At 63.9% G+C, this 55397-nt stretch carries 57 protein-coding genes (2 of these 57 cut by a window edge); 39 read left to right on the top strand and 18 right to left on the bottom strand.

All coding sequences use genetic code 11. The features are described from left to right. Both BM374_RS01590 and BM374_RS01585 read right to left on the bottom strand, forming a co-directional pair. A protein-coding gene (locus tag BM374_RS01590) for an acyl-CoA synthetase (RefSeq protein WP_092288841.1) crosses the window boundary here: on the bottom strand, positions 1–21 show its start. Its footprint begins 1524 nt before the window's first position; 21 of the gene's 1545 nt are visible here — the first part of the coding sequence; the start codon lies at positions 19–21; the stop codon falls past the left edge of the window. Positions 22–136: 115 nt separating this feature from the next. Then, positions 137–1309 (bottom strand): acetyl-CoA C-acetyltransferase, encoded by a 1173-nt coding sequence (locus BM374_RS01585; RefSeq protein WP_092288840.1) that lies wholly within the window; start codon positions 1307–1309, stop codon positions 137–139. Between the two features lie 154 nt (positions 1310–1463). Here BM374_RS01585 and BM374_RS01580 point away from each other — a divergent pair, with 154 nt between their 5' ends. The 8 genes from BM374_RS01580 to BM374_RS01545 all read left to right on the top strand — a co-directional run bounded on the left by BM374_RS01580 (position 1464) and on the right by BM374_RS01545 (position 10698). After that, positions 1464–2120, top strand: coding sequence for a TetR family transcriptional regulator (locus BM374_RS01580; protein WP_177248041.1), 657 nt, complete (start codon positions 1464–1466; stop codon positions 2118–2120). A 50-nt stretch (positions 2121–2170) separates the two neighbouring features. Then, entirely contained in the window at positions 2171–2929 is a 759-nt protein-coding gene (locus BM374_RS01575; protein ID WP_092288838.1) for an SDR family NAD(P)-dependent oxidoreductase, read from the top strand. Between the two features lie 184 nt (positions 2930–3113). Then, positions 3114–3920 carry an enoyl-CoA hydratase/isomerase family protein gene (locus BM374_RS01570; protein WP_092288837.1) on the top strand — a complete coding sequence of 269 codons (807 nt, stop codon included), beginning with the start codon at positions 3114–3116 and terminating at the stop codon, positions 3918–3920. A gap of 44 nt (positions 3921–3964) precedes the next feature. Next, positions 3965–5836: an AMP-binding protein gene (locus BM374_RS01565; RefSeq protein WP_092288836.1), complete on the top strand. Its 1872-nt coding sequence runs from the start codon at positions 3965–3967 to the stop codon at positions 5834–5836. A gap of 153 nt (positions 5837–5989) precedes the next feature. Further along, entirely contained in the window at positions 5990–7117 is a 1128-nt protein-coding gene (locus BM374_RS01560) for an acyl-CoA dehydrogenase family protein (RefSeq protein WP_092288835.1), read from the top strand. A gap of 118 nt (positions 7118–7235) precedes the next feature. Then, positions 7236–8480 (top strand): acyl-CoA dehydrogenase, encoded by a 1245-nt coding sequence (locus BM374_RS01555; protein ID WP_092288834.1) that lies wholly within the window; start codon positions 7236–7238, stop codon positions 8478–8480. A 127-nt stretch (positions 8481–8607) separates the two neighbouring features. Then, on the top strand, positions 8608–9852 hold the full coding sequence (locus BM374_RS01550; protein ID WP_092288833.1) for an acyl-CoA dehydrogenase: 1245 nt from the start codon (positions 8608–8610) through the stop codon (positions 9850–9852). Positions 9853–9999: 147 nt separating this feature from the next. Next, positions 10000–10698: a nitroreductase gene (locus tag BM374_RS01545; protein WP_092288832.1), complete on the top strand. Its 699-nt coding sequence runs from the start codon at positions 10000–10002 to the stop codon at positions 10696–10698. Between the two features lie 88 nt (positions 10699–10786). Here BM374_RS01545 and BM374_RS01540 read toward each other — a convergent pair whose 3' ends face one another. Then, on the bottom strand, positions 10787–11335 hold the full coding sequence (locus tag BM374_RS01540) for a sigma-70 family RNA polymerase sigma factor (protein ID WP_092288831.1): 549 nt from the start codon (positions 11333–11335) through the stop codon (positions 10787–10789). Beyond that, positions 11335–11568 (bottom strand): NepR family anti-sigma factor, encoded by a 234-nt coding sequence (locus BM374_RS01535; RefSeq protein WP_164938910.1) that lies wholly within the window; start codon positions 11566–11568, stop codon positions 11335–11337. Before BM374_RS01535 ends, BM374_RS01540 begins: the two co-directional genes overlap by 1 nt. Before the next feature lie 221 nt (positions 11569–11789). On the opposite strand from BM374_RS01535, the gene BM374_RS01530 reads away from it, so the two are divergent. The 4 genes from BM374_RS01530 to htpG all read left to right on the top strand — a co-directional run bounded on the left by BM374_RS01530 (position 11790) and on the right by htpG (position 16056). Next, complete coding sequence (locus BM374_RS01530) at positions 11790–12596, top strand: response regulator (protein WP_092288829.1); 807 nt, start codon at positions 11790–11792, stop codon at positions 12594–12596. A 150-nt stretch (positions 12597–12746) separates the two neighbouring features. Continuing rightward, positions 12747–13361 (top strand): nuclear transport factor 2 family protein, encoded by a 615-nt coding sequence (locus BM374_RS01525; protein ID WP_092288828.1) that lies wholly within the window; start codon positions 12747–12749, stop codon positions 13359–13361. 265 nt (positions 13362–13626) lie between these two features. Continuing rightward, a complete protein-coding gene (locus BM374_RS01520; protein ID WP_092288827.1) occupies positions 13627–14058 on the top strand; it encodes a hypothetical protein in 432 nt (143 codons plus the stop codon). A 123-nt stretch (positions 14059–14181) separates the two neighbouring features. Then, positions 14182–16056: a molecular chaperone HtpG gene (gene htpG / locus BM374_RS01515; protein ID WP_092288826.1), complete on the top strand. Its 1875-nt coding sequence runs from the start codon at positions 14182–14184 to the stop codon at positions 16054–16056. A 12-nt stretch (positions 16057–16068) separates the two neighbouring features. On the opposite strand, the gene BM374_RS01510 is transcribed toward htpG, so the two are convergent. After that, on the bottom strand, positions 16069–19203 hold the full coding sequence (locus BM374_RS01510) for an efflux RND transporter permease subunit (protein ID WP_092288825.1): 3135 nt from the start codon (positions 19201–19203) through the stop codon (positions 16069–16071). A gap of 423 nt (positions 19204–19626) precedes the next feature. On the opposite strand from BM374_RS01510, the gene BM374_RS01505 reads away from it, so the two are divergent. Next, the gene (locus BM374_RS01505) at positions 19627–19914 is read left to right on the top strand and encodes a DUF3551 domain-containing protein (protein ID WP_092288824.1); all 288 of its coding nucleotides are present in this window, start codon (positions 19627–19629) and stop codon (positions 19912–19914) included. A 106-nt stretch (positions 19915–20020) separates the two neighbouring features. Here the strand turns inward: BM374_RS01505 and BM374_RS01500 are convergent, their stop codons facing one another. After that, the gene (locus BM374_RS01500) at positions 20021–21001 is read right to left on the bottom strand and encodes a Bug family tripartite tricarboxylate transporter substrate binding protein (protein ID WP_092290116.1); all 981 of its coding nucleotides are present in this window, start codon (positions 20999–21001) and stop codon (positions 20021–20023) included. A 224-nt stretch (positions 21002–21225) separates the two neighbouring features. Here BM374_RS01500 and BM374_RS01495 point away from each other — a divergent pair, with 224 nt between their 5' ends. From BM374_RS01495 to BM374_RS01475, 5 genes are all read left to right on the top strand, one after another. After that, positions 21226–23040, top strand: coding sequence for a long-chain-acyl-CoA synthetase (locus BM374_RS01495; RefSeq protein WP_092288823.1), 1815 nt, complete (start codon positions 21226–21228; stop codon positions 23038–23040). Positions 23041–23191: 151 nt separating this feature from the next. Further along, on the top strand, positions 23192–23437 hold the full coding sequence (locus BM374_RS01490) for an acyl carrier protein (RefSeq protein ID WP_007597226.1): 246 nt from the start codon (positions 23192–23194) through the stop codon (positions 23435–23437). Next, on the top strand, positions 23424–24806 hold the full coding sequence (locus tag BM374_RS01485) for a class I adenylate-forming enzyme family protein (RefSeq protein ID WP_177248040.1): 1383 nt from the start codon (positions 23424–23426) through the stop codon (positions 24804–24806). Before BM374_RS01490 ends, BM374_RS01485 begins: the two co-directional genes overlap by 14 nt. Then, positions 24799–25521, top strand: coding sequence for an SDR family NAD(P)-dependent oxidoreductase (locus BM374_RS01480; protein ID WP_092288821.1), 723 nt, complete (start codon positions 24799–24801; stop codon positions 25519–25521). The genes BM374_RS01485 and BM374_RS01480 overlap by 8 nt, the downstream gene beginning before the upstream one ends. A gap of 127 nt (positions 25522–25648) precedes the next feature. Next, a complete protein-coding gene (locus BM374_RS01475; RefSeq protein ID WP_092288820.1) occupies positions 25649–25858 on the top strand; it encodes a hypothetical protein in 210 nt (69 codons plus the stop codon). Between the two features lie 11 nt (positions 25859–25869). On the opposite strand, the gene BM374_RS01470 is transcribed toward BM374_RS01475, so the two are convergent. Next, positions 25870–26241 (bottom strand): hypothetical protein, encoded by a 372-nt coding sequence (locus BM374_RS01470; protein ID WP_244552509.1) that lies wholly within the window; start codon positions 26239–26241, stop codon positions 25870–25872. 236 nt (positions 26242–26477) lie between these two features. Between BM374_RS01470 and BM374_RS01465 the strand changes: the two genes are divergently transcribed. Continuing rightward, on the top strand, positions 26478–27623 hold the full coding sequence (locus tag BM374_RS01465; RefSeq protein WP_092288819.1) for a DUF3095 domain-containing protein: 1146 nt from the start codon (positions 26478–26480) through the stop codon (positions 27621–27623). Between the two features lie 149 nt (positions 27624–27772). Here the strand turns inward: BM374_RS01465 and BM374_RS01460 are convergent, their stop codons facing one another. Together BM374_RS01460 and BM374_RS01455 are read right to left on the bottom strand one after the other, a co-directional pair. Further along, positions 27773–28231: a DUF2147 domain-containing protein gene (locus tag BM374_RS01460; protein ID WP_092288818.1), complete on the bottom strand. Its 459-nt coding sequence runs from the start codon at positions 28229–28231 to the stop codon at positions 27773–27775. A gap of 135 nt (positions 28232–28366) precedes the next feature. Next, positions 28367–28894 (bottom strand): GNAT family N-acetyltransferase, encoded by a 528-nt coding sequence (locus tag BM374_RS01455; protein ID WP_092288817.1) that lies wholly within the window; start codon positions 28892–28894, stop codon positions 28367–28369. 237 nt (positions 28895–29131) lie between these two features. On the opposite strand from BM374_RS01455, the gene BM374_RS01450 reads away from it, so the two are divergent. From BM374_RS01450 to BM374_RS38390, 8 genes are all read left to right on the top strand, one after another. Beyond that, the gene (locus BM374_RS01450; RefSeq protein WP_092288816.1) at positions 29132–29728 is read left to right on the top strand and encodes a superoxide dismutase; all 597 of its coding nucleotides are present in this window, start codon (positions 29132–29134) and stop codon (positions 29726–29728) included. Between the two features lie 548 nt (positions 29729–30276). Then, positions 30277–31032, top strand: coding sequence for a metal ABC transporter ATP-binding protein (locus BM374_RS01440; protein ID WP_092288814.1), 756 nt, complete (start codon positions 30277–30279; stop codon positions 31030–31032). Positions 31033–31038: 6 nt separating this feature from the next. Beyond that, on the top strand, positions 31039–31908 hold the full coding sequence (locus tag BM374_RS01435; protein WP_092288813.1) for a metal ABC transporter permease: 870 nt from the start codon (positions 31039–31041) through the stop codon (positions 31906–31908). Positions 31909–31914: 6 nt separating this feature from the next. Beyond that, the gene (locus tag BM374_RS01430; RefSeq protein ID WP_092288812.1) at positions 31915–32778 is read left to right on the top strand and encodes a metal ABC transporter solute-binding protein, Zn/Mn family; all 864 of its coding nucleotides are present in this window, start codon (positions 31915–31917) and stop codon (positions 32776–32778) included. Between the two features lie 84 nt (positions 32779–32862). Beyond that, on the top strand, positions 32863–33909 hold the full coding sequence (locus BM374_RS01425) for a CobW family GTP-binding protein (protein ID WP_092288811.1): 1047 nt from the start codon (positions 32863–32865) through the stop codon (positions 33907–33909). Then, positions 33909–34928 carry a WD40 repeat domain-containing protein gene (locus BM374_RS01420; RefSeq protein ID WP_177248038.1) on the top strand — a complete coding sequence of 340 codons (1020 nt, stop codon included), beginning with the start codon at positions 33909–33911 and terminating at the stop codon, positions 34926–34928. The genes BM374_RS01425 and BM374_RS01420 overlap by 1 nt, the downstream gene beginning before the upstream one ends. 30 nt (positions 34929–34958) lie before the next feature. Then, complete coding sequence (locus BM374_RS01415) at positions 34959–35675, top strand: MgtC/SapB family protein (RefSeq protein ID WP_092288809.1); 717 nt, start codon at positions 34959–34961, stop codon at positions 35673–35675. A 98-nt stretch (positions 35676–35773) separates the two neighbouring features. Next, positions 35774–36112 carry a hypothetical protein gene (locus tag BM374_RS38390; protein WP_177248135.1) on the top strand — a complete coding sequence of 113 codons (339 nt, stop codon included), beginning with the start codon at positions 35774–35776 and terminating at the stop codon, positions 36110–36112. Positions 36113–36196: 84 nt separating this feature from the next. Here BM374_RS38390 and BM374_RS01405 read toward each other — a convergent pair whose 3' ends face one another. From BM374_RS01405 to BM374_RS01385, 5 genes are all read right to left on the bottom strand, one after another. Then, on the bottom strand, positions 36197–37804 hold the full coding sequence (locus BM374_RS01405; RefSeq protein WP_092288808.1) for a lyase family protein: 1608 nt from the start codon (positions 37802–37804) through the stop codon (positions 36197–36199). A 101-nt stretch (positions 37805–37905) separates the two neighbouring features. Next, a complete protein-coding gene (locus tag BM374_RS01400) occupies positions 37906–39348 on the bottom strand; it encodes a homospermidine synthase (RefSeq protein ID WP_092288807.1) in 1443 nt (480 codons plus the stop codon). Positions 39349–39415: 67 nt separating this feature from the next. Next, positions 39416–39805 (bottom strand): RidA family protein, encoded by a 390-nt coding sequence (locus BM374_RS01395; protein WP_092290112.1) that lies wholly within the window; start codon positions 39803–39805, stop codon positions 39416–39418. A gap of 145 nt (positions 39806–39950) precedes the next feature. Beyond that, positions 39951–40538 carry a GNAT family N-acetyltransferase gene (locus BM374_RS01390; RefSeq protein WP_092288806.1) on the bottom strand — a complete coding sequence of 196 codons (588 nt, stop codon included), beginning with the start codon at positions 40536–40538 and terminating at the stop codon, positions 39951–39953. A 132-nt stretch (positions 40539–40670) separates the two neighbouring features. Continuing rightward, positions 40671–41813 (bottom strand): type III PLP-dependent enzyme, encoded by a 1143-nt coding sequence (locus tag BM374_RS01385; RefSeq protein ID WP_092288805.1) that lies wholly within the window; start codon positions 41811–41813, stop codon positions 40671–40673. Here BM374_RS01385 and BM374_RS01380 point away from each other — a divergent pair. After that, positions 41812–42000 (top strand): hypothetical protein, encoded by a 189-nt coding sequence (locus BM374_RS01380; protein ID WP_177248037.1) that lies wholly within the window; start codon positions 41812–41814, stop codon positions 41998–42000. The genes BM374_RS01385 and BM374_RS01380 overlap by 2 nt on opposite strands. 502 nt (positions 42001–42502) lie before the next feature. On the opposite strand, the gene BM374_RS01375 is transcribed toward BM374_RS01380, so the two are convergent. Further along, on the bottom strand, positions 42503–42757 hold the full coding sequence (locus BM374_RS01375; RefSeq protein WP_092288804.1) for a hypothetical protein: 255 nt from the start codon (positions 42755–42757) through the stop codon (positions 42503–42505). Positions 42758–42892: 135 nt separating this feature from the next. Here BM374_RS01375 and BM374_RS01370 point away from each other — a divergent pair, with 135 nt between their 5' ends. The 4 genes from BM374_RS01370 to BM374_RS01355 are packed head-to-tail and all read left to right on the top strand — an operon-like array spanning position 42893 to position 47365. Next, positions 42893–44971 (top strand): M3 family metallopeptidase, encoded by a 2079-nt coding sequence (locus BM374_RS01370; protein ID WP_092288803.1) that lies wholly within the window; start codon positions 42893–42895, stop codon positions 44969–44971. A 5-nt stretch (positions 44972–44976) separates the two neighbouring features. Then, entirely contained in the window at positions 44977–45630 is a 654-nt protein-coding gene (locus BM374_RS01365) for a DUF1007 family protein (protein WP_092288802.1), read from the top strand. A 23-nt stretch (positions 45631–45653) separates the two neighbouring features. Next, positions 45654–46286, top strand: coding sequence for a DUF1007 family protein (locus tag BM374_RS01360; protein ID WP_092288801.1), 633 nt, complete (start codon positions 45654–45656; stop codon positions 46284–46286). Continuing rightward, on the top strand, positions 46283–47365 hold the full coding sequence (locus BM374_RS01355; protein WP_177248036.1) for a nickel/cobalt transporter: 1083 nt from the start codon (positions 46283–46285) through the stop codon (positions 47363–47365). The genes BM374_RS01360 and BM374_RS01355 overlap by 4 nt, the downstream gene beginning before the upstream one ends. A 173-nt stretch (positions 47366–47538) precedes the next feature. Here the strand turns inward: BM374_RS01355 and BM374_RS01350 are convergent, their stop codons facing one another. After that, entirely contained in the window at positions 47539–47937 is a 399-nt protein-coding gene (locus BM374_RS01350) for an MAPEG family protein (protein WP_092288799.1), read from the bottom strand. A gap of 82 nt (positions 47938–48019) precedes the next feature. Between BM374_RS01350 and hemH the strand changes: the two genes are divergently transcribed. The 5 genes from hemH to BM374_RS01325 all read left to right on the top strand — a co-directional run bounded on the left by hemH (position 48020) and on the right by BM374_RS01325 (position 52373). Then, positions 48020–49057, top strand: a complete 1038-nt coding sequence (hemH, locus tag BM374_RS01345; RefSeq protein ID WP_092288798.1) for a ferrochelatase — start codon at positions 48020–48022, stop codon at positions 49055–49057. Between the two features lie 10 nt (positions 49058–49067). Further along, entirely contained in the window at positions 49068–50036 is a 969-nt protein-coding gene (locus BM374_RS01340; RefSeq protein ID WP_092288797.1) for an ABC transporter substrate-binding protein, read from the top strand. A gap of 116 nt (positions 50037–50152) precedes the next feature. Next, positions 50153–50680, top strand: coding sequence for a hypothetical protein (locus BM374_RS01335; protein WP_244552508.1), 528 nt, complete (start codon positions 50153–50155; stop codon positions 50678–50680). Positions 50681–50869: 189 nt separating this feature from the next. Next, on the top strand, positions 50870–51874 hold the full coding sequence (locus BM374_RS01330; RefSeq protein WP_092288796.1) for an SPFH domain-containing protein: 1005 nt from the start codon (positions 50870–50872) through the stop codon (positions 51872–51874). A 55-nt stretch (positions 51875–51929) separates the two neighbouring features. Continuing rightward, entirely contained in the window at positions 51930–52373 is a 444-nt protein-coding gene (locus tag BM374_RS01325; protein WP_092288795.1) for an NfeD family protein, read from the top strand. A 161-nt stretch (positions 52374–52534) separates the two neighbouring features. Here the strand turns inward: BM374_RS01325 and BM374_RS01320 are convergent, their stop codons facing one another. Next, the gene (locus tag BM374_RS01320) at positions 52535–52861 is read right to left on the bottom strand and encodes a winged helix-turn-helix transcriptional regulator (RefSeq protein ID WP_092288794.1); all 327 of its coding nucleotides are present in this window, start codon (positions 52859–52861) and stop codon (positions 52535–52537) included. A 71-nt stretch (positions 52862–52932) separates the two neighbouring features. Between BM374_RS01320 and BM374_RS01315 the strand changes: the two genes are divergently transcribed. After that, entirely contained in the window at positions 52933–53484 is a 552-nt protein-coding gene (locus tag BM374_RS01315; protein WP_092288793.1) for a carboxymuconolactone decarboxylase family protein, read from the top strand. Between the two features lie 146 nt (positions 53485–53630). Here the strand turns inward: BM374_RS01315 and BM374_RS01310 are convergent, their stop codons facing one another. Then, complete coding sequence (locus BM374_RS01310; RefSeq protein ID WP_177248035.1) at positions 53631–54638, bottom strand: KpsF/GutQ family sugar-phosphate isomerase; 1008 nt, start codon at positions 54636–54638, stop codon at positions 53631–53633. Between the two features lie 193 nt (positions 54639–54831). On the opposite strand from BM374_RS01310, the gene BM374_RS01305 reads away from it, so the two are divergent. Further along, positions 54832–55397, top strand: the beginning of a protein-coding gene (locus tag BM374_RS01305; protein WP_092288792.1) for an outer membrane beta-barrel protein. Its footprint extends 1177 nt past the window's final position; only the first 566 of its 1743 coding nucleotides appear in the window; its start codon is at positions 54832–54834; its stop codon lies off the right edge, out of view.

The following is a 55397-nucleotide window of genomic DNA, read 5'->3' as shown; positions in this document are numbered from 1 at the left end:
GTAGACGGAGGGGTGAGTCATGGCGTTTCCTCAAAACGCGAATGGCGAGTAGCGAGTGGCGAATAGGAAGAAGACAGATCGCTCTTCGCCTACGCACCATTCGCTATTCGCCACTCACTACTCGCTTTTGTTCTTCCTACAACCGCTCCACGATCGTCACGTTCGCCATGCCGCCGCCTTCGCACATGGTCTGCAGGCCGTAGCGCTTGCCGCGCTGGTGAAGGGCGTGGACCAGCGTCGTCATCAGCTTGGTGCCGGAGCCGCCGAGCGGATGGCCGAGCGCGATGGCGCCGCCATTGACGTTGAGGCGGGCCGGATCGGCGCCGGTGGTCTTCAGCCAGCCGGTCGGCACCGAGGCGAAGGCCTCGTTGACCTCGAACAGATCGATGTCGTCGATCTTCATGCCGGCCTTTTCCAGCGCCTTCTTGGTGGCGTGCAGGGGGGCGTCGAGCATGATGACGGGATCGCCGCCGGTCATGGTCATGTGATGGATACGCGCCAGCGGCGTGGCGCCGAGCTGCTTGAGGCCGCGCTCGTTCACGACCATCACGCCGGAGGCGCCGTCGCAGATCTGGCTGGCACTGGCGGCCGTGAGCTTGCCGTTCTCGGCGATCAGCTTGACGCCCTTGATGCCGTCCAGCGTGACGTCGAACCGGATGCCTTCGTCGATGTGGTGAGTGTCCTTGCTGCCGTCGGCGCGGCTAATCTCGAGCGGCACAATCTCCTTCTTGAAGTGACCGGCTTGCGTCGCGGCGATCGCGCGCTGATGGCTCCGGTAGGAATATTCGTCGAGATCATCCTTCGACAGGCCGTACTTCTCGGCCATCATCTCGGCGCCGGTGAACTGGCTGAACACGATGTTCGGATATCGCGCCTCGATGCCCGGGCTCTTGTAATTGCCAAACCCGTTCTTGGCCGGCAGCTGTGAGGACAGGCCCATCGGCACGCGGGTCATCGACTCCACGCCGGCCGCGATCACGACGTCCATGGTGCCGGACATCACCGCTTGCGCTGCAAAGTGCAGCGCCTGTTGCGAGGAGCCGCACTGGCGATCGATCGAAGTGCCCGGCACGCTCTCGGGCAGTTTCGACGCCATGACCGCGTTGCGCGCGACGTTGTTGGACTGCTCGCCGACCTGCATCACGCAGCCCATGATCACGTCCTCGACCAGCGCGGGATCGACCTTGGTGCGATCGACCAGTTCGTCCAGCACCTTCGCGGCGAGATCGGCCGGATGCCAGCCGGCGAGGCGGCCCCCCTTGCGCCCGCCCGCGGTGCGCGCGGCGGCGACGATGTAAGCCTCGGCCATGTCGGTTTCTCCCTGGATTCTTGATTGGGTTGGTTGTCGAGGGCGGATTTAAGAGACGGACGACGGTTTAGTCAATCGATCAATTAACTCTTGTGATGAGGCGCTGCTTGCGCTTATCTGCGGGCCGCTTCAAGCGGCGAGAACAGGGATCTCCGTGGCTACCAGCGTACCGAACAGGCTTCCCGGCGGAAAAAATTCCACGGCAGAGAAATTGCTGGTGGCCGCGAGCGAGCTGATGATCGAACGCTCTTCGATCGAGATCTCGCTCTCCGATATCGCGCAGAAGTCGGGCGCCAACGCCGCGCTGGTCAAATACCATTTCGGCAACAAGGACGGCCTGCTGCTGGCGCTGCTCGCGCGCGACGCCGCGACCGAGATGTCCAATCTCGAATATCTGCTGGCGCAGCCGATCACGTCGACCGCGAAGCTGAAGCTGCACATCGCGGGTATCATTCGCGCCTATCACCGCTTCCCTTACATGAACCGGCTGATCCATTACCTCCTGCACGAAAGCGTCGCCGGTTCAGCGGACGAAGTCTCAAAATTCTTCGTCGCGCCGCTGCTCGACTTTCATCGCCGGTTGCTTGCCGAAGGCGTCAGCCGGGGCGAATTCCGCCAGACTGATCCGGTGCTGTTCTACACCAGCCTGATCGGCGCCTGCGATCATCTCTTTTTCGGCCGGCACGCGATGTCTCGCGCGACCGGCGTCGGCCCGGTCACCGACGACGTCTGCCGGCAATACATCAAGCACATGGAAACGCTGATCTGCGGCGGCATCCTCACGCAAGCCGGGGAAGCCGCCGCCGGATAAGCCGGCTGTAAAAGTCTAGAGAAGAAACGCCCAAGGAAAGGTAGCCTGTCATGGAATTGAAAGACGTAGCCGTTCTCATCACCGGTGGTGGTTCGGGTCTTGGTGAAGCGACCGCGCGCGCCATGGCCGCCAAGGGCGCCAAGATCGGTGTGATCGACCAGAACAAGGAGAATGCCGAAAAGGTCGCCGCCGAAGTGAAAGGCATCGCGCTTCACGCCGACGTCACCAGCGAAGAGCAAATCAAGGTGGCGATTGCCAAGGCCGAGGCGGCGCACGGTGTTGCGCGCGTGCTGATGAATTGCGCCGGTATCGGCGGCTCGCAGCGTATCGTCGGCCGCGACGGCGTTTATCCGCTGGAAAAATTCGCACGCATCATCAATGTCAATCTGATCGGCACGTTCAACTGCCTGCGTCTGTTTGCCGAACGCCTCGTCACCATCGAGCCCGTCGGTGAAGAGCGCGGCGTCATCATCAACACCGCTTCGGTTGCCGCCTACGAAGGTCAGATCGGTCAGATCGCCTATTCGGCCTCGAAGGGCGGCGTCGTCGGCCTGACCTTGCCGGCGGCGCGCGACCTCGCGAGCCAGAAGATCCGCGTCAACACCATCGCGCCCGGCCTGTTCTTCACGCCGCTGCTGATGGGTCTGAACGAGGAGGCCCGCAAGAGCCTCGGTGCCCAGGTGCCGCATCCCTCGCGCCTTGGCGACGCCAAGGAATACGGCGCGCTCGCCGTGCATATCGTCGAAAACGCCATGCTCAACGGCGAGACCATCCGCCTCGACGGCGCCATCCGTATGGCTCCGCGGTAGTGGTTCTCTTGCCTTCTCCCCTTGTGGGAGAAGGTGGCGCGCGGAGCGCGCCGGATGAGGGGTTCTCTCCGCGGAGACAGACCCCTCACCCAAGCGAGTTCTTGGTCAGTGACGTCCATGCCCTCTCCCACAAGGGGAGAGGGCGCAATAACCGCCACTCAAAGAGCGGATGCAGGAGCGCCCCATGTCCCAACCGCTGCTGATCGAGCATGATGATGGCGTCGACCGGGTGACGCTCAATCGTCCCGAAAACCTCAACGCGCTCGATCCGGCGCTGATCGATGCGCTCAATATCTATTTCCAGGGCCTGCAGCGCAGCCGCGACACGCGCGTCGTCGTGCTCCGGGGCGCCGGCAAGAATTTTTGTGCAGGCCTCGACCTCAAGGCCGCGATGGCGCGCCGGGCCGGGCAGCAGGAGCCGCTCGGCGTCACCGAGTCCCTGGACTCGCAACGCCGCATCGCCGACATCGTGATGCTGATGCGGCGCTGTCCGCAGCCGATCCTGTCGCTGGTTCAAGGCGCGGCAGCCGGCGGCGGCTTTGCGCTGGCGCTCGCCTCCGACATCCGCATCGCGGCAAGATCGGCGCGGATGAACTGCGCCTTCATCAAGCTCGGGCTCGGTGGCTGTGACATCGGCACCAGCTACTTCCTGCCGCGGCTGGTCGGCGTCTCCGTCGCGTCCGAGTTGATCCTCACCGGTCGCTTCATCGGTGCCGAGCGCGCGCTTGCGGTCGGCCTTGTCTCCGAGGTCGTCGACGACGGCAAGCTCGATGCCGCGGGCGAGCCGTATGTCGATGCGATGATGACGGCCTCGCCGGTGGGGCTGCGCCTGTCAAAGGAATGCCTCAACATGAGCGTCGATGCAGGATCGCTGGAAGCTGCGATCGCGATGGAGGACCGCAATCAGGTCCTGTGCAGCCGCTCCGAGGAATTTTCAGAGGGCATCAGGGCCTTCCTTGAGAAGCGAAAGCCTGTCTATATCAAGCGCTGAAACAACAACGATCCGCCAAGGGCAATAATTCCGGGAGACGCAAAATGGGTGGAAGCGCGGCGGCGGTGATGTCAAAGCCCGCCTTTCGCAAGGTCGAGTGGCTGAAGCGCGACATCGATGTCGAGCGCCGTGCCGACGGCACGGTGGTGCTGAAGTCGCGCATTCCGCTGCAGGCCTACGAGAAGCACCTTCCGGCTTCGCTCGCCAAATGGGCAAAGGAAGCCCCCGAGCGCATCTGGCTCGCGCAGCGCTGTGGTCCCAACCGCGAGTGGCGCAAGGTCTCCTATGGCGAGGCCAAGCGGACGGTCGATGCGCTGACCCAGGCGCTGCTCAATCTCAAGCTCGATGGCCGGCCGGTTGCGATCCTCTCCGGAAATTCGATCGAGCACGCACTGATGACGCAGGCCGCGATGCAGGCGCGCGTCCCGGCGGCGCCAGTGTCGCCGGCCTATTCGTTGATGAGCCATGACCACGTCAAGCTGAAGTACCTGTTTGAGCTGATCAAGCCGGCCGTGGTGATGGTGCAGGACGGCCCGACATTCGAGAAGGCGTTGAGGGCGCTGGATCTTACCGGCGTTACCGTCGTTCACGTCGCGCGGCCCCGCGAGGGCATCAAGAGCGTCAGCTTTGCCGAGCTCGCGGCAACTCCTGTGACCAGGGACGTCGAGGAATCGCTCGCAAAGATAACCCCCGACACGATCGGCAAGCTGCTGTTTACCTCGGGCTCGACCGGCATGCCCAAGGCCGTCATCAACACCCAAAGGATGATGTGCGCCAACGCCGCAATGATGATGCAGGTGCGGCCACGTACACCCGGCGGCCCGCTGCCGATCGTACTGGACTGGATGCCGTGGAATCACACCATGGGCGGCAATGCTGCATTCCATCCGGTGCTGGTCGAGGGCGGCACACTCTATATCGACGACGGCCGGCCGATGCCGGGCCAGCTCGAGGAAACCATCAAGAACCTACGCGAGATCTCGCCGACCTATTACGCCAACGTGCCGGCAGGCTACGCCGCGCTCGCGGCGGCCATGGAGAAGGACGACGCACTGTGCCGCTCGTTCTTCAAGAACCTCTCGATCATGGCCTATGGCGGCGCGCGGCTGCCGGACGATCTCTACGAGCGCATGCAAACCCTCGCCGTGAAGACCACCGGCGAGCGCATCGTGTTCTATACCGGCTGGGGCTCGACCGAGACCGCACCGACCTCGACCGGCACTTATTGGGACACCGAGCGCGTCGGCCTGATCGGCCTGCCGTTCCCCGGCGTCGAACTGAAGATGGTGCCCTGCGGCTCGAAATACGAACTGCGCCTGCGCGGCGTCAACGTCACGCCCGGCTATTTCGGCCAGCCCGATCTCACGAAGAAGATGTTCGACGAAGAAGGCTTCTATTGTATCGGCGATGCCGGCATCTTCGTCGATGATCAGGATCCCGTGCAGGGAATTATCTTTGCCGGCCGTGTCGTCGAAGACTTCAAGCTCACCACCGGCACCTTCGTGCATGTCGGCTCGCTTCGCACCGATGCGATCGCCGCGGCAACGCCAGTCGTGCACGACGCGCTGATCGCGGGGCAGGATCGCGCCTTCATCGGCCTGCTCGCCTGGCCCAACCTGCACGCCTGCCGCCAGCTCATCGGCAAGGCCGATCTCAGCTTCGAGGATGCGGTGAAGCATCCGGAGGTGATCGCCTGCTTCCGTCGGGGGCTGGAAGCCCACAACCGAGAATGCGAAGGCGCCAGCAGCCGCATCATCGTGCGCGCCATGCTGATGGCCGAACCGCCCTCGATCGACGGCAACGAACTCACCGACAAGGGCTACATCAACCAGCGCGCGGGCCTCGAACGCCGTGCGGCGCTGGTCGAGCGGCTGTATGCCGACAAGCCGGATCAGGATGTGATCGTGCTGCGATGAGTGCTTCTCTCTCCATTCGTCATTCCGGGGCGCGCGGAGCGCGAACCCGGCATCCATCGGCCGCAACACGCGCGGTGAAATGGATTCCGGGCTCGCCGCTCCGCGGCGCCCCGGAATGACGGTCTCAATGACGACGAATAAAAGGTAGCCGCCATGAACTTCGACTTCTCCGACGACCAGAAGCAGCTCCGCGATCAGGCGCGAAAATTCCTTGCTGAAAAGTGCTCCCCCAAGGCCGTACGCGTCGTGCTCGACGGCAAGGCGCCTTACGACAAGGAGCTGTGGAAGGGGCTCGCCGAGATGGGCTTTCTCGGCGTTGCGATTCCCGAGGAGTTCGGCGGCGCCGGCGCAGGGCATCTCGAGCTTTGCGTGATCGCGGAAGAAATGGGACGGGCGAATGCGCCGGTGCCGTTCTCCTCGACCGTCTATCTTGCCGCCGAAGCCCTGCTGATCGCCGGCAGCGACGCGCAGAAGAAAAAATGGCTGCCGGCGATTGCCTCGGGCGAGGCAATCGGCACGCTGGCGCTGTTCGAGGGCAAGGGCAACCCGTCGCCGAAGAACGTCAAGCTGACCGCGGCGAATGGCGCGCTCAATGGCGTGAAGAAGCCGGTGGCCGACGGCGCGATCGCCGACTTCGCGGTGGTCGCCGCGCGCACGGGATCGAGCGGTCGGGACAGCGACATCTCTCTGTTTCTGGTCGACCTCAAGGCCGCCGGCACCGAGGTGAAAAGCCTCACCAATCTCGATCCGACCCGCGGGCAGGCCGAGATTACTTTCAAAGATTGCAAGGCCGAGCCGCTCGGTGGCGCCGGCGAAGGCTGGAGCATTTTGACAGAGGTGCTCGACCGCGCCGCGGTGCTCTGTGCATTCGAGCAGGTCGGCGGTGCCGACCGCGCCCTGGAGATGGGCCGCGACTACGCGCTGGATCGCATCGCCTTCGGCCGTCAGATCGGTTCGTTCCAGGCGATCAAGCACATGCTGGCCGACATGTACGTCTCGGCGACGCTGGCGCGTTCCAACAGCTACTACGGCGCCTGGGCGCTCTCGACCAACGCGGCCGAGCTGCCTGAGGCCGCTGCCGCCGCGCGCATCAGTGCGACACAGGCGTTCCAGCACTGTGCCAAGAACAACATTCAGGTTCACGGCGGCATGGGTTTCACCTGGGAGTTCGACTGCCACATGTACTACCGCCGTGCCAACGCGATGGCGCTCGGGCTCGGCAGCCTCACCTATTGGGAAGACCAGCTGATCGACCGTATGCGCAAGAAGAACGCTGCGTAATCTGGGTTCGTAGGGTGGGTTAGCGCAGCGTAACCCACCATTGCCAATCACGACGACAGATAGAAGTGGTGGGTTACGCCTCCGGCTAACCCACCCTACGAAGAGCAAGAGAAATCCCATGAACTTCGACGATACGCCGCAGGAAGCCGAATTTCGAGCGACAGCCCGCGCCTGGATCGATGCCAATGCGCCGAAGCAGTATGAGGAGGAGTTGCGCAAATCCTCGCTCGGCCGCACCGTGCTCAAGAATGCCAACATTCTCGAAGTCGCCAAGGCCTGGCAGAAGAAAAAGGCCGATGCTGGCTGGGCCTGCCTGCACTGGCCGAAGGAATATGGCGGGCGAGGCGCCTCGCCGATCGAGCGCGTGATCTGGCAGCAGGAAGAGGGGCCATTCGGCCAGCTCTCTCGCATGTTCATCATCGGCCACGGCATGTGCGGGCCGACCGTGATGGCGTTCGCGCGCGAGGAGCACAAGCGCACCTATCTGCCGCCGCTCGCCTCCGGCGAGAAGGTCTGGTGCCAGCTGTTCTCCGAACCGGCCGGCGGCTCCGACGTCGCAGGGCTCCGCACGCGCGCCGAGAAGGACGGCGATGACTGGGTCATCAACGGCCAGAAAATCTGGACCTCGGGCGCGCATTATTCCGACTACGGCATCTTGCTGACCCGTACCGATCCCACCGTGCCCAAGCACAAGGGCCTCACCATGTTCTTCCTGGACATGAAGAGCCCTGGCGTCGAGGTCCGGCCGATCAAGCAGGCGAGCGGCGCCTCCGACTTCAACGAGGTCTATTTCACCAATGTCCGCATTCCCGATCATCAGCGTCTCGGCGAGGTCGGTGACGGCTGGAACGTCTCGCTGACCACGCTGATGAACGAGCGCAGCGCGATCGGCGCGGCCGTCTCGACGGGCTTCCCCGAGCTGTTCGAATATTGTTCGAGCCTGATGCTCGACGACAGCCTGGCAATCGAGGATCGCGCGGTGCGCTCGAAGCTGGCGAACTGGGCGGTGAAGGCAAGCGGGCTGAAATACACCAGCATGCGTGCGATCTCCGCGCTATCGAGGGGCGAGCGGCCGGGGCCGGAAAACTCCATCGGCAAGCTTGTGGCGGGTTCGATGATTCAGGACGTTGCGACTTACGCGCTGGAGTTGCAGGGCGCGGAAGGCGTCGTCAGCGGCCCGGAGGATGCCGAACTGGCCGGCCGTTTCCAGGCAATGCTGCTGCGTGCACCAGGCACGCGCCTGGAAGGCGGTACCGACGAGATCATGCGCAACATCATCGCCGAGCGGGTCTTAGGGCTGCCCGGCGATATCAGGGTCGACAAGGACGTGCCGTTCAACAAGATCCCGACCAAGGGAAGATGAACTCGAATCGTAGGGTGGGTTAGCGCAGCGTAACCCACCATCGGCTGCAACGACGCTCGACAGACGTGGTGGGTTACGCCTTCGGCTAACCCACCCGACGCACCGAGCAAGGATTGAGAGGTCCGTTATGAATTTCGACGATACGCCGCAGGAAGCCGCATTTCGCGAGACCGCGCGCAAATGGATCGCCGCCAACGCGCCGAGGGAGTTCGAGCAGGAGCTGTCCAAATCCTCGCTCGGCCGCATCAGACTTGCCAAGCACGACATGGTCGAGGTCGGCAAGACCTGGCAGAAGAAGAAGTTCGAAGACAACTGGGCCTGCCTGCACTGGCCCAGGGATTATGGTGGCCGTGGCGCGACGCCGATCGAGCGGGTGATCTGGCAGCAGGAGGAAGGCGTCTACGGCAAGCTCACGCAGCCGTTCCAGATCGGCGAGGGCATGTGCGGCCCGACCGTGATGGCCTGGGGCAGCGAGGATGCAAAACGCCGGTACTTGCCGAAGCTCGCTTCCGGCGAGGAGATCTGGTGTCAGCTGTTTTCCGAGCCGTCGGCCGGCTCCGACGTTGCGGGTCTGCGAACACGTGCGGAGAAGCAGGGCGACAATTGGATCGTCAACGGCCAGAAGATATGGACCTCGGGCGCGCATTATTCCGACTATGGCCTCCTGATCGCACGCACGGATCCTAATGTGCCCAAGCACAAGGGACTCACCATGTTCTTCCTGGAGATGAAGAGCCCGGGCGTCGAGGTCCGTCCGATCAAGCAGGCTAACGGCATGCAGGAGTTCAACGAGGTCTATTTCACCGACGTCGTCATTCCAGATAGCCAGCGCCTCGGTGCCGTCGGCGAGGGTTGGAGCGTGTCGCTGACGACGCTGATGAACGAGCGCATGTCGATCGGCGCGCGGCTTGCGACCGGCGTGCCTGAAATGTTCGAGTTCTGCTCGAACCTGATGCTGGAGGACGGGCTCGCGATCGACGATCCCGCCGTGCGCTCGAAACTCGCGAGCTGGGCGGTGAAGTCGAGCGGGCTGAAATACACCAGCTACCGCGCGATATCGGCGCTGTCGAAAGGCGAGCGGCCGGGGCCGGAGAATTCGATCGGCAAGCTGGTCTCGGGCATGATGCTGCAGGATATCGCGACCTACGCCATGGACCTGCAAGGCGCGGCCGGTGTTCTCACGGGCAGTGACGAGGAGACCGTACAGGGCCAGTTCCAGCAGATGCTGCTGTCCTCACCCTCGATGCGCATCGCCGGCGGCACCGACGAGATCCTGCGCAACATCATCGCCGAGCGGGTGCTGGGCTTGCCGGGCGACATCCGCGTCGACAAGGATGTGCCGTACAACAAGATCCCGACCAAGGGGCGGTGATGTGGCATCGTAGGGTGGGTTAGCGCAGCGTAACCCACCTCTTTGGTTTCCACAGAGACAGAAGTGGTGGGTTACGCCGAGCGGTTTGCGCTTCGCGCAATCCGCGGGGCTAACCCACCCTACGAAGAAAGCGACACGAGCTGATCCATGGACACAAAAGTGAACCAGAACGACCGCATCGGCGTGCTCGAAGAACTCCTCAACGAGCGCTACTCGGTTCGCGCTTTCCTGCCGAAAGAAGTCGACCGCGCCACCATCGAGCATGTGCTGACCACGGCACAGCGCACCGCATCCTGGTGCAACAGCCAGCCCTGGCAAGTCATCATCGCCAGCGGCGAGGCCAAGGAACGCTTCCGCCGACTGATCTACAAGGAAGCATCCAGCGGCCTCGGTGACGATTACGACTTCACCCCGCCGCGGGAATATGTCGGGGTCTATCTCGAGCGCCGCCGCGAGAGCGGCTTTCAGCTCTACAACACGCTCGGCATCGCGCGCGGCGACAAGGCGGCCTACGCCAAACAGGCGCTGGAGAACTACAATTTCTTCGGCGCGCCGCATGTGGCGATCATTCATACCGACGAGCCGCTCGGCATTTACGGCGCGATCGATTGCGGCGCTTACGTTTCGAATTTCATGCTCGCTGCCCAGGCCCTCGGGCTCGGCACCATCCCGCAGGCGGCGCTCGCGCGCCATTCCGGCCTGATCCGCCGCCACTTCAATCTGTCCGACGATCGCCGTGTCGTCTGCGGCATTTCATTCGGCTATGCCGATGTCGAGCACAAGGTCAACGGCTACCGCACCTCGCGCGCGAGCGTTGCCGACACGGTGACGTTCGTCGAGACGTAACCGGGCGACAATCAGCGAGCCGCACGCGTATGAAGACGGCCGCACAAGCGGCCGCCTGAATTGCTGTCATCTCAAGTCGATTAACCTGCTATCCGCCGCTGCCGCCGATCACGGCGCGCACGGTCTCGTCGGGGCCGAAATCTTCGGCGCCGTCGACATAAAGCAGCGCGGCGAGCTTCGAGCGCGCGCGATTGACGCGGCTCTTGATGGTGCCGACTGCACAGCCGCAGATCGAGGCCGCATCCTCATAGGAGAAGCCGGACGCACCGACCAGGATCAAGGCTTCGCGCTGATCCTGCGGAAGCTTGTCGAGCGCCGTGCGAAATTCCTCGAATTCGAGATGGGCGTTCTGCGAGGGCTGTGTCTTCAACGTCTTGGCATAGTTGCCCTCGGCATCCTCGACCTCGCGCCGCCGCTTGCGATAGTCGGAACGGAACAGGTTGCGCAGGATCGTGAACAGCCATGCCGGCAGGTTGGAGCCGGGCTGAAACGAGTCGATGTTGGCAAGCGCGCGCAGCAGCGTCTCTTGCACCAAATCATCGGCGCGGTCCGCATTGCCGCTGAGCGAGATCGCGAACGCGCGCAGGCTCGGCACGGCCGCGAGGATGTCGTCACGCAGGGAGTTCGTGAGAGGCATCAATCCCTCCCATGGTTGTCGTTGGAGCCCCCAGCCCCATTCTCATTTGGAGATCCACCGCCCGGCGCATCAAGCTTCTTGATGAGCTCCGCGAACCGGTCCGGGACCCCCTGCCGTACAACGTCGTCGTACATGGCGCGCAGTTGGTGCCCAATCCGGGACTGGATCTCCGGAGTGAGACCTCCTTTGCCGGGGGTCGTGCTTTTGCTGGCTTGAGACTTGAGATCTTTCATGACCTGTTCCACGTTTCCCCGAGTTAAGTGACTGCAAAATAGAGAAATTTTCTCAACCGGGAGCCGTTCCCTGGATAGGCACAATTCCAGGTTCGATAAAAAGTTCCGCCGTCAGCGGAACTTTTCTTGTCTTGAAACGTAGTCAGCCGCAGCAGGGGAACCCGGGCCGCCCCTCGTATCGCCTGGTCTCCAAGGTTGGCCCGATGAGAAATGGAGTGGGGATGTCCCGTTCACAGCTCGTTGCTGAACACTTGCCGTTATTGCGCCGGTATGCGCGCGCCCTGACGGGCAGTCAGGCCTCCGGCGACGCCTATGTCGCAGCCATGTTGGAGGCCATGCTGGGGGATCCGTCGGTGCTCGACGAGACCCACGGGCCGCGGGCCGGCTTATTCCGGCTGTTCACTCAGATCTGGAATTCGGTCTCCGTCAATGACGATTCCGAGGTGGCGACGCTTCCCATGCCACCGGAGCGGCGGCTGTCCAACATCACGCCGCTGCCGCGACAGGCCTTCCTGCTGCTCTCACTGGAAGGATTTTCGGAAGAGGAAGTCGCCTATATTCTCGCGACCGATGTCGCCGAGACGCGGCGGCTTGCCGACGCCGCCGGCCGAGAGATGGCGGCCGAGATCGCGACCGACGTCCTGATCATCGAGGACGAGACCTTCATCGCCATGGACCTCGAGAGCCTGGTGAAGAATCTCGGCCATAATGTCGTCGGCGTCGCGCGCACGCATGCTGATGCGGTGGCGCTGGCCAAGAACAAGCGTCCGGGCCTCATCCTCGCCGACATCCAACTTGCCGACGGCTCGTCGGGCCTCGATGCCGTCAACGAGCTGCTCCGCACCTTCGAAGTGCCGGTGGTGTTCATCACCGCCTATCCGGAGCGCTTCCTCACTGGCGAGCGTCCCGAGCCGGCCTTCCTGATTTCAAAACCGTTCCAACCCGCGATGGTGTCGGCGGTGGCGAGCCAGGCACTGTTCTTCCAGCGCAACTCGCGCAACCGCGCGCCCAAAGCGCCGGCGGCCTAAGAAGGCGCTTGCGGAGTAAGGGCAACGAGCCCGCCATTTGACGATCTGATCCGGCGTGCTGCAAGGCACGCCGGTTTTTTTGTGCCCGCTTGACGGATGTCGCGTACGCCGCCCATACCTCCTACATCGGCCCGATTTGGAGACGTGCCCATGGACCAGCAACTCCTCGACCGCCTCGCTATTCGCGATCTCGTCGAGAACTGGGCGGTGTGGCGCGATGCCGGAGACTGGGAGCGTTTTGCAACCGTCTGGCACGAGGAAGGCTGGATGTCGGCCACCTGGTTTCAGGGGCCGGCGCGGGATTTCATGCGCGTCAGCCAGGAGGGGTTTGCCAAGGGCGTGCGCATCCTGCATTTCCTCGGCGGCACCAGCATCGATCTCGTGGGCACGCGGGCCATTGCCCAGACCAAGGTGACGATCTCGCAGCGGGCCCTGGTGCACGACGTACTCTGCGACGTCGTCTGCACCGGCCGCTTCTACGACTTTCTGGAGAAGCGGCATGACCAATCAGGTATCGGCAAATGGGGCATCGTCCGCCGTCAGCCGATCTACGAAAAGGACCGGATCGACCCGGTCGATCCCGCTGCCACACTCCGGCTCGACCGGATGGTGCTGGCCGCGTTGCCGGAAGGCTATCGGCACCTCGCCTACATGCAGGAGCTGATCGGCTACAAGGTCAAGCGCGACATGCCCGGCCTGATCGGCCCCGAGGTCGAGAAGCTCTATGGCGAGGGACGGGACTGGCTCGCCGGGACGGCGCAGTAGGCTGCAAGGAAAGTGAGCCCCAGACAAAAGTAAGGCGCGACTGGCATCACCACAGTCGCGCCCTACGTCGCCGGCTTATGGGGCAGGGGGGAATAGCCGGCTGTTGAGACGACTCTCAGGCGCGAAAGTCGTTCCACCTGGTTGCAAGATTTTTCTGAGGCGGTGCCTTTTTCGCACACGGTTAAGTGATCTTAACGTTTGGGAAACTCCGGTCCTCCGTTCGCGTTGTTCCCGCGATCGCCATGGGGCGAGGGGACCGACAGCCATGCCACAGATTCAAAAGGTATTTTTGGGTGCCGTCGCCATCGTTGCGACGCTCGGTGCCGTCCAGGTTGGCGCGGTGCAACTGGCCTCCGGCCATGATCTGGCTGACCGCCGGCAGGCGCTCGCCGATCAGCCGGGCCAAACCTCAGGTCGCAGCGTCGCAAGTCACAACGTCAATCGGACCAGCAAGGCCGACCGCCTGGCCGACCCGAAGCCGGCCCCGGTGTCCACTCGCACCGTCTCGATGCGGCTGAACGACCTGCCGGATACGTCGGTGCTGCTGCGCCTTCCCGCGGCCATCGAGACTGGCAATGCCAAGCCGGCCCCCATGATGCTGAAGCCGGGCCGCAGGCCGACGATTGCCTGCGAGTCGATGGTCAGCTCCCTGACTGAGGTCGCAAAACTGCTTCAGCCCGGCCGCTGCGTGACCTGATCTGCGTCGTCCCTGATGCAAAATCGCTCCCCTTCGGGAGGGCGGCATTGCGCGTCCACTTGATCCCCGATCCCATCGCGTTATATCCCGGCTTTCTCCATTTCTGATTGACCGGGTAAATGCATGACGACGTCCGATACGGCTACGCATACACAGCCTTTTCAGGCCGAAGTTTCCGAGCTGCTGCATCTGATGGTGCACTCCGTCTATTCGGAGACCGATATCTTCCTGCGCGAGCTCGTCTCCAACGCCTCGGATGCCTGCGACAAGCTGCGCTATGAGGCGATCGCCAATCCGGCCCTGCTGGGCGAGGGCGACGCGCTCAAGATTCGCGTCATCCCGAACAAGACGGCGGCAACGCTGACCATCGCCGACAACGGCATCGGCATGGAGCGGCAGGAGCTGATCGATCATCTCGGCACCATCGCCCGCTCGGGCACCAAGGCCTTCGTCTCGAAGCTCAAGGAGGCAAAGGACGGCCTCGGCCTGATCGGCCAGTTCGGCGTCGGCTTCTATTCCGCCTTCATGGTCGCCGAGAAGATCGTCGTGATCAGCCGCCGCGCCGGGGAGAGCGATGTCTGGAGCTGGACGTCCTCCGGCGGCTCCGGCTTCGAGATCGCGCGGGCCAGCGACGAGGAAGCTGCACGCTTGGCCCGCGGCACCGAGATCGTGCTGCATCTGAAGGACGATGCGAAGAAATATCTCGAAACCTACGAGATCGAGCGCATAGTCGGTGCCTACTCCGATAATATCCTGTTTCCGATCGAGCTGGTTCCCGAAGAGGGCGAGCCGCGCCAGATCAATTCGGCGAGCGCATTGTGGCAGCGCCCGAAATCCGAACTGACGCCGGAAGACTACAAGAAGGCCTATCAGCAGATCGCCTCCGCTTTCGACGATCCTGCGATGACGCTGCACTACCGCGCGGAGGGGCGTTACTCCTACGCGGTGCTGCTGTTCGCGCCGTCGACCAAGCCGTTCGACCTGTTCGAGCCGAACCGCAAGGGCCGCGTCAAGCTCTATGTCCGCCGCGTCTTCATCACCGATGATGCCGACCTCTTGCCGGGCTATCTGCGCTTTGTCCGCGGCGTCGTCGACAGCGAGGATCTCCCTCTCAATATCTCGCGCGAGATGCTCCAGAATAATCCGCAGCTGGCGCAGATCCGCAAAGCGGTGGCGACCCGCGTCGTCAACGAGCTCGAAAGCCTCGCCGAGAAGGATGCCGAGAATTTCACCAAGATCTGGGACGCGTTCGGTGCGGTTCTGAAGGAGGGTATCTACGAGGATTTCGAGCGCCGCGAAAAGCTGCTGGCGCTGTCGCGCTTCACCACCACATCAGGTGAGAAGCGCGCGCTCAAGGACGTCGTCGCCGACTTCAAGCCGAACCAGACCGAGATTTATTATCTCGTCGGCGACAGCATCGAGCGGCTGAAGTCCAGCCCGCGGCTGGAAGCAGCTAGCGCACGCGGCATCGAGGTGCTGCTGCTGTCCGATCCGGTCGATGCGTTCTGGACTTCGATGCCGACGGAGTTCGAGGGCAAGCCGCTGAAGTCGCTGAGCCAGGGCGATCTCAATCTCGACCTGATTCCGCGCCTCGACGAGAAGGACGAGGCGAAGAAGGACGAGCCGGCGGCGGACGAGGCTGCGACCATTGCGGTGATCAAGGCGGCGCTCGGTGAGCGCGTCAGCGACGTCAAGGCTTCGACCCGTCTCACCAACTCCGCCTCCTGCCTCGTCGCCGACAGCCAGGGGCCGAGCCGCGAGCTCGAGCGCATTCTTGCGCAGCAGAACCGCGGCATGCGCACCAAGCCGATCCTGGAGATCAATTTGCGTCACCCCATGGTCACGGCAATCACGAAAGCGCAGGCTGGCTCTAAGACGGTGGACGACCTCAGCCTGCTGCTGCTCGAACAGGCGCAGATCCTGGATGGCGAGCTGCCGGAGGATCCGGCTGCATTTGCGGCACGGCTGAATCGGTTGGTGCTGCAGGGGCTGGGCTGACGCGAGCCCAGCCTACTCCGCCGCATCTTTCTGCTCTTCGCTTTCCATCTCCGCCACCGGCTTCCTTTCCATCCAGCGCGATAGCGCGTTGGAGAAGCGGTCGAGGTAGAGGTAGACGACTGGCGTCGTGAACAAGGTCAGCGCCTGGCTCACGACGAGACCGCCGACCATGGCGTAGCCGAGCGGCTGGCGGATCTCGGCGCCGGTGCCGTGACCGAGCATCAGCGGCACGCCGCCGAGCAGGGCTGCCATCGTCGTCATCATGATCGGCCGGAAGCGCAGCAGCGCGGCCTGGCGGATCGATTGCTTCGGCGTCAGATGCTGCTCACGCTCGGCGGCAATGGCGAAATCCACCATCATGATGCCGTTCTTCTTGACGATGCCGATCAGGAGGATGACCCCGATCAGGGCGATCAGACTGAAATCGAAGCCTGAGATCATCAGGATCGCGATCGCCCCGACACCAGCTGACGGCAGCGTGGACAGGATGGTGAGCGGGTGGATGTAGCTCTCGTAAAGCACTCCCAGCACCAGATAGACCACGACGAGTGCGGCGAGGATCAGCATCGGCACGGTCCCGAGCGATTGCTGGAACGCCTGCGCGGTCCCCTGGAAGCTCATGGACAGCGTCGGTGGCGCGCCCATCTCGCCCGCCGCGTGTATCACGGCGGCGGTTGCCTGTCCCAGCGCAACGCCCTCCGCCAGGTTGAAGCTGATTGTCACCGCCGGGAACTGGCTCTGATGCGCGATCGCGAGCGGCCGCACCGGCTCGTCGTTCCAGCTGCAGATCACCGAGAGCGGCACCTCGTCGCCCGTCAGCGGCGACTTGACATAGAGCTTGTCCAGCGTTTCGAGCTTGCCTTGCAATGCCGGTGTGATCTCGAGCACCACGTGATAGCTGTTGGTCTGCGTGAAATATTGCGCCACCTGGCGCTGGCCGAAGGCATCATAGAGCGTGTCGTCGATCAGCTGCGGCTGGATGCCGTAGCGAGCCGCCGTGTCGCGATTGATCGTGAGCTGCAGCGTCGTGCCCTCGGTCTGCTGGTCGGTGGCGACGTCGCGAAGCTCCGGCAGGCTTTTCATCTCCGCCAGGATCTTCGGCGCCCACGTGTCCAGCTCGGAGAGATTGGCGTCTTGGAGCGTGAACTCGAATTGGGTGCGGGTCGCGCGGCCGCCGAGACGGACGTCCTGCGAAGCCTGCATATAGAGGCGCGCACCCTCGACCTTGGCGAGCTTCGGCCGCAGCCGCGCGATGATCTGTTGCGCATTGGCGTCGCGCTCGTCGAGCGGCTTCAGCGTGACATACATGCGCCCCGAGTTCAGCGCCGTGCCGCCGCCTCCGATGAACATCGCGATGGAATCGACGGCAGGGTCAGCCTGCACGATGGCATTGAGTTCCTCCTGCCGCCGCTTCATCTCGGCGAAGGAAATGTCCTGGGGCATCTCCGACACTGCGGTGAGGAACCCGTTGTCCTGTTGTGGGAAGAAGCCTTTTGGGATCAGGATGAACAGCAGCGCCGACAGCGCCACCGTGGCGAAGAAGATGCAGAGCGTGACAAGGCTGTGCCGCAGCGCGAGATCGAGCCCGCGCTCATAGGCGCCGAGCAAGCGCTCGTACAGCCGCTCGCTCCATTGGTAAAAGCGGCCGTGGCGGGCCTCGTGATCAGAACGCAGGAAGCGCGAGGCCATCATCGGCGTCAGGCTCAGCGACACCACGAGCGAGACGAAGATCGCCATCGACAGCGTCACTGCAAATTCACGGAACAGCCGACCGATGATGCCGCCCATCAGCAGCAGCGGGATCAGCACCGCGACCAGCGAGATGCTGATGGAAACGATGGTGAAGCCGATCTCGGCTGCGCCCTTGTAGGCGGCGGTGACCGGGTTCTCGCCTCGTTCGACATAGCGCGTGATGTTCTCCAGCATCACGATGGCGTCGTCGACCACGAATCCGACCGCGATGGTCAGCGCCATCAGCGAAAGATTGTCCAGGGAATATCCAAACACCCACATCAGCGAGCATGCCCCGAGCAGAGCCAGCGGCACGGTGATGCTCGGAATGATCGTGGCCCAGAAGCTGCGCAGGAAGACGAAGATCACCATCACCACCAGCACGATGGTGATCATGAGCGTGATCTGCACGTCATCGATCGCCGCGCGAATGGTGATGGTGCGGTCGCTGATGATCTTGATGTTGATGGCGGGCGGAATCGCCGCGATCAGCCGCGGTAGCTTCTGCTTGATGCGGTCGACCGTCTCGATGACGTTGGCGCCGGGCTGCTTGAAGATGACCAGGAACACGCCGCGCCTGCCGTCGGCCCAGGCGGCGGTTTTCATATCCTCCGGTCCCGACACGGCCTCGCCGATGTCACGAATTCGCAATGGTGCGCCGCCGCGATAGGCGACGATGACGTCCTGCCACTGACCGGCCTCGAGCAGCTGATCGTTGGCGTAAACGGTATAGGAGCGTTTCGCGCCGTCGATATTGCCCTTCGGACTGTCCGAGGTCGCGAGCGCAATCTGGCTGCGCACGTCCTCCAGCGAGAGGCCCTTGGCGACCAGCTTGGCTGGATCGACTTGAATGCGCACCGAAGGCTTCTGCTGCCCGCCGACGAACACCTGGGCGACGCCGGGAATCTGGCTGAGCTGTTGTGCGAGCTGGGCGTCGGTGCGGTCGCTGACAGTGGTCAGCGGCAGCGTATCGGAAGTCGCCGACAGGATCATGATCGGCGAGTCCGCCGGATTGACCTTCCTGTAAGTCGGCGGCGATGGCAGGTTCTTCGGCAGTTGCCCGCTCGCGGCGTTGATCGCAGCCTGCACATCGTTGGCCGCAGCGTCGATCCGACGGTTGAGATCGAACTGGATGGTGATCGATGCCGAGCCGAGCGAGCTCGTCGAGGTCATCTGTGTGATGCCGGGGATCTGTGCGAGCTGCCGCTCGAGCGGCTGCGCCACGGAGGACGCCATGGTTTCGGGGCTGCCGCCGGGAAGGGAGGCGGAAATCTGGATGGTTGGAAAGTCGACCTGTGGCAGCGGTGCAACCGGCAGCAGAGGATAGGCCACGAGACCTACGAACAGGATGCCGGCCATCAGCAGCGAGGTGCCGATCGGATAGCGGATGAACGGAGACGAGATGCTCTCTTGCATGCCCTGAGACCACGGACCGGCCAGCGCATCTTCTCGCCACCACGGCGGAGCCGCGCTCGAGAGCTCGAGCGCGAATGTGCGTTTCCTTCAGCCCATTGTTTATCGGTGCCCCGGAACGTCATCGGCCCGGGGCCGGCGTTGTGATCGAAAGATTAGTCCGTTCGCTCGGCCCCGCGAACGGTTTCGTGTGCCAATCGCTTGCGACCTTTGTCGAAGTATGCGTGCCGAGAGATATGCGTTCAATGCAGGCCGGAGACAAAAGCGCTTCAAGCGTTTCGGATCGTTACGGCGCTGTGTCGCATCGTTTTTGCTGCGCCTCACAAGCGGGAGAGGTATAAACAGGAACGATCGCTTCTTCCGCGCTGTTGTGCCATATCGAAATGACATAACCCGTGCCGTGTCACCGAATCGAGGAACTGTCCGATGCGCGTCCCCCTCCTGGCCCTTACCGCCATTGCCACGTTGTTCGCCGCGGCAGATGCCGGCGCTCAAACCTATGATCCGCACTACCCGGTGTGCATGCACCGCTACATGGGCGGCGGCGGTGGCTTAGGTGGTGGTGGTGGCGACAATTATTTCGACTGCTCCTTCACGTCCCTGGAGCAGTGTCGCGCTACGGCATCGGGCCTCGCGGCCAGCTGCGACCTCAATCCCTATTACGCTTTCGATCAGCCGCCGCCACCGCGCAGACGTCACAAGAAGGCGTACTGACGAGTGTGACGCGGTTTTCATCCTGACGCGCCGATGGGGCGTCCTCGTCTCAACGGTGCGCCGCGGCGAATGGATGATCGGTCGCCTCGCCTACAGAGGCTGCAGACTATTCCTTCCTGATCCCCGACAGCTCCACGACCTTGCGCCAGCGCTCGGTCTCTGCCGCCAACATGCCGCCGAATTCGCCGGCATTGCCGTGCAGCGGGATCGCGCCGAGCTCGGCGATGCGGACCTTGATCTCGGAATCGGACAGAGCCGTATCGACCTCGCGATTGAGCAAGTCGACGATCTCGCGCGGCGTATGGTACGGCGCACCGACGCCGTAGAACGAGGACGTCTCGTAGCCGGGCAGCGTGTCTGCGATCGGCGGCACGTCGGGCAGGATCTCCGAGCGCTCCCGCGTGGTGACGCCGAGCGCACGCAGCTTGCCGGCGCGCACCAGCTCGAACGACGAGGTGACGTTGTCGAACATGCCCTGGATCTGTCCGCTCATCACGTCGGTGAGGCCCGGCGCGGAGCCGCGATACGGCACATGGGTGAACTGCACGCCGGCCATCGTCTTGAACAGCTCGCCGGAGAGGTGCAGCGACGTTCCGATGCCGGAGGAGGCGATCGACATCTTGCCGGGATTGGCCTTGGCGTAGGCGATGAAATCGGCGACGCTCTTGACCGGCAGATCGTTGTTGACGACCAGCACCAGCGGAATCCGCGCGACGCCGGCGACCGGTGCGATGCCCTTGGCAAAGTCATAGGGCAGCGCCGGATCGAACGAGGCGTTGATCGCGTTCGCGGTCGAGGTCAGCAGCAGTGTGTAGCCGTCCGGCGCGGACGTGATCACCGCCTGCGTGCCGATATTGCTGCCGGCCCCGGGCTTGTTCTCGACCACGAAGGTCTGTCCGAATCGTTCGGACAGACGCTGGCAGATCAGCCGCGACAGGACGTCGGTGGCCCCGCCGGGCGCATAGGGCACAACCCACTTCACGCTGCGCGAGGGATAGGAGGGGTTTCCGATCGCAAAGGCGCGAGGCGCAGCGAGCGTCGCAGCGGCGCATGCAGCGGTTTGAAGGAAATTTCGCCTGGTGATCATCGCGGCCTCCAGTTTCATTTCTCGTGGGGCGAGAGACGCGCATAGCGCGCCCGAATGGCTGGAATTGCTATCGCAAGAATTGCACCTGGCCGCACGCCGTTCCCATCGACTTGGTAAAGGATGCCTGGAGTTAATCGCTCGCTAATCGGCTTTTACTTTGTCTCTTAACACCTGGGCAGGGCGTGCTGGCTATGCTGCGGCACAAGCAGATACCGTCTGAAAGAATGAACGGCATGACCATCGGCGTTATCGAGCAATCCACAGCCGCGCGCGGCCCCTCGGCCTCAAAGATCTGGCTGAAAGCGATCGAACTGACCGCGCGAATCGAGACGCTGCCAGGCCGTCTGTTCGCCGACGTCGTTGACGATTGGGCACGGCGCCAGCCCGGCCGCCTCGCGCTGGTGACGGACGAGGCCACGCTCGACTATGAAGGTCTGGCGAAGCGCACCAATCGCTATGCGCGCTGGGCGCGCTCGGTCGGCCTCGCCAAAGGGGATACCGTCGGCCTGATCATGCCGAATGGAATCGATTATGTCGCAGCCTGGCTCGGCATCAGTCGCGTCGGCGGCGTTGTGGCGCTGATCAACACCAAGCTCGTCGGCAAATCTCTCGCGCATTGCCTCGACGTCGCCAAGCCCTCACATGTCATCGTTGCGCATGAGCTCGTGGCGACGCTAGAGAGCGCAAGGCCGCATCTGAAGACCGAAGCCAGGATCTGGACTCATGGCGATGCCTGCAGCGAGCGTGCGATCGATCCCGCACTCGCCGCGCTCGATGATGGACCGCTGTCGCCGGATGAGCATGGCGGCGTCACCATCGACGACCGCGCGCTCCTGATCTACACCTCCGGCACCACCGGCCTGCCGAAAGCCGCCAGCATCAGCCATCGTCGCATCCTCAACTGGGGGTTCTGGTTCGCCGGCCTCACCGGCGCGTCGCCGCAGGACCGGCTCTATGATTGCCTGCCGCTGTTCCACTCGGTCGGCGGCGTCGTCGCGCCGTGCAGCATGTTGGCCGCCGGCGGCGCGGTGGTGATCGCCGAAAGGTTCTCGGCCTCGAACTTCTGGCCCGATATCGTGCGCCACGAGTGCACATTGTTCCAGTATATCGGCGAGCTTTGCCGTTATCTGCTCAAGGCGCCGCCGTCGGAATACGAAAACCGCCATCAGCTGCGGCTCGCGTGCGGCAATGGCCTGCGCGGCGATATCTGGGAGGACTTCCGGGCGCGTTTCGCCATTCCCCGCATCCTCGAATTCTATGCCGCGACCGAGGGCAATTTCTCGCTATTCAACGTCGAGGGCCAGCCAGGTGCGATCGGCCGCATCCCGCCGCTGCTGGCGCACCGGTTTCCCGCGGGCCTCGTCAAGCTCGATCCCGACAGCGGTGCGCCGCTGCGCAATGACGAGGGCTTTTGCATCGCCTGCGGCCGCGGTGAGGCCGGTGAGGCCATCGGCCGCATCGGCAAGGCGGACGAGGGCGGCGGCCGCTTCGAGGGTTATACCGACGCCGGCGAGACCGAGAAGAAGATCCTGCGCGACGTGTTCGCCAAGGGCGATGCCTGGTTCCGCACCGGCGATCTGATGCGGTTCGACGACAAGGGCTTCTTCCATTTCGTCGATCGCATCGGCGATACTTTCCGCTGGAAGGGCGAGAACGTCGCGACCTCGGAGGTCAACGACGCGGTGCGCGATTTCGCCGGTGTGGTCGATGCCACCACCTATGGCGTCAGCATCCCCGGCACCGATGGCCGCGCCGGCATGAGTGCGATCGTCGTGAACGAAGGGTTCGATGTCGCGGCCCTGCCCGCGCATCTCGCTCGGCGCCTGCCGGCCTACGCCCGCCCGGTCTTCATCCGCATCTCGCACGAACTCGATGCGACCGAGACGTTCAAGCAGAAGAAGGGCGAACTCGCCCGCGAAGGTTTTGACCCGGGCGCGGTGACGGACCCGCTGTTCATGCTGGAGCCCAAATCCGGCGTCTATGTCGTGCTCGATCCTGCGACGTTCGCGCAGATCGTAGACGGTACGATCAGGCTGTAGCTGCAGCAGAATCGGCAAATAGGTCCGATTTTATCTGAATTGTCCAAGAGGCCATTTACTTCTGTCTGGTAAACACACGGCCATGGGAGGCGGTCATCTCAAAGCCGCCGCAAGACAAACGATCGATTAACTAACCAAGAAGCGAGCCAGCATGTCCGTAAGGTCTAAGGTCATCGAAGCGATCCAGCAGATCGCCAAAGAGCAGCACGTCGCGCTTCCCGCCCTCTCGGACGATCTGTCGCTGCACGAGACGGGCTTTGACTCGCTCGCCTTCGCGATCCTGGTCGCGCGGCTCGAAGACGAGACCGGCGTTGATCCGTTCACCATTTCCGAGGACGCAGCGTTCCCCGCCACCGTGGGTGATTTCGTGCGGGCCTACGAAAATGTCCCCGCGTGAGATCTTCGCGCTCCGCGACCACCTCGGCGCGGAGCTGAAAGGCCGTACCCTGTCGGACGCGCACGATGTCGTGTCGCTCACCGATATCCTGTCGCAGACCGTGCTGGGCGGCCGCTTGCGCGAGCTGTCCGGCCGCGCTGTGCTGCTGAAGCTGTCGGACCAGCTCAGCTCTGGCCTTGCCATGATCGAGCTCGACGGCATCGCCCGTCGCATGCTGCTGTGCCCACCGGATCTCAATCCCGCGCATCTGGACGCGCTGATCGCGGATGCCGGGATCGACGCCGTCGTCACCGACGAGCCCGATCGCTGGGCTGGGACCGGCGTGTCGCTGCTCGTCAGTGCGCAATTGCCGCTTCAAGCCGCCGCGCCGGCCAAGACCGAACGTGCGACCGAATGGCTGATGCTCACCTCGGGCACGTCAGGCGTGCCGAAGATCGTCGGTCATACGCTGGAAGCACTCACCGGCGCCATCGTTGCCGAAGGTCCATCGAAGGGCCCTGCGCCGGTCTGGGCTACGTTCTATGACATTCGCCGCTATGGCGGCCTGCAAATCTTCCTTCGTGCCATCCTCTCTGGCGGCTCGATGGTGCTGTCCGATCCTCATGAAGCGCTCGCCGATCACGTTGTCCGGCTGAAGGCGCGCGGCGTCTCCCATATCTCCGGCACGCCCTCGCATTGGCGCAAGCTGTTGATGAGCGGTTCGGCCGCGCGGTTTGCCCCGCGCTATGTCCGTCTTTCCGGCGAGATCGCCGACCAGGCGGTGCTTGACGGCCTGAAGGCGGCATTTCCCAATTCCTCGGTCGGTCATGCCTATGCCTCGACCGAGGCCGGCGTCGGCTTCGCCGTCAATGACGGACTCGAGGGTTTCCCGGCCGACTATCTCGGCAATCGCAACGGCGTCGAGATGAAGGTCGTCGACGGCTCGCTGCGGATCCGCTCGACGCGCACCGCGCATGCCTATATCGGCCGTAACGCCGCTGCGCTCACCGATGGCGATGGATTCGTCGACAGCGGCGATATCGTCGAACGGCGCGGTGATCGCTACTATTTCGTCGGCCGTCGGGGCGGCATCATCAATATCGGCGGGCTGAAGGTTCACCCTGAAGAGATCGAGGCGGTGATCAACCGTCATCCTGATGTGCGGATGTCGCGGGCCAAGTCGCGAAAGAGCCCGATCACCGGTGGCATCGTTGTCGCCGACGTAATCCTCACTGGGGGCGCCGATCCGGCGCGCGCGAAGGAGATCCGGGATCAGATCCTGGATCAGTGCCGCGCGCAGCTCGCTTCCCACAAGGTGCCGGCGGTGATCCGCTTCGTCGAGGCGCTCGATGTCACGCCAGCCGGAAAATTGGCGCGCACCGATGCATAATGTTCTCGTCACCGGCGGCAGCCGCGGCATTGGCCTTGCGATCGGCAGGCGCCTGGTTGGCGCCGGCTACAATGTCATTGCGGCCGCGCGGCGCGAGAGCGACGACCTCAAGGCGGCGATCTCGGAGTCCGGGGGACGCCTGCATTTCCGCGCCTGCGACCTCGCCGTGATCGACGCGATCCCGGCTTTCGCAAAGCTCGTCCGCGACGAGTTCGGGCCCATCTACGGCCTGGTCAACAATGCCGGCCTCGGCACCGAAGGCTTGCTCGCCACCATGCATAATTCGGAGATCGAGGCGCTGGTGCAGCTCAACGTGCTGTCGCCGATCATCCTCACCAAATATGTGGCGCGGCAGATGATGGCGGACGGCGCCGGCCGCATCATCAATATCTCATCCATCATTGCGACCACCGGCTATAACGGGCTGTCCGTCTACGGCGCGACCAAGGCCGCAGCTACCGGTTTCACCCGTTCGCTCGCGCGCGAGGTCGGCAAGCTCGGCATCACCGTGAACGCGATCGCGCCTGGTTTCATCGACACCGAGCTGACGAACAATCTCTCCGAGGACGGCCGCAAGCGCATCGCCGGTCGCAGCGCGCTGCGCCGCCTGCCGGAGACCGACGACGTCGCGCGCATGGTGGAGTACCTGCTCGGCGAAGGCGGCCGCAACATCACCGGCACGGTGTTCACGGTCGACGCGGGGAATACGGCTTGAGCGGAACTCTACCGCCGCAATTAAATTGACCCGGCTCAATGGCGTCCAACCGGATTTGGTCGTAGCATGGCCCGCAATTGGTTGAGTTACGTCAATCGATCTGCCCTAATCGAGAGGGGAGCAGTCCATGGCCAGTTCAAGCATGACCGCTTCAAACCAGGGCCGGACGGACCACTCCCCCACAAGGTCCGGCGACGTCAACTGCCGGCCGATGTCGCACCAGAATTCCGGTGATCACGGCCACGAAATGTATCCGCAGCAATTCGTTCGGCTGGTGGGTTGTCACGACATGCCGATGGCGATGTTGCGCAAGCGACAGGACGAGAAGCTGCATTAGCCAATCGGCGCTCAAGTCCGAGGCGGCTTCGGCAGGTCGATCCGTTCGTGCGAGAATTCCGGCGGCCCTTCGGTGAGGCGGCGGATGCGCCGCTCGCGTTCGTCCGCCGGCAGGGCGGGATCGAGCAGCAGGTCGATCTGATGCGCTGCGATCTCTTCGATCCTGGCGGCGTCCGAGACCGTCGTGTGCGCAGGCGCGGGGGCGATTTTCAGACCAAGTTCGACCAGCTTGCAGATTGCGTCGGATCGCGACAGGTGATGGGCCTCGGCCCAAGCGTCGACCGCTGCAGTCAGTCCTTCCGGCATCTTCACCGCGCTGATCGCGTCAAGTCCCGTACGCCGGCGTACCGGAGCGTTCGAGTCCTTCTTGCCGATGTCAGACACGTCGATGACCCCGACCAACCATTTCAGATTGGTCAACCGTATGGGCAATCGGCGACGGGCTGTTTGATGCCGATCAATGACGGGCTGCGTCATTGCGGCGCGGCGCGATCTTGTTGTCCGGCTCCATTTCGGCCAATGATCGGAAAATCGAGGGGGCAGCGGCGGCCGGCGAACCCGGACCGATTCTGCCTCGTATCTCCTTCGGACGCGGTTTCCAACCATCCGGGCACCACCCGATGACACCAGACGCCCCCTTCTACGGCAGCATACCGGTCTTTCGCGGCTTCACCAGCCTGATGGAGCCGGCGCTCTATTCGCCGCTGCCGGATGATTGGACTATCGGTGTCGCCGACATCGTCGATTCCACCAAGGCGATCGCGGCGCAGCGCTACAAGGCGGTGAACATGGCCGGTGCCGCCGTCATCGCGGCGGTGACGAATGCGCTGGAGGGACGCGAATTTCCCTTCGTGTTCGGCGGCGACGGCGCAAGTTTTGCGGTCGGACCTGGCGATCTCGAAGCGGCCCGCGAAGCCCTGGCCGCGACCGCGACCTGGGTGCGGGAAGATCTCGATCTGAAAATGCGCGTCGCGCTGGTGCCGGTGAGCGCCATCCGCGCGAAAGGTCTCGACGTGCGCGTCGCGCGCTTCGGTCCGTCGGCCAATCTGTCCTACGCGATGTTCTCCGGCGGCGGGCTCGCCTTCGCCGATGCCGCGATGAAGCGCGGCGAGTTTGCTGTCCCGGAGGCGCCGCCGGGCACGCAGCCCGATCTCTCCGGCTTGTCCTGCCGCTTCGAAGTTATGCCGGCCTCGCGCGGACTGATCCTGTCGGTGCTGGTGATGCCGGCTGCCGGCGCGGATCCGCTCGCGTTCCGCAAGGTCATCGAGGACATCATCCATCTCGTCGAGCGCAGCCCGGATGCGGGGCGGCCCGTGCCGCCGCAGGGGCCGCCGCTGAAATGGCCCTCCCAGGGATTGGATTATGAAGCCCGCACCAGGCGCGGCGGCCCGCTGCTCACGCGTCGCGCCGGTGTGCTGGCCTATACGTTCTTCGTCTATCTGCTGATGCGCTTCGATATTGGGATCGGCGGCTTCCTGCCGAAAGTCTACAAGCGCCAGGTGGTCGAGAACTCCGACTTCCGCAAATATGACGACGGCCTGCGCATGGTTCTCGACTGCACGCCGGAGCTCGAGCGCGCGTTGAGCGATCGTCTCGCCATCGCCGCCCGCGAAGGCGTCGTCCGCTACGGGCTTCATCAGCAGGATGCCGCGATGATGACCTGCTTCACGCCTTCGGCGCTGCGCAGCGACCACGTGCATTTCATCGACGGCGCGCGGGGCGGCTACGCCTCGGCGGCGACGGCCTTGAAGACGATGGCGGGATAGCAGCACTCTCGTGCCCCGGACCCAGCGCAGCACGTAGTGATGCGCTGCAGAGCCGGGCCCATGTCTCGGCATGGTTCACGCAGCTTTCTGGGTCCCGGCTCTGCGAAGCAGCGCTTTGCGCTGCATCGCGTCCGGTACACGAGCAAGATCTAGCGTCCCGCGCGCGTCCAGGTTTCGCCGCCGCAGAGCGCGCCGACGCAGCCTTCGACCCGCAGCGTCTCGGCGCCCGTCACCGTGACGCTGCTCGCATAGGTGCTGCCGTCATCGGCATTGTAGATCTGGCCGGACCATTTGTTCGGGCCCGCAGGCTGCATGCCGGAGAACAGCGGCAAGCCGATGATCGGACGCTTGGCGAGCGCGGGATTGGGATTTTTGCTGTCGGTCGCCGGCTGGCCCGTCGCGGTGTCGTAGGGCTGCTTCAGCCAGACGATGATGCCGCAGATGCCGCCGCTGCATTTGCTGATCTTGACGCGCGCATCGCCAGCCTGGGTCAGCCAGGTCCCGCCGGCGTCAGCGCTCTGCGCATGTGCGGCGGTCGCGCCAGGCAGCGCGGCCAGGAGGACGGAGACAATGGTGAATCGTTTGAAAATGGCGAATCGTTCGAACATGGAGACAGCCCCGAAAATGATGGCGCCTCCATAGCAGCCCGGCAGGATAGTGCAACGCTGAAGAGAATCACATTCCAGAGCTTATCCGTCTGCGTGCATTTGCCTCGGGAGCCGGCGCAATCGCTCGCGCGAAGCTCACCACGGCAGACCGCACAGATCGATTGTGCCGAGCGTCGGCGCGCGGACGATGTTGAAGACGTACGGCGCCATGTAATCGAAGCGAATCCGCCCCTCCGGCTGCTCGCAATAGACCTCGCCCTTGAAGGGCAGCCAGCTCCGGCTCTGGTAGAACGCAAAATTGTGCGGCTCGCAGAACAGGATCGCAAAGCGAACCGCCTCGTTTGCGCGCATGGTGTGCACGGCGGCGTCGATCGCCATGGTGGCATAGCCGCGCTTGCGGCGGTCTTCACGCGTGCAGACGCCACCGATGCCGCCGACATGCACCTTCTGTCCATTCCAGGTGATGGTGCGAAAATAGATGCCGACATGGCAGACGAGGCCGTCCTCGGGCGTCTCGATCAGTACGCGCAGATCGGCATTGGCCCATTTGACGTGAGCCCAGGGCTTGCCTGCGATCATGTCCGGGCCCCAGACCGCCTGATGGAGCGGTTCAGCGATCCGCCACGAGGCGTCGCCGTTGAGGATGTCGATCTCGATGCTCATGGCTCTGCCTTGCGGTCCCCGTTGCGTGGCGCATTCGTTCTGCCATAAGCGCTTCAAAGGCAATGATATTTTGCGGCACATCAGGGTGAACATGCGCTTGCCTGCGGCGAAGTTGTGCAATCAAGCCACGTGATCGCATCGCGCCTTTTCGCAAATTGGCGGTATTTTACGGCACAGGAACCTTCTATAAGGGGTGACCGTTAAGCCTCGTTCCCCACCAGTTGCGGACAAGAACCCATGACCTTTACGCTGCCCCCACTCCCTTACGCCTATGATGCCCTCGGCCAGTTCATGTCGAAGGAAACCCTGGAATTCCATCACGACAAGCATCATCAGGCTTACGTCACCAACGGCAACAACGCGCTCAAGGGCACCGAATGGGAAGGCAAGTCTCTTGAGGAAATCGTCAAGGGCTCGTTCGGCAAGAACCCCGCGGTGTTCAACAATGCCGGCCAGCACTACAACCACATTCATTTCTGGAGCTGGATGAAGCCCAATGGCGGCGGCACCAAGCTGCCCGGCAAGCTCGAGAAGAAGATCAACGAGGACCTCGGCGGCTTCGAGAAGTTCAAGACCGACTTCCAGGCGGCCGGCGTCGGCCAGTTCGGCTCCGGCTGGTGCTGGCTCCAAGTCAAGAACGGCAAGCTCGAGATCTCCAAGACCCCGAACGGCGAGAATCCGCTGGTGCACGGCGCCACCCCGATCCTCGGCTGCGACGTCTGGGAGCACTCCTATTACATCGACTATCGCAACCGCCGTCCCGACTATCTGAAGGCGTTCGTCGAGAACCTCGTGAACTGGGAATACGTCGAGTCCCTGTTCGAGAAGGTGTAACCTCTTCTCGGTCATTCCGGGGCGGCACGTGAGCGCCATCGGGCGTCAGTCCGCGTGGTAAATGGATTCCGGGCTCGCGCTTCGCGCGCCCCGGAATGACAAAGAGGCGGTCGCTTGCGCGGCCGCCTTTTTGCTGTGCAGAATTTCGAAGTTTCATTGATGTAGTGGGCCGGCAGGGGCGGTTCACCTCTCCCCAGCGGGGAGAGGTCGATTTGCGCCAGCAAATCGGGTGAGGGGGCGCTGCCTCACACGGAGGCGCCCCTGAGCGAGCCGTGGACAGACGTAATGTTATAATATAACGTTCTCGGCATGGTTCCCGCCGCGTCCCACACCCATCACCACGGCCATACTCATGGGCACTCCCATACCGATGGGCATTCGCACGGGCACGACCACACCCATGCCCATATCCACGATGCGACTTCGCCGCATCCGGCCCAGGACGCACTCTGGTCGATCCTGCGGATGACCATGGCCGGGCGCCTCGCGGCCGCATTGGCCGTCTGCGCAGTGCTCTGGGGCATCGTCCTTCTGGCGATGAGGTAACCATGGCCCAGCTTGCATTCCGCAATGTCACTCTCGGCTATGACCGCCATCCGGCCGTGCACCATCTCAATGGCGAGGTCGCATCAGGCGCGTTAGTCGCGGTGATCGGCCCCAACGGCGCCGGCAAGTCGACGCTGCTGCGCGGCATCGTCGGCATTCTCAAGCCGCTCGACGGCAGCATCCATCTTGGGGGGCTCGACAGCAGGGACATCGCCTACCTGCCGCAGAGCGCGGAGATCGACCGCAGCTTTCCGATCTCGGTATTCGATTTCGTCAGCACCGGACTGTGGCGCGACGCCGGCCTGTTCGGCGGGATCGGCAAGGCGGCGCGGGACAAGATCCTCCGTGCGATCGCGTCCGTCGGCCTCAACGGTTTCGAGAACCGGTCGATCGGCACGCTTTCGGGCGGGCAGATGCAGCGGGTGCTGTTCGCGCGCGTGCTGCTCCAGGATGCACGCCTGATCGTGCTCGACGAGCCCTTCAACGCCATCGACAGCAAGACCACGGTCGATTTGCTTGCGCTGGTGAAGCAATGGCATGGCGAGGGCCGTACCGTGTTCGCCGCGCTGCACGACATGGAGATGGTGCGCAACCATTTCAGCGAGACGCTGATTTTGGCGCGCGGCCCCGTGGCCTGGGGGGCGACGACGGAGGTGCTGACGCCCGAGAACCTGATGGTCGCGATGCGGATGTGCGAGGCCTTCGACGACAGCGCCGCGGCCTGCGCCGCCGATGATGGCCAGTCGCGGGCGGCTTGATCTCAGATGATCTATGACGCGCTGATCGGCCCGTTCACCGAGTTCGAGTTCATGGGGCGGGCGCTGGCCGCCATCATCGCGCTGTCACTGGCGGGCGCGCCGATCGGCGTGTTCCTGATGCTGCGCCGGATGAGCCTCGTCGGCGACGCCATGGCGCATGCGATCCTGCCGGGCGCGGCCGTCGGCTTCCTGCTCTCCGGCCTCAACCTGTTCGCCATGACCGCCGGCGGGCTGATCGCGGGCTTTGCGGTCGCGATCCTCGCCGGCGTGGTCGCGCGCTCGACCGGGTTGAAGGAGGACGCCTCGCTTGCGACCTTCTATCTGGCCTCGCTCGCGCTCGGCGTCACCATCGTTTCGATCAAGGGCACCAATATCGACCTGTTGCATGTGTTGTTCGGCAATATCCTCGCGATGGACGATCAGACCCTGCTGGTCGTCGCCTTCAATGCCACCGTCACGCTGCTGGTACTCGCGGTGATCTATCGACCGCTGGTGATCGAAAGCGTCGATCCATTATTCTTACGGACCGTGAGCCGCGCCGGCGGCCCCGCGCATCTCGCCTTCCTTGCGCTGGTCGTCGTCAACCTCGTCAACGGCTTTCAGGCGCTCGGCACGCTGCTGGCGGTGGGCCTGATGATCTTGCCGGCGGGCATTGCGCGGTTCTGGTCGCGCGATCTGACGGCGATGATCTGCATCGCGGTCGTCGCGGCGGCGGTCGCGGGCTATGCCGGCCTCGTGCTGTCGTTCCAGACCCGCGTGCCGTCAGGCCCTGCGATCATTCTCGTGGCTGCCGCGCTCTATGTCGTTTCGGTCTTGTTCGGTAGCGTCGGCGGGCTCGTTCGCCAGGTGTTTCCTGGACGGCATCTGGAAGCGTGACGAGCCATGCGGCGTATCCTGCTTTGTCTGCTCCTGCTGATCGCCGCGCCGTTGCATGCCGCGGAGCGGCTCAACGTTGTCGCCAGTTTCTCGATCCTCGGCGATTTCGTCCGCAATGTTGGCGGCGATCGCCTCAATCTGACGACGCTGGTCGGCGCCGACGGCGATGTCCATGTCTACACGCCGGCCCCTGGCGATGCGAAGCGCATTGCGGAGGCGAAGCTCGTCATCGTCAACGGGCTCGGCCTCGAGGGCTGGCTGCCGCGTCTGGTGCAATCCTCCGGCAGCAAGGCGCAGATGGTCACCGCCAGCGCCGGCATCACGCCGCTGAAGCTCGGCTCGGCGGCCGATCCGCATGCCTGGCAGTCCGTGCCCAATGCCAAGGTCTACGTGACCGACATCGCCAACGCGCTGGCTGCCGCCGCCCCGAATGATGCGGAATTCTTCCGCACCCAGTCCAAGGCCTATCTGGAAAAACTCGACACGCTCGACCGCGAAGTCCGCGAGGCCGTGGCCAAGATCCCGCCGGAGCGGCGCAAGGTGATCTCGACCCACGATGCGTTCGGCTATTTCGCCGCCGAGTACGGTATCCAGTTCATCGCTCCCCTTGGCGTCTCCACGGAAACCGAGCCCAGCGCGCGGGACATCGCGTCCATCATCGGCCAGATCAGGGCCCAAAAAATCCCGGCCGTGTTCCTCGAAAATATCAGCGATGACCGCCTGATCCGCCGGATCGCGGCCGAGACCGGCGCCAAGGTCGGCGGGACCCTGATTTCGGACGGTTTGACCGGCGAAAACGGGCCTGCCCCCACTTACATTGACATGGTCAGGCACAATATAAAGGCCCTGACCAGCGCGCTTGACCATTAGGGCAGGGGGCCACCCCGTCGGGGCGACCCCTGTGGGGACCCACCCGCCTTGCGTCGCGCGGAAAAAGCCCAATCCGGAGTTGTTATGTCTGAAGCGACTGCCCAAAAAATTCCTGTGACCGTCCTGACCGGCTATCTCGGCGCCGGCAAGACCACGCTGCTCAACCGCATCCTGTCGGAGAATCACGGCAAGAAATACGCAGTCATCGTCAACGAATTCGGCGAGATCGGCATCGACAACGACCTCATCATCGGCGCCGATGAGGAAGTGTTCGAGATGAACAACGGCTGCATCTGTTGCACCGTCCGCGGCGACCTCGTCCGCATCATGGACGGGTTGATGAAGCGCAAGGGCAAGTTCGACGCCATCATCGTCGAGACCACCGGCCTGGCCGATCCGGCGCCCGTCGCCCAGACCTTCTTCGTTGACGAGGATGTGCAGAAGAATGCCCGCCTCGATGCGGTGGTCACGGTTGCGGACGCCAAATGGCTGTCCGACCGGCTCAAGGACGCGCCCGAGGCCAAGAACCAGATCGCCTTTGCCGACGTCATTGTTCTGAACAAGACCGATCTCGTCAACAAGGGCGAGCTTGCCGAGGTCGAGGCCCGCATCCGTGGCATCAACCCTTATGCGAAACTACATCGCACCGAGCGCTGCTCGGTGGCGCTGGCCGACGTGCTCGATCGCGGGGCGTTCGACCTCGACCGCATCCTCGACATCGAGCCTGATTTCCTCGAAGCCGACGATCATGACCACGACCATGATCATCATCATGGTCATGACCATCATCACGATCATGACCACGGCCACGGCCTGAAGCACTATCACGACGAGGACATGCAGTCGCTCTCGCTGAAGACCGACAAGCCGCTCGATCCCAACGTGTTCATGCCCTGGCTCCAGAACCTCGTGCAGGTCGAGGGCGGCAAGATCCTGCGCTCCAAGGGCATTCTCGCCTTCCACGACGACGACGATCGCTATGTCTTCCAGGGCGTTCACATGATGCTGGAGGGTAACCACCAGCGGAAGTGGAAAGAGGGTGAGAAGCGCGAGAGCCGGCTCGTCTTCATCGGCCGCGAACTGCCGGAAAAGGCCATTCGCGAGGGCTTCGAGAGCTGCATCGTCTCGTGATGAAAGAGTTCACGCCGTCCCCCGATTCCGCCTCGATCGTCTCCGTCACCGATCGCGTCAAGCCTGTTACGCTCGGCATGGCGGTGACCTCGGTGCATTTTCTTGGATCCCGCGCTGCCTTCGTCGGCGGCGAGGAAAACGTCGCGCTGGTCGACGCCGCGGGTGAGATCACCACGGTCGTCGTGCACAGCGGCGGCATTCTCTCCGCCGCGTCCGACGGCAAGCGTATCATCATGGGAGGTGACGACGGAAAGGTCGTCGCGCTCGACGCCAAGGGCGAGGTGACGCTGCTCGCCACCGATCCCAAGCGGCGCTGGATCGATGCGGTGGCGCTGCATGCCGATGGCGCCTTCGCCTGGTCGGCCGGCAAGATCGCGACCGTCAAGAGCGGCAAGAACGAGGAGAAGTCGCTCGAGGTGCCCTCGACCGTTGGCGGTCTCGCATTCGCGCCGAAGGGCCTGCGCCTTGCAATCGCGCATTACAACGGCGCAACGTTGTGGTTCCCCAACATGGAGGGATCGGCCGAATTCCTGCCCTGGGCCGGCTCGCATCACGGCGTCACCTTCAGCCCGGATAACAAATTCCTGGTCACGGCCATGCACGAACCGGCGCTGCATGGCTGGCGGCTCGCCGACAACAGGCACATGCGCATGACCGGCTATCCCGGCCGAGTCCGCTCCATGTCCTGGAGCGCGGGCGGCAAGGGTCTCGCGACCTCAGGCGCCGACACCGTCATCATCTGGCCGTTCGCCAGCAAGGACGGTCCGATGGGCAAGGAGCCCGCGATGCTCGCACCGCTTCAGGCGCGCGTGTCCGTGGTCGCCTGCCATCCGAAGAACGACATCCTCGCCGCCGGCTACAGCGACGGCACCGTGCTGATGGTGCGGATGGAGGACGGGGCGGAGATCCTGGTCCGCCGCAACGGTACCCCGCCGGTGGCCGGGCTCGCCTGGAACGCCAAGGGCACGCTGCTCGCCTTCGCCGACGAAAATGGGGACGGCGGGCTGCTGGAGCTTTGATCTGTCATTGTTCCCGCCGTATAGGGGACCATGCGATTTCTGACGACCTTCCAGCTCGCTGATTTCGCCGACACGCTGATCAGCCTGTTCACGGCTTTCGTGCTGGGCACGCTGATCGGTGCCGAGCGGCAATATCGGCAACGCACCGCAGGCTTGCGCACCAATGTGCTGGTCGCGGTCGGGGCGGCTGCGTTCGTTGATCTTGCCATGCATCTGACGGGAGCTGACGGTGCGGTTCGCGTGATCTCCTATGTCGTCTCCGGCATCGGCTTTCTCGGTGCCGGCGTCATCATGAAGCAAGGCATGGACGTGCGCGGGCTGAACACCGCGGCCACGCTGTGGTCCTCGGCCGCCGTGGGGTCCTGCGCCGGGGCCGACATGGTCGCGCAGGCGGCCGCCCTGACCGTGTTCGTTATCGCCGGAAACACCATGCTGCGCCCGCTGGTCAATGCTATCAACCGGATTCCGCTGGACGAGAAGGCGCTGGAAGCAACCTATTACTTCAAGCTCGCGGTCGCGGCCGATGCTTTGCCCGACATGCGCGACTGCCTGGTCGACAAGCTCGAAGCCGCGAAATATCCCGTGGCCGACGTCCAGGTGGTCGAGATCGGCGAGGATATCCTGGAGATCGTCGCCAAGCTGGTGGCGAGTGCGATCGACCCGAACGAGCTGAACGCGGTGGCGACCGATCTCCAGCATTTGCCAGGCGTCCGCCATGCCACCTGGGAAGTCAGTACGACGGAATAAGCGCCGCCTTTTGGCGCGCCACGGGTAGTTCCGGCTTCCCGAGTGTGGAACCGCCGTCGAGGAGATTCGTTGATTTCCGGATAAAAGCGGTGATCGACATGCCCGGCCAGAACGACAAGCGAAACCTGAAGCTCGACCTTACAATCGCCTGTTCGCTGTTCGCAGCAGGCGTTGTGGTATCGGTGATGTCATTGGCGCAAATTCGCGCCGAGAGCAGGATGGAGCTGGCGCAGGCGACGCAACCGCTTCAGGGCACGCCGTCCAACGATCAGGATAAGGCCCCTGCACAAGCCAAACCCGGTGGCGAGCGTCCAACCACACCGGCCCCCGAACCCGCGCGACCCGATCCGCAGACCCAGGGTGCAGCGGGAGCGGCCAAGCCTGCGCTGCCGCCGGCACCGGCCGAGAAGATCGCGCCGCCGCTTGAGAAGAAATAGCCGCGACAGCCGGTTTCCGGGACGTATATCCCAACTGATGGCGAATTGGCGATCTCGCCTCGGTGCGCAGCTCGCTTCTTGGACTTAATGCGCCGCGTTGTTCGGCAAGAGCGCCGCAAACGCCTGATCGAGTGCGGTATCGGCCTTCGCGAGCTTGTCGCGCTGAGCGGCAAGCCACAGCTCGTCGGCATCGAGGCGCTGCTGGGCCGCCTTGAGCATGCGTGCAGTCTCCTCCGGCTGCGGACCGCCGACGCCCTTGGTGTGCGCCACGATCCATTCCGGTGACATCACCTCCCTGAACTCGGCCTCGCTCATCGGGAACGGCCTTGCCGGCATGTTGAATTTGGCAAGCGTCTTGGCGAAGAGGTCAGTCACTTCGTTGAAGGGTATGGTCCTGGGCGTCAGATCCAGCGGCCGCGCATAGCTGACCATCTGTGATGCAAAGCCATGTCCGACGCGGAACGGGATTTGGTGCGCCTGCAACAGCAGCTCGGCGAGGTTCATGGTCGAGGTCCAGTCGCTCTCCAGCTCTTCCTTGGCGCGGGCCTTGTTGACCACGATCGCATCGAACACCCGGTTGGTGGCAGCGACCATGCTGACGGCACGCGGGAACAGGCCAATGTCCTCGGACTGGGCCTTGGAATCAACCATGCCGGACATGACGTTGTGAGCGCGGATCGACACAGCAGCCGACAGCCCCACCACATCTGAAGCGGCGATCCTCGCCTGCATGATCAGACCCGGATTACGCTTCTGAGGCATCGAGCTGCTGGTGTAGGTCGAGCCCTCCTGGAGCAAGAGCCAGGGTCGCACCTCGGCGTATTGCGTGTGCAGGTCCTGCATCATCGCGCCGATGCGGATGGCGGTCGAATTGGCGATCGCAGCGGCCTCGAGCTGATTGTCGAACGGGATCACCTGGTTGGCGTCCATCGAATTCTCGACGATGCCGTCGAAGCCGAGCAGCTGGGCAAGGCGCGTGCGGTTCAGCGGCCAGATCGAGTCGGACATGACGCCGACGCCCATCGGGCTGAGGTTGAGCCGGCGATAGGCCTCGCTGACGCGCTGCTGGTCGCGCTCGAACGATTCCTCATAGGCCAGCAGGTAATGACCATAGGTGATCGGTACCGCCTGCACGCCGTTGGTATAGCCGGGCATCAATGCATCGAGATTGTCGGCCGCCTTGGCCAGCATCTTGGCACGCAAGCCTAGCAGCGCTTCGGCAAAATCCAGCGTCTGGTTGCGTAGTTTGGCAGCGCGAAAGGTCGCGTACATGTCCTGACGGCTGCGCCCGGCGTGGATGACGGAGGCCTCCTCGCCGACCTTGTCGGTCATGATCTTCTCGATCTGTAGGACGTCGCTTGGGCGCTTGCCATCGGGCTCACGCGCCTGGCGAATCGTGTAGTCCACGCCCGCGGCGATCAGCTCGCCGGTGTTTTTTGGGAAGATGCCTTCCTCCACCAGCATCATGGTGGACGCCTTGTTGATCTTGTTGAGCCAGTAAAACTGATCCTCGGCGGCGTCCGATTTGCTGGTCGAGGGCTGCGCGTCCCGGGGGGCGTTCGCGCCGATCTTGGCCGCGTTTTCGTTGCATTCCTGCGTGGTCTTGCAGGGTAGCTGACCGGTGTCCGCGGCCCATGCGTGGGACGCGATCAGGAGGCTGACGCCTCCCGCGATGCAGACGATATTCTTCATGCGGACCTCCCGGTTGCCGTGGGACCGGGCGGTTGGTTAGCATCCGGGCTGACGGAAGGCCACCAGCCTCCCGTTCATTGCGACTCGGACAGGTACGCCTGTTACCGCACCAGAATATTCCTGAACTGCCAGGGATCGCTGGTGTCGATGTCCTCCGGGAACAGTCCCGGGCGATCCGTCAGCGGCGTCCAGTCTGTGTAGAAGCCCTTCACTGGGCCGAGATACGGCAATTGGATTTCCAAGAGGCGATCGAAATCCATCTCGTCGGCTTCGACGATGCCTTCGTTCGGGTTTTCCAGCGCCCATACCATGCCGCCGAGCACGGCCGAGGTCACCTGCAGGCCGGTGGCGTTCTGATAGGGCGCAAGCGCGCGGGTCTCTTCGATGGAGAGCTGCGAGCCGTACCAATAGGCATTCTTGTCATGGCCGAACAAGAGCACGCCGAGTTCGTCGATGCCGTCGACGATCTCGTTCTCGTCGAGGATGTGGTGCTTCTCCTGCATCTTCGCCGCACGGCCGAACATCTCGTGCAGCGACAGCACGGCATCGTCGGCCGGATGATAGGCGTAGTGGCAGGTCGGTCGGTACACCGCCTTGCCTGAGGCGTCGCGCACCGTGAAGTAATCGGCGATCGAGATCGACTCGTTATGGGTGACGAGGAAGCCGTATTGCGCGCCGCGGGTCGGGCACCAGGTGCGCACGCGCGTGTTGGCGCCGGGCTGCATCAGATAGATCGCAGCGCCGCAGCCGGCTTCGTGAGTCCGCGCATTCTCGGGCATCCATTTCTCGTGGGTGCCCCAGCCGAGCTCGGACGGCTGCACGCCTTCCGACAGGAATCCCTCCACCGACCAGGTGTTGACGAAGACGTCGGGCTCTTTCGGCTTCTTCGAGCGCTGCGTGTCACGTTCGGCGATGTGGATGCCCTTGATACCGGCCTGCCGCATCAGATCCGCCCATTCGGCCTTGGTCTTCGGCCTGGGAGCATTGAGCTTCAGATCGGCGGCCACATTGAGCAGCGCCTGCTTGACGAAGAAGGAGACCATCCCGGGATTGGCACCGCAGCAGGAGACAGCGGTCGTCGAGCCCTTGGGCCGCGCCTTCTTGGCGGCCAGCGTCACTTCGCGCAGTGCATAGTTGGAGCGCGCTTCGGGGCCCTTCGAGGCATCGAAATAGAAGCCGAGCCAGGGCTCGTTGACAGTGTCGATATAGAGCGCGCCAAGCTCGTCGCAGAGCTCCATGATGTCGGTGGAGCCGGTGTCGACCGAGAGATTGACGCAAAAGCCCTGGCCGCCGCCTTCAGTGAGCAGCGGGGTCAGCACTTCGCGATAATTGTCCTTGGTCAGGCCCTTCTGGATGAAGCGGACATTGTGCTTCTCGCAGAGCGCTTTGCGGCCCTCGTCCTTGGGATCGAGCACGGTGATGCGCGACTTGTCGTAATCCAGATGCCGCTCGATCAGCGGCAGCGTGCCTTTGCCGATGGAGCCGAAGCCGACCATGACGATGGGGCCGGTGATCTTGGCGTAGATCTGCGAGGGAAGGCTCATGGAATCGTTTCTCCGGAACGTGCTATCGGATAAATGATGAAGGGTGGATCAGGCGCCGCGGTGCTTGTTAGGTGCTGCGGCGCTTGGCGGTGACTTCGATCTCGACCTTCATCTCGGGCTTGGCGAGGGCGCTGACGACCAGCAAGGTCGCAGCGGGCCTGATGTCACCGAGCACCTCGCCGCAGACGGCGAAATGCGAATCGATGTAGCTGGCGTCGGTGACGTAGTAGGTCGCACGGACAATATCGGCCATCTCGAATCCGCCCTCCTTCAGGGCAGCTTCGATGGTCTTGAAGCAGTTGCGTGACTGGCTCGTGACATCGGATGGCATTGTCATCGTGGTGTAGTCATAGCCTGTGGTTCCTGCGACGAAGGCGAACTCGCCGTCGATCACGGCGCGGCTGTAGCCGACGGTCTTCTCGAGGGGAGAGCCGGTGGAAATCAGGCGACGGGACATGGTCATGGGCCTCGACTGAAGGGGTGTTTCGCGGGGTTAAAGGGCGTTTCCGGCGCCCGCGCAACCCCCAAGGAACGGGCTTGGCGCAGGCGCGACGGGCGTTACCGCTCGATGCGGCTTTGGCCTGCGCTACGGCAGCAATCCCTCAGGCCGCTTGCGCCCGGAGGCCGCGAACCGACCTCCGTTTGGGCAGGGCCACACCGGTTGGGACGATCGTCCCTTCCGCTCCATCCAGCGCACCCGTCTGGAATTCGATCGCGAGCAGGCGGTCGCGCTCGAAGGGGCCGGGCAGCACCAGCGCGCCGGTCTTCTTGGCCGAGAAGCCGAAGCGCGCGTAGTAGGGGGCATCGCCGAGCAGGATCACGGCTCCATGTCCGCGCGCCCGGGCGGCGACCAGCGCTTGATGCATCAGCGCGGCGCCGATCCCGAGCTCGCGGCAGGCAGGGTCAACCGCCAGTGGTCCGAGGACCAGGGCGGGCCTGCCTCCGGCGCTGACGTGCCACAACCGCACGGTTCCCACGAGCGTCCCCTCGCGCACGGCCGACAGCGCAAGGCCTGCGGCTGGTGCGCGTCCGTCGCGCAGGCGCTGGCAGGTGCGGCCGTGGCGGTTGTCGCCAAAGCAGGCATCCAGCAGCGCTTCGCGCATCGCGACGTCGGCAGCGCGCTCGCTGCGAATCGCGAACGGAGCGGCGTTCGAAGTAGGGGCGATCTGTGGCTTCCGAGGAGCAGTCATGGCGCGTCAGTCCCGCTTGCACTTGCGTGCGCACAGCACGCCCGTTCAAGACGTCGTCAGAAATCGAAAGATGTTGGGTAAGGAGCCGGCAAGCCGGCTCCCGGGTTCGTCAGGCCTCGAAAGCGAGGCGGATCAGATGTGGTAGGTCTTCAGCGGCGGGATGCCGTTGAATGCCACCGACGAGTAGGTCGACGTATAGGCCCCCGTGCCTTCGATCAGAACCTTGTCGCCGATCTCGAGCGTAACGGGGAGCGGATACGGGGTCTTCTCGTACAGCACGTCGGCGCTGTCGCAGGTCGGGCCTGCGAGCACGCACGGCGTCATGTCCGCACCGTCGTGGCGGGTGCGGATGGCATAACGGATCGATTCGTCCATGGTCTCGGCGAGACCGCCGAACTTGCCGATGTCCAGGTACACCCAGCGCACCTCGTCCTCGTCGCTCTTCTTCGAGATGAGCACGACCTCGGATTCGATGATCCCGGCGTTGCCCACCATGCCGCGGCCCGGCTCGATGATCGTCTCCGGAATCTGGTTGCCGAAGTGCTTGCGCAGCGCCCGGAAGATCGAGCGGCCGTAGGTCACGACCGGCGGCACGTCCTTCAGGTACTTGGTCGGGAAGCCGCCGCCCATGTTGACCATGGAGAGGTTGATGCCGCGCTCGGCGCAGTCGCGGAACACCTGCGAGGCCATCGCCAGTGCACGGTCCCACGCCTTCACCTTGCGCTGCTGCGAACCGACATGGAAGGAGATGCCGTACGGTTCCAGGCGAAGGCGTTTGGCGGCGTCGAGCACCTCGACGGCCATCTCCGGGTCGCAGCCGAACTTGCGCGACAGCGGCCATTCGGCGCCGGCGCAGTCATAGAGGATGCGGCAGAACACCTTCGCGCCAGGAGCGGCACGGGCGACCTTCTCGACCTCGGCGACGCAATCGACCGCGAACAGGCGGATGCCGAGCGCGAAGGCGCGCGCGATGTCGCGCTCCTTCTTGATCGTGTTGCCGAAGGAGATGCGGTCCGGCGTCGCACCGGCGGCCAGCGCCATCTCGATCTCGGCGACCGTTGCGGTGTCGAAGCAGGAGCCCATGGAGGCCAGCAGCGCCAGCACTTCCGGCGCCGGGTTCGCCTTGACGGCATAGAACACGCGGCTGTCGGGCAGCGCCTTGGCGAAAGTCTGGTAATTGTCGCGCACGACCTCGAGGTCGACGACGAGGCACGGCTCGGTGTCGAGGCCATCCTTGCGGCGGTTGCGCAGGAATTCCTGGATACGTTCGGTCATGGCACTCTCCAACGGTCCCAGCGACGGGATCCGCATCAACGTGACGTCGGATAAGAGCGCTTCGGCCACATCGCGCGATGGAGGCGCGCTGAAGCCAAAAAACTCAAACCAGACTGTGCTGCCGTGGATTGGTTGGGAGAGTTTCCCGCCCGCTCACCTGGCAATGAAGGACAAGCCTTTTCAGTAGCCCGCGCCGGCGGTGGAATGCCGGTAGAGACCAAAAAAGCCCGATCCGTCGTTGCTTTAAGTCGCGTCCCCCGTTGAGAGCGGGGTGCGCCGGTTCGCCTCCGGCTGCCAGTCACGGTTGCAAAGAGCGAAGTCACCTTCGACAAGGCATCTCTTTGAGAGAGATGCTGGGCGCTCCGGGTTTGCTTCGTCTTCGGATCCTTCGGGTCTTGCGACCCTCGATCTCTGACTTCCGCACTTCCGAAGAGCCCCTCGGCTTCTTCACCCCTTGGCGGCTGTCCGGCCTCTTGTCCGGATACCTACCGACTGACACACGACCACAGGCACGTGCGAAATTGGGCAAGAGCGCACATAAGCGTTTTGACCCTGCTTCGCAAGAATTTTTTTAGGCTGCGAACAGAATTGCCTAACATCTGCTTGCGCAGTGTTGCGCGCGCGACGCGGAAGATGAACGGGCGTTAAGTTTTGAGCGTCGTGCGCGCGTCGCTTGCGCGCAAGAAGCGTCAGCGGCGCTTGAAGAACGGCTCGACGCGTTGAGCTCCGCGGATGAAGGCGGTCATCACCAGCACGCCAAGTGCGAACAGCACGGCCTGCAGGATGTGCGCGGCCTGATCGCCGAGCCCGAGCAGAATCGCGAGCGCCCACCCGCCGGCAAACGCTGCGCCGAACACCTCGGCGCCGATCAGGATAGCGGCGCTGACGACGGTGATGACGCTCGGCCAGACGATCTGACGGGAGGGCGAGGAGGGTGCGTTCATAGGCATTGGGGTCCGGTGTTTCGAGGGCCGCAATCTCCCCGAAAAGGCGGGCGGGAGCAAGGCCAAATGGCCCAAAAAAGCCCGATCGCGTGCTATAGCTGGCCCAACAAATTGCCTCGAAAATCGGGACTTGTGATGTCAGACCCCCGCCAAACTACGGACGAAGAGACCAATCCGCTGCTGACGGCCTGGGTGACGCCCTTCGCGACCCCGCCCTTCAACGAGATCAAGCCGGAGCACTTCCTGCCTGCTTTCGAGCAGGCCTTCGCGGACCATTCCGCCGAGATCGCGGCGATCACCAATGATCCGGCTGCCCCCGACTTCGCCAATACCATCACGGCGCTGGAACGTTCCGGCAAGCTGCTCAACAAGGTCGCGGCGGTCTTCTACGATCTGGTCTCGGCACATTCCAATCCGGCCATCCTGGACATCGACAAGGAAGTCTCCTTGCGGATGGCGAGGCACTGGAATCCCATCATGATGAACGCCGTGCTGTTTGGCCGCATCGCCCAGCTGCACGAGAACCGCGCCAATCTTGGTCTCAACCCGGAGCAGCTCCGCCTGCTGGAGCGCACCTATACCCGCTTTCACCGCGCAGGTGCCGGCCTCTCCGACGAGGCCAAGACGCGGATGGCCGAGATCAACGAGAAACTGGCCCAGCTCGCGACCGGCTTCAGTCATCATCTGCTCGGCGACGAGCAGGACTGGTTCCTGGAGCTTGCGGAGGCGGACCGCCAGGGCCTGCCGGACAGTTTCATCGCCGCTGCCAAGGCTGCGGCAGAAGACCGCGGCATGGCAGGCAAGGCCATTGTGACGCTGTCGCGGTCCTCGGCCGAGCCGTTCCTGAAGAGCTCGGCGAGGCGGGACCTACGCGAGAAGGTCTACAAGGCCTTCACGGCGCGCGGCGACAACGGCAATGCAAACGACAACAACACGGCGATCGGCGAGATCCTGAAGCTGCGAGAGGAGAGCGCCAAGCTCCTGGGCTATCCGACCTTTGCCGCCTACCGGCTCGAAGACTCCATGGCCAAGACGCCGGACGCGGTGCGGGGCCTCCTGGAGCGGGTCTGGAAGCCGGCCCGGGTGCGGGCGCTCGCAGATCGCGACGAGATGCAGGCGCTGATCACGGAGGAGGGCGGCAACTTCAAGCTCGCGCCCTGGGACTGGCGCTACTACGCCGAAAAGCTCCGCCTTCAGCGCGCCAATTTCGACGACGCCGCGATCAAGCCGTATCTGACGCTCGACCACATGATCGCGGCCGCCTTCGACTGCGCCACCCGGCTGTTCGGCATCAGCTTCGAGGAGCGCAAGGACGTCCCGGTCTGGCACCCCGACGTCCGCGTCTGGGAGGTGAAGGGCCCTGACGGCAAGCACAAGGCGCTGTTCTACGGCGACTACTACGCCCGGCCGTCAAAACGCTCCGGCGCCTGGATGACCTCGCTGCGGGATCAGCAGAAGCTCGACGGCGAGATCGCGCCGCTCATCCTCAATGTCTGCAACTTTGCCAAGGGCACCGGCAGCGAACCTTCGCTGCTGTCGCCAGACGATGCCCGCACCCTGTTCCACGAATTCGGCCACGGCCTGCACGGCATGCTGTCCAACGTGACCTATCCCTCGCTGTCGGGTACCTCCGTGTTCACCGACTTCGTCGAGCTGCCCTCGCAGCTCTACGAGCACTGGCAGGAGCGGCCCGAGGTGCTGCAGCAGTTCGCCCGTCACTATCAGACCGGCGAGCCGCTGCCCGACGATCTGCTCAAGCGCTTCCTCGCCGCGCGAAAGTTCAACCAGGGCTTTGCCACCGTCGAGTTCGTGTCCTCGGCGCTGCTTGACCTCGAGTTCCACTCCCAGCCGGCAGCAAACGCTCAGGATGTTCGCGCCTTCGAGAGACGCGAGCTCGAGAAGATCGGCATGCCCGAGGAAATCTCGATGCGGCACCGGCCGACCCAGTTCGGCCACATCTTCTCCGGCGACCACTACGCAGCCGGCTATTACAGCTACATGTGGTCGGAGGTGATGGACGCCGACGCCTTCGGCGCGTTCGAGGAAGCCGGCGACATCTTCGATCCCGCAGTGGCAAAACGCCTGCACGACGACATCTATTCGAGCGGCGGATCGGTCGATCCGGAAGCCGCCTACGAGGCGTTCCGCGGCCGCCCACCCGAGCCCGACGCGCTGCTGCGCCGCCGCGGCTTGCTCGACGACAAGGCGGCTTGACCGGGATGCGGGCGCTGTTCGGATGGCTGCTCGCCGCCGCCCTCATGCTCGCATCGGGTGCGGCGAGCGCGCATCCGCATGTCTGGGTCGATGTGATGAGCGAGTTGCTTTACGCCGAGGACGGGAGCGTCATCGGCGTGCGTCACGCCTGGACGTTCGACGCGGCGTTCTCGGCCAATGCTTTGCAAGGGCTTCAGAAGACTGATGGCACCTACTCCCGCGAGGAGTTGACCTCGTTGGCGCGGTCTCAAGTCGAGTCTTTCAAAGAAAAGACCTACTTCACCAGCGTAACTGCCGACGTCAAGCAGGCGTTCGCAGAGCCGACCGATTGCCTCTTCGAACACGCAGATAATCGTCTGACTCTGCATTTCACGCTGCCGCTGAAAGCGCCCGTGAAGGCGAAACATGTTCGTCTGGCTATTTATGATCGTTCCTTTTTCATCGATTTTCGATTGGCAAAGGAGTATCCGCTTAAACTCGTTGGCGCGCCTGCTGGTTGTGAGATATGGCTGGGGCATTCATGGCAGGCGCGGTCAATCGGCAACGACCGGGACCGCGAGCTGGTGCAGGAAGCGAGCGAGGATACCTTCAGGGAGGGCGGTGCGAATGCCACTGTCGGGCTGTTATTCCTCGTCCCGATCTCGGTGGAATGCCCATGATTCTGTCGATTTGGATACCTCCAATGCGCCGCCTGCTCGGATGGCTGCTCGCCGCCGCCATGATGCTCGCATCGGGCGTGGCGAGCGCGCATCCGCATGTCTGGATCACCGCTTCGAGTGAATTGCTCTACGCCGAGGATGGCAGCATCACTGGCGTGCGCCATGCCTGGACCTTCGACGACATGTTCTCGGCTTACGCGGTGCAGGGGCTCGAGAGCAAAAAGAAGGGCGCCTATACCCGCGAGGAGCTGGGGCCGCTGGCGCAGACCAATGTCGAGTCGCTGAAGGAATATGCCTACTTCACCTTCGCGAAGGCCGACGGCAAGAAGGAGCGCTTCCAGGAACCGGTCGATTACTTCCTCGACTACAAGGACACGGTGCTGACCCTGCACTTCACGCTGCCGCTGAAGAACCCGGTCAAGCCCAAGCAGCTCGTGCTCGAAGTGTTCGACCGCTCCTTCTTCATCGATTTCCAGATGGCCAAGGACAATCCGGTCAAGCTGGTCGGCGCGCCGTCGGGCTGCCAGATGAAGCTCGATCGTCCGAGCGACGGCACCGCGACCGCGCAGAAGCTCAACGAGCAGACCTTCACGGACGGCCCGAACGCCAATTTCGGCATGATGTTCGCCAACAAGATCACGGTGGATTGCCCTTGAAGCCGCATCTCTCGCCGCTTTGGCGCGGGTTCCTCGCCTGCGTCGCCGTTCTCCTCGCCGTCGGCGTGGCCGATGCCGCGTTTCACGAGGTCTTCGCGCAAAACCCGTTTGGCGCGCCGAAATCGGCGCAAGCGGTAGAGCCGGAGGCCAGCGGCCTGATCGGCTGGCTACTGGCAAAGCAGTCGGAATTCTATCGCCAGATGTCGGCAACCATCCGCGCCGCGAAATCCGACGGCTCGGCGGTATGGACGCTGCTCTTCATCTCGTTTGCCTATGGCATCTTCCACGCCGCCGGTCCCGGCCACGGCAAGGCGGTGATCGCCTCCTATCTGGTCGCCAATCGCGAGACGGCCCGGCGCGGCATCGCGCTGTCATTCGCCTCGGCGCTGATGCAGTCGCTGGTGGCGATCCTGATCGTCGGCATCTCGGCCTGGATCCTGAACGCCACCGCCAAGACCATGTGCAGGGCGGAAGGGGCCATCGAGATCGCGAGCTATGCCCTGATCGCGCTGTTTGGCCTCCGCCTGGTCTGGGTCAAGGGCGGCACCTTCATCCGCGCGCTCCAGGCGACGCAGCCGGTTCCGGCGATCGCGGGCGTGCCGCACCATCATGATCACAGCCATCATCATGATGCGCACGATCATCATCACCACGCCCATCACCACCACGCCCAGGACCACGTCCACGACGAGCATTGCGGCCATTCCCATGGACCTGTCCCGAGCGAACTCGCCGGCCCCGGCGGCTGGCGGCGCGGCTTTGCCGCGATCCTCACCGTCGGCATCCGTCCCTGCTCGGGCGCGATCCTGGTCCTGGTGTTCGCGCTGGCTCAGGGCCTGTTCTGGGCCGGCATCGCCGCAACCTTCCTGATGGGGCTGGGCACAGCGATCACGGTCGCGGCGATCGCGGTCCTCGCCGTTTCCGCCAAGGACGTCGCCGCCCGCCTGAGCGGAGCCCGCGACGGCGGCGGTGCGCTGTTCATGCGCGGCCTCGAGTTTGGCGCGGCTGCGCTGGTGCTGTTGTTCGGGGCGGGCCTGTTGCTCGGCTACATCGCGGCCGAGCGGACGACGTGTTTTTGAAGCGGGCCACGATCACTTAATACCGTCACCCTGAGGTGGCCGCTTCTTCAGCGGCCCTCGAAGGGCGACGGCCCGGCTACATCGGGGCCGTTCATCCTTCGAGGCTCGCTCCACGGTGCCTTGCACCGCGGAGCTCGCACCTCAGGACGACGGATCTAGTGGAGCCGGATGGCTCACGCCGGCAGCAGCCGCTTCAACATCGGCATGAAGAAGATCACCAGATTGATCGCAAAGCCAATGCTCCAGAGGATGGAGCGCAGCGTCGGGCGGTCGCCGAGATAGGTCAGCACATAGGCGATCCGCACGATCAGGAACAGCGCTGCGAGCTCGTCGATCAGGCGCTGCGGCGAGTCCCTGTATTCGGCGAGCAGCACGGCGAAGGCGAAGAACGGAAAGGTCTCGATCCCGTTCTGGTGCGCGCCGAGCGCGCGCTGCGAGATGGCGTCCTGATAGAAGGCGGGATTCCGCGGCCGGGAATTGTCGAAGCTGCGAAACCGGATCCATTTGATCGAGACGATCGTCAAGAGATAGAGCAGCACCGCTCCGAGCACGCACCATTCTGCGAGCGTCATCGTTCCTCCCCCGCTTGGGGGCGACCCTAGCGAAACCGGGCTCATCTTGACAAGTTCGGAGCAACGCGCGACGCAACGGATCATGACGACCTTGGCCCCCCTTAAGACCGCGAAACCGGCAACGCCATCGGCGCAGCCGCGCGTTGGCGTGCTGCTGGTCAATCTCGGCACGCCCGACACCGCCGACACCCCGGGCGTGCGGGTCTACCTCAAGGAATTCCTGTCGGACGCTCGTGTCATCGAGGATCAGGGCCTGATCTGGCGGCTGGTGCTGAACGGCATCATCCTGCGCAGCCGCCCCCGCACCAAGGCGCTCGACTACCAGAAGATCTGGAACAACGAGAAAAACGAGTCGCCGCTGAAGACCATTACGCGGTCGCAAGCCGACAAGCTCGCCGTCGCGCTGTCGGACAGCCCCCATGTCGTGGTGGATTGGGCCATGCGCTACGGCAATCCCTCGATCGAAGCGGGCATCGATGCGCTGATCGCCAAGGATTGCGAGCGCATCCTCGCCGTGCCGCTCTATCCGCAATATTCCGCCTCGACCTCGGCGACCGTCTGCGACGAGGTGTTCCGTGTGCTCGCCCGCCTGCGCAACCAGCCGACGCTGCGGGTGACGCCGCCTTACTATCAGGACGAGGCCTATATCGAGGCGCTGGCGACCTCGATCGAGACGCATCTGGCGGCACTGCCGTACAAGCCCGAGCTGATCGTCGCCTCCTTCCACGGCATGCCGAAATCCTATGTCGAGAAGGGTGATCCCTACCAAAGCCACTGCATCGCCACGACAGAGGCGCTGCGCCGCCGGCTCGGGATGGATGAAGCAAAGCTGCTACTGACCTTCCAGTCGCGCTTCGGCAATGACGAGTGGCTGCAGCCCTACACCGACAGAACCATGGAACGCCTTGCCAAAGAAGGTGTGCGGCGCATCGCGGTGGTGACGCCCGGCTTTTCCGCCGATTGCCTGGAGACGCTGGAGGAGATCGCGCAGGAGAATGCCGAGATCTTCAAGCACAATGGCGGCGAGCAGTTTTCCGCGATCCCCTGTCTCAATGATAGCGATCCCGGCATGGACGTGATCCGCACGCTGGTGCTGCGCGAGCTTCAGGGCTGGATTTGAGGAGCGCTCCATGAACCGCCGCGACTGTCTGGCGCTTCTTGGGACGCTCGCGGCGTGGCCGCCCTCGGTGCTGGCGCAGCAGACGACGACGGCACGTCGGCTCGGCGTGCTCTCGGTCACATCAGCCGATGAGGTGATCGGCCGGACCGGCCTCGCCGAGGCGCTGGCCACTCATGGCTGGAAGGAGCAAGACAATCTCGAAATCGACTGGCGAAGTGGCGGCGGCGATCGCGCGCGCGTCGCGCAGCTGGCCGATGATTTGATCGCGCGCAAGCCCGATATCCTGCTCGCGCTCGGCACGCCGTCGGTGGAGGAGCTGCGCCGGCGCACCACGACGATCCCGATCGTGTTTGCCGTGGTCACCGATCCCGTCAGACAGGGCTTCGTCCAGAACCTGGCTCATCCGGGCGGCAACATCACCGGCTTCACCGACTACGACGGCCCTCTCGCCGGCAAATGGCTGGAGATGCTGACGCAGGTTACGCCGAAGGTGTCCCGCGTCTTCATCGTCTACAACCCCGCCACCGCGCCGTTCGCGACGCTGATGCTGCATACGCTGGAGGAGGCCGCGCGGACGCTGCATGTGACGGTCGAGCCGGCGCCGGTGCATGATGTTGCTTCGATCGCTGCGCTGGCCTCGCGCAATGAGGGCGGCTTCCTGGTGCTGCCGGACTTCTTCGCCATCGCGAACCGGGCGCCGCTGCTGGCGGCGATCGAACAGGCGCATTTGCCGGCCGTATTTTGCATCCGCGCCTTTGTCGATGAAGGCGGGTTGATGTCATACAGCACTGATAGCGCCGAGCAGCTCCGCCGTGCCGCCGGCTATATCGATCGGATACTGAAGGGAGCGCGGCCGGCAGACCTGCCGGTCCAGAACCCCACCAAGTTCGAGCTGGCCATCAATCTGAAGACCGCCAAGGCACTGGGCGTCACGCTTTCCCCAAGCCTGCTCGCAACCGCGAACGACGTGGTTGAATAATATCGCCGTTGCACTCTGCTTCTGGAGCAAACTGCGAGGATCTGACATAGTCGTCGGGGGATTCCGTCGCCATCCGGTGGTTGCGACGGACAGCACAAGGTGGCGGGTTTCGGTCGATGCGGGAATGGATATTTGTCGCTATCGTGGCCTGCGCGCTCGCGGGCTGCAATACGACCGGCGATGTTGCGTCCAGTATGTATCCGGACGCGGTGCAGGCCGGCAGCGCCGTCAAAAGTGATACGGCGATCCTACTGGTGGCAAACGGCGGCAGCGAGACGATCAACTATCTTCAGTTTGTTCACAGCGGCTTTCCGGCGATCAATGCGCGCGGGATCAGCCTTGCACCCGATGGATTTGTCGCAATTCCCGTAGCGGTCGGAACGACCGGGCTGGAGCTGCAGAACTATACGACGGCAAGCCGTCCGGGCACCTATCTCCCGAATGGTGCGTCGATGGGATTCGTGCCGGTGCATACGCCGAAGATGGATATCCTCTCGCCCGGCCTGTACTATGTGGCGACCGTCTTTCCGGGGCTGTCACGCAATTTCGAGACAAGGCCGACGGCTGTCCAGCTGGCGAAGCTACGCAAGGAGCGGCCTGAACTCGCCGGGCTGAAGCCGGTCAATTTCGGCTGGTCAAACTAGATCAATCCTTGGGTGGCCACCGCCGATTTTTCAATGGCCGTCCTTCGGCCGGTTCAAATAAATTCATCCGTCGCTGTTCTTGCGGAATTGGCGCGGCAAACCGACGTGAAAAGCGGCTGCTGAACCGCTAGGGTCTTGATCCCGACCAATGGCAGCGCGGGAAGGGGCTTTTCCCGCCTTGGAGGAAAGATGAGCGGTTTCGATATTTTCGCGATTGTTCTGGTGTTGCTCGTCATCGTCACGCTGATTGCCGGCGTGAAGACGGTGCCGCAGGGCTATGATTGGACCATCGAGCGGTTCGGCAAATACACGCAGACGCTGAGCCCCGGGCTCAACCTGATCGTGCCCTATTTCGATCGCGTCGGGCGCAAGATCAACATGATGGAGCAGGTGATCGACATCCCCGAGCAGGAGGTCATCACCAAGGACAACGCCACCGTGACGGTGGATGGCGTCGCCTTCTACCAGGTGTTCGACGCCGCGAAGGCGAGCTACGAGGTCGCCAACCTCAACCAGGCGATCACGGTGCTGACCATGACCAACATCCGTTCGGTGATGGGCTCGATGGATCTCGATCAGGTGCTGTCGCATCGCGACGAGATCAACGAGCGCCTCTTGCGTGTGGTTGACGCGGCGGTCTCGCCCTGGGGCGTCAAGGTCAACCGCATCGAGATCAAGGATATCGTGCCGCCGGCCGACCTCGTCGAGGCCATGGGCCGGCAAATGAAGGCCGAGCGCGTCAAGCGCGCCGACATTCTCGCCGCCGAAGGCCAGCGCCAGTCGGAAATCCTGCGCGCCGAAGGCGCCAAGCAGGGTCAGATCCTCCAAGCCGAGGGCCGTCGCGAAGCCGCCTTCCGCGACGCCGAGGCGCGCGAGCGTCTCGCTGAAGCAGAGGCCAAGGCGACGCAGGCCGTGTCGGAAGCCATTGCCAAGGGCGATGTCGCCGCGCTGAACTACTTTATTGCGGACAAATACATCAAGGCGTTCGGCCAGTTCGCGGATGCGCCGAACCAGAAGATCATCATGCTGCCGATGGAGGCGACCAGCATGCTCGGATCGCTCGCCGGCATCGGCGAAATCGCGAAGGCGACGTTCGGCGAAAGTGCTGCGTCCGCGACCGCCGCCGCGCGCCGCACCGCTTCGGTGCCGCCGACCGGCTCGACGCCGCCGGTGGTCCCGCCGCGACAGGGGTAGGGAATAGCGCATGACTTTCCGCTAAGGTCATGCGCTGATATCTGGAGGTCGTGTCATGACGGACATGTTCGTATCGCTCGGCACCTGGAATTGGCTGATTTTCGGCTTCATCCTGATGGCGCTGGAGGTGGTCGCGCCGGGCGTGTTCCTGTTCTGGCTCGGGCTTGCCGCGCTTCTGGTCGGCCTGATCTCGTTCGCCGCCGTCATCTCCTGGCAGATCCAGCTTGTGATGTTCGCGGTGTTCGCCGCTGCAGCCGTGCCGGTGTGGCGCCGCCTCGCCCGGCCGAAGCCGGATGCCAGCGCGAGCCCCTTCCTCAACAAGCGCTCCGAGGCGCTGCTCGGCCGCGAGTTCACGCTGGAGAAGCCGATCATCGACGGCAACGGCACGGTGCGCATCGGCGACACGGTCTGGCGCGTGGCAGGCCCGGATACGCCCGCCGGGACGCGGGTGAAGGTGGTGCAGGTGGATGGCGCTAATCTCACGGTGGCCGCGGCGTGAAGACTCTTTCCCCTCTCCCCTTGTGGGAGACGGGTGAGGGGTCTCTATCGGCGAGTTCAATTCTCATTGAGTTCGCGGATAAAACCCCTCATCCGGCGCTTCGCGCCACCTTCTCCCACAAGGGGAGAAGGAAGATCAGAGTGCGCGGCTGCGCTTGATCCCTACTCCTTCCACCTCTCCGCAAACCGGTGCAGCGGCATGAATGTCTCGCACAGCTCCCGCCCGAGCGCGGTCAGCCCGTAACCGCCGCCATCGCCGAGCTCCACGAACCCCGCCTCCCGCAGCTCCGTCAGCCGGGCCTGCAGCACTGTCGGCGAGGCCTCGTCGCAGGCCGTGCGTAGCGCGCGCGAGGTGAGGGGGCTTTCGCGCAATTCCCATAATATCCGCAGGCTCCAGCGCCGGCCGAGCAGGTCGAGCAGCGCCATGATCGCCCGCCCGGTGCGCGAGCCGCGGACGCGGTGATCCCTTGAGCCTGCCTGTTTCGCCATCGCGATCCTCTTGCGTCTTGCTACGGATAATGTAGCGTACTGCTACAATAATTGTAGCAAAGAGGACGCTCATGTCATCCCCGACGCCGCGCATCGCCCCGCTCGATCAGCCTTATCCCCCGCAGATCCAGGCGCAGTTCGACCGCATCATGCGCGGTGCCCCGCCGCTGGTGCTGTTCCGGGTAATGGCCGCCCACACCCGCGCCTGGGACAAGTTTCGCGCCGCCGGGCTGCTCGATCCGGGGCCGCTCTCACTGCGCGAGCGCGAGATCGTCATCGATCGTACCTGTGCGCTGAACCACTGCGAGTATGAATGGGGCGTCCATGTCGCGGTCTTTGCCGGTCCGGCAAAGCTTACCGAGGATGAGGTCCGCGCGACGGTCGCGGACAATGCGACCTCGCCCTGCTGGTCGCCGGCGGAGCAGGCCTTGATCGCGGCGGTGGACGCGCTCCATCACCGCGCGACCCTTACCGACGCCGAGTTCGCAGCTCTGTCGGGGCACTACGACGAGGCGCAAATTCTGGAAATCATGCTGCTGTGCGGCTTTTATCGCACCGTGTCGTATCTGGCGAACGGGCTGAACCTGCCTCTGGAGGAGAAGGCGGCGCGGTTTCCGCGGTAGTTGTCATTCCGGGGCGCGCGAAGCGCGAGCCCGGAATCCATCGGGCCGTAACCTCGCAGATGAATGGATTCTCGGGTGCGCAATTGCGCACCATAGCTCGCGCCAAGGGGCGCGCCCCGGAACGACACGAGGAGAGCGCGGCGGCCTTACGCCACGCCTGCCCGCAGCAGATCGTGCAGGTGCACGATGCCGACAACCTTGTTTGCCTCAGTCACCACCAGCGTCGTGATCTTGCTTGTGTTCAGCACATCGATCATCTCGGTCGCGAGCATCGAGGGCGGTACCGTCTTCGGCTGCCTGGTCATGATGTCGTCCACCATCGCCGTCAGCAGATCGGGGCGCATGTGGCGGCGCAGATCGCCGTCGGTGATGATGCCGACGGCCTCGTTCGCATCATTGACGATGCAGACGCAGCCGAGCCCCTTGGCCGACATCTCCACCACCGCGTCCGACATCTTGGTGCCGAGCGGCTTGACCGGGATCTCCGCGCCGGTGCGCATGTAGTCGCGGACGAATTTCAGCATCGCGCCCAGCTTGCCGCCCGGATGGAAATGGGCGAATTCCAGCGCGGTGAAGCCGCGACTTTCGAGCAGCGCGATGGCGATGGCATCGCCGATCGCGACCTGCATCATGGTCGAGGTGGTCGGTGCCAGATTGTGCGGGCAGGCCTCGCGCGCCTTCGGCAGCTCGATCACGATGTCGGCGGCCTGGCCCAGCGAAGACGCCGCGCTCGAGGTCACCGCGATCATCGGGATCGCAAAGCGGGCGGAGTAGTTCACGAGTGTCTTCATCTCCGGCTGCTCGCCGGACCAGGACAGCGCCATGATGACGTCGTCCGTGGTGATCATGCCGAGGTCGCCATGCGCAGCCTCGGCGGTGTGGACGAAGAACGCCGGCGTGCCCGTCGAGGCCAGGGTCGCGGCGATCTTGCGCGCCATGTGGCCGGACTTGCCGAGGCCGGTGACGATGACGCGGCCCTTGGCGTTGCGGATCAGATCGACCGCCTTGGCAAAGGCTTCGCCCAGCGGGCCGCGCAGGGCGGCCGAGAGCGCGTTGATGCCGCCGCTCTCGGTCTCCAGCGTGCGAAGCGCGGATTCGACTGATGTAGGGGCAGGGCCGGATGATTGGGTCATCAGCGGTTTCGAACTCGGCATGTTCACGTCCAGGGGAGGAGGGGCGTCAGCCCGTTGCCGGCCTGCTTAGCACGCTCCGGCCCGCGAGGCGACGCGGGCTCCAACACCCTCAACGGGTCATTAACCATAATTGTTTTAACTCCATTAACGATGGTTCCCGCGAGCCGGTGGGGATGATCGTGAAAGTGTTTGATTTCGTTGGAGTTATTCCATCGTGGGGTCGCCTCCAGGCAGGGGCCGGAGCAGCTGCGCGTTAGCTTTCCGCGCCGCTTTGCCATGCCTGTTGCTGACGGCGCTGGAAAGCGCGCCCGCGGCCGCGCAGAGCCTCACGCCCGACCTGTTCAATCCCAGCCGCGGCGGCTTCGTCTCGCCCGATGCGCTGCCGATGCGCCGCACGGCCGGTGTGCTGCAGGCGCCGTCGGACGCGGTGCCGCAGCCGCCGGACCCCAATGACGATCCCCGCAAGAAGAGCGAAGCGCCCGCGACGACGCGCGTTGGCCAGGTGCCGACCTATGGACTGCCTCCTGCCAACGGCGCCAGCGGCTCCGGTTACGATTCGCTCAATCGCAAGCGCCAGCAGCCAAAGCTGTATCCCGGCCAGCCGAAGCCGAAGCGACCGGCCGGTCCCGGCTCGCCGGTGCCGCCGGCGACGCCGGACACGGGTCTTGGCCCTCCGCGCATCGCGCCGCCACCATCGGAAACCGCGCACAAGACGCCGGTGCCGCCGGCCATGGCCGGCATCGTGCCCGGCCAGCCGCTGCGCCGCCGCCTCAAGGCTGA

Origin of the sequence: Bradyrhizobium sp. Ghvi, from assembly GCF_900115265.1 — a bacterium.
GTDB lineage: Bacteria > Pseudomonadota > Alphaproteobacteria > Rhizobiales > Xanthobacteraceae > Bradyrhizobium.
This window is presented reverse-complemented; position numbering and strand designations above follow the sequence as displayed.

What these genes read in the sequence shown, in the direction of transcription:
- BM374_RS01585 (WP_092288840.1), bottom strand. Translation starts at nt 1,309, where the DNA reads ATGGCCGAGGCTTACATCGTCGCCGCCGCGCGCACCGCGGGCGGGCGC.
- BM374_RS01575 (WP_092288838.1), top strand. Translation starts at nt 2,171, where the DNA reads ATGGAATTGAAAGACGTAGCCGTTCTCATCACCGGTGGTGGTTCGGGT.
- BM374_RS01570 (WP_092288837.1), top strand. Translation starts at nt 3,114, where the DNA reads ATGTCCCAACCGCTGCTGATCGAGCATGATGATGGCGTCGACCGGGTG.
- BM374_RS01565 (WP_092288836.1), top strand. Translation starts at nt 3,965, where the DNA reads ATGGGTGGAAGCGCGGCGGCGGTGATGTCAAAGCCCGCCTTTCGCAAG.
- BM374_RS01560 (WP_092288835.1), top strand. Translation starts at nt 5,990, where the DNA reads ATGAACTTCGACTTCTCCGACGACCAGAAGCAGCTCCGCGATCAGGCG.
- BM374_RS01555 (WP_092288834.1), top strand. Translation starts at nt 7,236, where the DNA reads ATGAACTTCGACGATACGCCGCAGGAAGCCGAATTTCGAGCGACAGCC.
- BM374_RS01550 (WP_092288833.1), top strand. Translation starts at nt 8,608, where the DNA reads ATGAATTTCGACGATACGCCGCAGGAAGCCGCATTTCGCGAGACCGCG.
- BM374_RS01545 (WP_092288832.1), top strand. Translation starts at nt 10,000, where the DNA reads ATGGACACAAAAGTGAACCAGAACGACCGCATCGGCGTGCTCGAAGAA.
- BM374_RS01540 (WP_092288831.1), bottom strand. Translation starts at nt 11,335, where the DNA reads ATGCCTCTCACGAACTCCCTGCGTGACGACATCCTCGCGGCCGTGCCG.
- BM374_RS01535 (WP_164938910.1), bottom strand. Translation starts at nt 11,568, where the DNA reads ATGAAAGATCTCAAGTCTCAAGCCAGCAAAAGCACGACCCCCGGCAAA.
- BM374_RS01530 (WP_092288829.1), top strand. Translation starts at nt 11,790, where the DNA reads ATGTCCCGTTCACAGCTCGTTGCTGAACACTTGCCGTTATTGCGCCGG.
- BM374_RS01525 (WP_092288828.1), top strand. Translation starts at nt 12,747, where the DNA reads ATGGACCAGCAACTCCTCGACCGCCTCGCTATTCGCGATCTCGTCGAG.
- BM374_RS01520 (WP_092288827.1), top strand. Translation starts at nt 13,627, where the DNA reads ATGCCACAGATTCAAAAGGTATTTTTGGGTGCCGTCGCCATCGTTGCG.
- htpG (WP_092288826.1), top strand. Translation starts at nt 14,182, where the DNA reads ATGACGACGTCCGATACGGCTACGCATACACAGCCTTTTCAGGCCGAA.
- BM374_RS01510 (WP_092288825.1), bottom strand. Translation starts at nt 19,203, where the DNA reads ATGCAAGAGAGCATCTCGTCTCCGTTCATCCGCTATCCGATCGGCACC.
- BM374_RS01505 (WP_092288824.1), top strand. Translation starts at nt 19,627, where the DNA reads ATGCGCGTCCCCCTCCTGGCCCTTACCGCCATTGCCACGTTGTTCGCC.
- BM374_RS01500 (WP_092290116.1), bottom strand. Translation starts at nt 21,001, where the DNA reads ATGATCACCAGGCGAAATTTCCTTCAAACCGCTGCATGCGCCGCTGCG.
- BM374_RS01495 (WP_092288823.1), top strand. Translation starts at nt 21,226, where the DNA reads ATGAACGGCATGACCATCGGCGTTATCGAGCAATCCACAGCCGCGCGC.
- BM374_RS01490 (WP_007597226.1), top strand. Translation starts at nt 23,192, where the DNA reads ATGTCCGTAAGGTCTAAGGTCATCGAAGCGATCCAGCAGATCGCCAAA.
- BM374_RS01485 (WP_177248040.1), top strand. Translation starts at nt 23,424, where the DNA reads ATGTCCCCGCGTGAGATCTTCGCGCTCCGCGACCACCTCGGCGCGGAG.
- BM374_RS01480 (WP_092288821.1), top strand. Translation starts at nt 24,799, where the DNA reads ATGCATAATGTTCTCGTCACCGGCGGCAGCCGCGGCATTGGCCTTGCG.
- BM374_RS01475 (WP_092288820.1), top strand. Translation starts at nt 25,649, where the DNA reads ATGGCCAGTTCAAGCATGACCGCTTCAAACCAGGGCCGGACGGACCAC.
- BM374_RS01465 (WP_092288819.1), top strand. Translation starts at nt 26,478, where the DNA reads ATGACACCAGACGCCCCCTTCTACGGCAGCATACCGGTCTTTCGCGGC.
- BM374_RS01460 (WP_092288818.1), bottom strand. Translation starts at nt 28,231, where the DNA reads ATGTTCGAACGATTCGCCATTTTCAAACGATTCACCATTGTCTCCGTC.
- BM374_RS01455 (WP_092288817.1), bottom strand. Translation starts at nt 28,894, where the DNA reads ATGAGCATCGAGATCGACATCCTCAACGGCGACGCCTCGTGGCGGATC.
- BM374_RS01450 (WP_092288816.1), top strand. Translation starts at nt 29,132, where the DNA reads ATGACCTTTACGCTGCCCCCACTCCCTTACGCCTATGATGCCCTCGGC.
- BM374_RS01440 (WP_092288814.1), top strand. Translation starts at nt 30,277, where the DNA reads ATGGCCCAGCTTGCATTCCGCAATGTCACTCTCGGCTATGACCGCCAT.
- BM374_RS01435 (WP_092288813.1), top strand. Translation starts at nt 31,039, where the DNA reads ATGATCTATGACGCGCTGATCGGCCCGTTCACCGAGTTCGAGTTCATG.
- BM374_RS01430 (WP_092288812.1), top strand. Translation starts at nt 31,915, where the DNA reads ATGCGGCGTATCCTGCTTTGTCTGCTCCTGCTGATCGCCGCGCCGTTG.
- BM374_RS01425 (WP_092288811.1), top strand. Translation starts at nt 32,863, where the DNA reads ATGTCTGAAGCGACTGCCCAAAAAATTCCTGTGACCGTCCTGACCGGC.
- BM374_RS01420 (WP_177248038.1), top strand. Translation starts at nt 33,909, where the DNA reads ATGAAAGAGTTCACGCCGTCCCCCGATTCCGCCTCGATCGTCTCCGTC.
- BM374_RS01415 (WP_092288809.1), top strand. Translation starts at nt 34,959, where the DNA reads ATGCGATTTCTGACGACCTTCCAGCTCGCTGATTTCGCCGACACGCTG.
- BM374_RS38390 (WP_177248135.1), top strand. Translation starts at nt 35,774, where the DNA reads ATGCCCGGCCAGAACGACAAGCGAAACCTGAAGCTCGACCTTACAATC.
- BM374_RS01405 (WP_092288808.1), bottom strand. Translation starts at nt 37,804, where the DNA reads ATGAAGAATATCGTCTGCATCGCGGGAGGCGTCAGCCTCCTGATCGCG.
- BM374_RS01400 (WP_092288807.1), bottom strand. Translation starts at nt 39,348, where the DNA reads ATGAGCCTTCCCTCGCAGATCTACGCCAAGATCACCGGCCCCATCGTC.
- BM374_RS01395 (WP_092290112.1), bottom strand. Translation starts at nt 39,805, where the DNA reads ATGTCCCGTCGCCTGATTTCCACCGGCTCTCCCCTCGAGAAGACCGTC.
- BM374_RS01390 (WP_092288806.1), bottom strand. Translation starts at nt 40,538, where the DNA reads ATGACTGCTCCTCGGAAGCCACAGATCGCCCCTACTTCGAACGCCGCT.
- BM374_RS01380 (WP_177248037.1), top strand. Translation starts at nt 41,812, where the DNA reads ATGGCACTCTCCAACGGTCCCAGCGACGGGATCCGCATCAACGTGACG.
- BM374_RS01385 (WP_092288805.1), bottom strand. Translation starts at nt 41,813, where the DNA reads ATGACCGAACGTATCCAGGAATTCCTGCGCAACCGCCGCAAGGATGGC.
- BM374_RS01375 (WP_092288804.1), bottom strand. Translation starts at nt 42,757, where the DNA reads ATGAACGCACCCTCCTCGCCCTCCCGTCAGATCGTCTGGCCGAGCGTC.
- BM374_RS01370 (WP_092288803.1), top strand. Translation starts at nt 42,893, where the DNA reads ATGTCAGACCCCCGCCAAACTACGGACGAAGAGACCAATCCGCTGCTG.
- BM374_RS01365 (WP_092288802.1), top strand. Translation starts at nt 44,977, where the DNA reads ATGCGGGCGCTGTTCGGATGGCTGCTCGCCGCCGCCCTCATGCTCGCA.
- BM374_RS01360 (WP_092288801.1), top strand. Translation starts at nt 45,654, where the DNA reads ATGCGCCGCCTGCTCGGATGGCTGCTCGCCGCCGCCATGATGCTCGCA.
- BM374_RS01350 (WP_092288799.1), bottom strand. Translation starts at nt 47,937, where the DNA reads ATGACGCTCGCAGAATGGTGCGTGCTCGGAGCGGTGCTGCTCTATCTC.
- hemH (WP_092288798.1), top strand. Translation starts at nt 48,020, where the DNA reads ATGACGACCTTGGCCCCCCTTAAGACCGCGAAACCGGCAACGCCATCG.
- BM374_RS01340 (WP_092288797.1), top strand. Translation starts at nt 49,068, where the DNA reads ATGAACCGCCGCGACTGTCTGGCGCTTCTTGGGACGCTCGCGGCGTGG.
- BM374_RS01335 (WP_244552508.1), top strand. Translation starts at nt 50,153, where the DNA reads ATGCGGGAATGGATATTTGTCGCTATCGTGGCCTGCGCGCTCGCGGGC.
- BM374_RS01330 (WP_092288796.1), top strand. Translation starts at nt 50,870, where the DNA reads ATGAGCGGTTTCGATATTTTCGCGATTGTTCTGGTGTTGCTCGTCATC.
- BM374_RS01325 (WP_092288795.1), top strand. Translation starts at nt 51,930, where the DNA reads ATGACGGACATGTTCGTATCGCTCGGCACCTGGAATTGGCTGATTTTC.
- BM374_RS01320 (WP_092288794.1), bottom strand. Translation starts at nt 52,861, where the DNA reads ATGGCGAAACAGGCAGGCTCAAGGGATCACCGCGTCCGCGGCTCGCGC.
- BM374_RS01315 (WP_092288793.1), top strand. Translation starts at nt 52,933, where the DNA reads ATGTCATCCCCGACGCCGCGCATCGCCCCGCTCGATCAGCCTTATCCC.
- BM374_RS01310 (WP_177248035.1), bottom strand. Translation starts at nt 54,638, where the DNA reads ATGCCGAGTTCGAAACCGCTGATGACCCAATCATCCGGCCCTGCCCCT.